Source organism: Bradyrhizobium sp. NBAIM01 (genome assembly GCF_020194115.1).
Taxonomy (GTDB): Bacteria; Pseudomonadota; Alphaproteobacteria; order Rhizobiales; family Xanthobacteraceae; genus Bradyrhizobium; species Bradyrhizobium yuanmingense.
Genome location: NZ_JADYVU010000013.1, coordinates 55,266 through 111,034 on the forward strand (window position 1 = coordinate 55,266; position 55,769 = coordinate 111,034).

52 protein-coding genes and 1 pseudogene (2 of these 53 cut by a window edge) are annotated in these 55,769 nt (G+C 65.1%); 23 read left to right on the top strand and 30 right to left on the bottom strand.

Annotated elements, in window-relative coordinates; all coding sequences use genetic code 11:
• On the top strand, positions 1 to 2,256 hold the 3' portion of the coding sequence (gene clpA, locus I6F31_RS29555; RefSeq protein ID WP_225148397.1) for an ATP-dependent Clp protease ATP-binding subunit ClpA. The gene continues 153 nt to the left of window position 1, outside the view; only the last 2,256 of its 2,409 coding nucleotides appear in the window; the start codon falls outside the window, past its left edge; it ends in the stop codon at positions 2,254 to 2,256.
• Between the two features lie 77 nt (positions 2,257 to 2,333).
• Here the strand turns inward: clpA and I6F31_RS29560 are convergent, their stop codons facing one another.
• The 4 genes from I6F31_RS29560 to I6F31_RS29575 all read right to left on the bottom strand — a co-directional run bounded on the left by I6F31_RS29560 (position 2,334) and on the right by I6F31_RS29575 (position 6,592).
• Positions 2,334 to 2,783 (bottom strand): PEGA domain-containing protein, encoded by a 450-nt coding sequence (locus tag I6F31_RS29560; protein ID WP_036025610.1) that lies wholly within the window; start codon positions 2,781 to 2,783, stop codon positions 2,334 to 2,336.
• Between the two features lie 123 nt (positions 2,784 to 2,906).
• Entirely contained in the window at positions 2,907 to 4,328 is a 1,422-nt protein-coding gene (locus tag I6F31_RS29565; protein ID WP_225148398.1) for an MFS transporter, read from the bottom strand.
• A gap of 132 nt (positions 4,329 to 4,460) precedes the next feature.
• Positions 4,461 to 5,486 (bottom strand): aldo/keto reductase, encoded by a 1,026-nt coding sequence (locus tag I6F31_RS29570; RefSeq protein WP_036015181.1) that lies wholly within the window; start codon positions 5,484 to 5,486, stop codon positions 4,461 to 4,463.
• 149 nt (positions 5,487 to 5,635) lie between these two features.
• The gene (locus tag I6F31_RS29575; RefSeq protein WP_225135735.1) at positions 5,636 to 6,592 is read right to left on the bottom strand and encodes a helix-turn-helix domain-containing protein; all 957 of its coding nucleotides are present in this window, start codon (positions 6,590 to 6,592) and stop codon (positions 5,636 to 5,638) included.
• A gap of 194 nt (positions 6,593 to 6,786) precedes the next feature.
• Between I6F31_RS29575 and I6F31_RS29580 the strand changes: the two genes are divergently transcribed.
• On the top strand, positions 6,787 to 7,803 hold the full coding sequence (locus I6F31_RS29580) for a carbon-nitrogen hydrolase family protein (protein WP_128265338.1): 1,017 nt from the start codon (positions 6,787 to 6,789) through the stop codon (positions 7,801 to 7,803).
• A 28-nt stretch (positions 7,804 to 7,831) separates the two neighbouring features.
• A complete protein-coding gene (locus I6F31_RS29585) occupies positions 7,832 to 8,872 on the top strand; it encodes a phenylacetaldoxime dehydratase family protein (RefSeq protein WP_036025605.1) in 1,041 nt (346 codons plus the stop codon).
• On the opposite strand, the gene I6F31_RS29590 is transcribed toward I6F31_RS29585, so the two are convergent.
• A complete protein-coding gene (locus tag I6F31_RS29590) occupies positions 8,869 to 9,507 on the bottom strand; it encodes an HAD family hydrolase (RefSeq protein ID WP_225148399.1) in 639 nt (212 codons plus the stop codon). The genes I6F31_RS29585 and I6F31_RS29590 overlap by 4 nt on opposite strands.
• 88 nt (positions 9,508 to 9,595) lie before the next feature.
• Here I6F31_RS29590 and I6F31_RS29595 point away from each other — a divergent pair, with 88 nt between their 5' ends.
• From I6F31_RS29595 to tsaA, 4 genes are all read left to right on the top strand, one after another.
• Entirely contained in the window at positions 9,596 to 10,549 is a 954-nt protein-coding gene (locus I6F31_RS29595; protein WP_225150148.1) for a lytic transglycosylase domain-containing protein, read from the top strand.
• A gap of 153 nt (positions 10,550 to 10,702) precedes the next feature.
• The gene (locus I6F31_RS29600; protein ID WP_074448010.1) at positions 10,703 to 11,443 is read left to right on the top strand and encodes an AzlC family ABC transporter permease; all 741 of its coding nucleotides are present in this window, start codon (positions 10,703 to 10,705) and stop codon (positions 11,441 to 11,443) included.
• Complete coding sequence (locus I6F31_RS29605) at positions 11,440 to 11,790, top strand: AzlD domain-containing protein (RefSeq protein WP_036015173.1); 351 nt, start codon at positions 11,440 to 11,442, stop codon at positions 11,788 to 11,790. Before I6F31_RS29600 ends, I6F31_RS29605 begins: the two co-directional genes overlap by 4 nt.
• Positions 11,791 to 11,822: 32 nt before the next feature.
• Positions 11,823 to 12,314, top strand: coding sequence for a tRNA (N6-threonylcarbamoyladenosine(37)-N6)-methyltransferase TrmO (tsaA, locus tag I6F31_RS29610; protein WP_036025594.1), 492 nt, complete (start codon positions 11,823 to 11,825; stop codon positions 12,312 to 12,314).
• A 121-nt stretch (positions 12,315 to 12,435) separates the two neighbouring features.
• Here the strand turns inward: tsaA and I6F31_RS29615 are convergent, their stop codons facing one another.
• The 4 genes from I6F31_RS29615 to I6F31_RS29630 form a co-directional block, all read right to left on the bottom strand.
• Entirely contained in the window at positions 12,436 to 12,861 is a 426-nt protein-coding gene (locus tag I6F31_RS29615) for an HIT family protein (protein ID WP_057029794.1), read from the bottom strand.
• Between the two features lie 53 nt (positions 12,862 to 12,914).
• Positions 12,915 to 14,156, bottom strand: a complete 1,242-nt coding sequence (locus I6F31_RS29620) for a GNAT family N-acetyltransferase (RefSeq protein WP_225150146.1) — start codon at positions 14,154 to 14,156, stop codon at positions 12,915 to 12,917.
• A 198-nt stretch (positions 14,157 to 14,354) separates the two neighbouring features.
• Positions 14,355 to 15,101, bottom strand: coding sequence for a glycerophosphodiester phosphodiesterase (locus I6F31_RS29625; protein ID WP_225113840.1), 747 nt, complete (start codon positions 15,099 to 15,101; stop codon positions 14,355 to 14,357).
• Positions 15,102 to 15,107: 6 nt separating this feature from the next.
• Entirely contained in the window at positions 15,108 to 15,575 is a 468-nt protein-coding gene (locus tag I6F31_RS29630) for a RidA family protein (protein ID WP_036015166.1), read from the bottom strand.
• 231 nt (positions 15,576 to 15,806) lie between these two features.
• Here I6F31_RS29630 and I6F31_RS29635 point away from each other — a divergent pair, with 231 nt between their 5' ends.
• Entirely contained in the window at positions 15,807 to 16,652 is an 846-nt protein-coding gene (locus I6F31_RS29635; RefSeq protein WP_225150144.1) for a cell envelope integrity EipB family protein, read from the top strand.
• A gap of 224 nt (positions 16,653 to 16,876) precedes the next feature.
• Complete coding sequence (locus I6F31_RS29640; RefSeq protein ID WP_018646938.1) at positions 16,877 to 17,278, top strand: RidA family protein; 402 nt, start codon at positions 16,877 to 16,879, stop codon at positions 17,276 to 17,278.
• A 101-nt stretch (positions 17,279 to 17,379) separates the two neighbouring features.
• Here I6F31_RS29640 and I6F31_RS29645 read toward each other — a convergent pair whose 3' ends face one another.
• The 3 genes from I6F31_RS29645 to I6F31_RS29655 are packed head-to-tail and all read right to left on the bottom strand — an operon-like array spanning position 17,380 to position 19,381.
• A complete protein-coding gene (locus tag I6F31_RS29645) occupies positions 17,380 to 17,787 on the bottom strand; it encodes an ACT domain-containing protein (protein WP_225150142.1) in 408 nt (135 codons plus the stop codon).
• Positions 17,787 to 19,073 carry a DNA polymerase IV gene (locus I6F31_RS29650; protein WP_225186520.1) on the bottom strand — a complete coding sequence of 429 codons (1,287 nt, stop codon included), beginning with the start codon at positions 19,071 to 19,073 and terminating at the stop codon, positions 17,787 to 17,789. Before I6F31_RS29650 ends, I6F31_RS29645 begins: the two co-directional genes overlap by 1 nt.
• The gene (locus I6F31_RS29655; protein WP_036015155.1) at positions 19,070 to 19,381 is read right to left on the bottom strand and encodes a DUF3572 domain-containing protein; all 312 of its coding nucleotides are present in this window, start codon (positions 19,379 to 19,381) and stop codon (positions 19,070 to 19,072) included. Before I6F31_RS29655 ends, I6F31_RS29650 begins: the two co-directional genes overlap by 4 nt.
• Before the next feature lie 242 nt (positions 19,382 to 19,623).
• Here I6F31_RS29655 and I6F31_RS29660 point away from each other — a divergent pair, with 242 nt between their 5' ends.
• Both I6F31_RS29660 and I6F31_RS29665 read left to right on the top strand, forming a co-directional pair.
• Positions 19,624 to 19,989: a response regulator gene (locus I6F31_RS29660; RefSeq protein ID WP_008566616.1), complete on the top strand. Its 366-nt coding sequence runs from the start codon at positions 19,624 to 19,626 to the stop codon at positions 19,987 to 19,989.
• Positions 19,990 to 20,003: 14 nt separating this feature from the next.
• Complete coding sequence (locus tag I6F31_RS29665) at positions 20,004 to 21,377, top strand: PleD family two-component system response regulator (protein WP_036025582.1); 1,374 nt, start codon at positions 20,004 to 20,006, stop codon at positions 21,375 to 21,377.
• A gap of 345 nt (positions 21,378 to 21,722) precedes the next feature.
• Here the strand turns inward: I6F31_RS29665 and I6F31_RS29670 are convergent, their stop codons facing one another.
• Positions 21,723 to 22,331 carry a TetR/AcrR family transcriptional regulator gene (locus I6F31_RS29670; protein WP_057029790.1) on the bottom strand — a complete coding sequence of 203 codons (609 nt, stop codon included), beginning with the start codon at positions 22,329 to 22,331 and terminating at the stop codon, positions 21,723 to 21,725.
• Positions 22,332 to 22,461: 130 nt separating this feature from the next.
• On the opposite strand from I6F31_RS29670, the gene I6F31_RS29675 reads away from it, so the two are divergent.
• Both I6F31_RS29675 and I6F31_RS29680 read left to right on the top strand, forming a co-directional pair.
• Positions 22,462 to 23,700 (top strand): MFS transporter, encoded by a 1,239-nt coding sequence (locus I6F31_RS29675; RefSeq protein ID WP_057029789.1) that lies wholly within the window; start codon positions 22,462 to 22,464, stop codon positions 23,698 to 23,700.
• 435 nt (positions 23,701 to 24,135) lie between these two features.
• Positions 24,136 to 27,528 carry an adenylate/guanylate cyclase domain-containing protein gene (locus I6F31_RS29680; protein WP_225186521.1) on the top strand — a complete coding sequence of 1,131 codons (3,393 nt, stop codon included), beginning with the start codon at positions 24,136 to 24,138 and terminating at the stop codon, positions 27,526 to 27,528.
• Positions 27,529 to 27,766: 238 nt separating this feature from the next.
• Here the strand turns inward: I6F31_RS29680 and I6F31_RS29685 are convergent, their stop codons facing one another.
• The gene (locus I6F31_RS29685; protein ID WP_225186522.1) at positions 27,767 to 28,675 is read right to left on the bottom strand and encodes a LysR substrate-binding domain-containing protein; all 909 of its coding nucleotides are present in this window, start codon (positions 28,673 to 28,675) and stop codon (positions 27,767 to 27,769) included.
• A 107-nt stretch (positions 28,676 to 28,782) separates the two neighbouring features.
• Between I6F31_RS29685 and I6F31_RS29690 the strand changes: the two genes are divergently transcribed.
• A complete protein-coding gene (locus I6F31_RS29690; protein ID WP_225186523.1) occupies positions 28,783 to 30,156 on the top strand; it encodes an FAD-binding oxidoreductase in 1,374 nt (457 codons plus the stop codon).
• Positions 30,157 to 30,261: 105 nt separating this feature from the next.
• Positions 30,262 to 31,161, top strand: coding sequence for a GNAT family N-acetyltransferase (locus I6F31_RS29695; RefSeq protein ID WP_225186524.1), 900 nt, complete (start codon positions 30,262 to 30,264; stop codon positions 31,159 to 31,161).
• A gap of 95 nt (positions 31,162 to 31,256) precedes the next feature.
• Here the strand turns inward: I6F31_RS29695 and I6F31_RS29700 are convergent, their stop codons facing one another.
• The 8 genes and pseudogenes from I6F31_RS29700 to topA all read right to left on the bottom strand — a co-directional run bounded on the left by I6F31_RS29700 (position 31,257) and on the right by topA (position 40,231).
• Positions 31,257 to 31,514 carry a DUF3551 domain-containing protein gene (locus I6F31_RS29700; protein ID WP_225186525.1) on the bottom strand — a complete coding sequence of 86 codons (258 nt, stop codon included), beginning with the start codon at positions 31,512 to 31,514 and terminating at the stop codon, positions 31,257 to 31,259.
• A gap of 2 nt (positions 31,515 to 31,516) precedes the next feature.
• Positions 31,517 to 31,747 carry a DUF3551 domain-containing protein gene (locus I6F31_RS29705; RefSeq protein WP_074448008.1) on the bottom strand — a complete coding sequence of 77 codons (231 nt, stop codon included), beginning with the start codon at positions 31,745 to 31,747 and terminating at the stop codon, positions 31,517 to 31,519.
• 278 nt (positions 31,748 to 32,025) lie between these two features.
• On the bottom strand, positions 32,026 to 32,193 hold the full coding sequence (rpmG, locus tag I6F31_RS29710) for a 50S ribosomal protein L33 (RefSeq protein ID WP_007603295.1): 168 nt from the start codon (positions 32,191 to 32,193) through the stop codon (positions 32,026 to 32,028).
• 125 nt (positions 32,194 to 32,318) lie between these two features.
• Positions 32,319 to 33,644 (bottom strand): LLM class flavin-dependent oxidoreductase, encoded by a 1,326-nt coding sequence (locus I6F31_RS29715; protein ID WP_225186526.1) that lies wholly within the window; start codon positions 33,642 to 33,644, stop codon positions 32,319 to 32,321.
• A gap of 247 nt (positions 33,645 to 33,891) precedes the next feature.
• Positions 33,892 to 34,644 (bottom strand): NUDIX domain-containing protein, encoded by a 753-nt coding sequence (locus tag I6F31_RS29720; RefSeq protein WP_225144630.1) that lies wholly within the window; start codon positions 34,642 to 34,644, stop codon positions 33,892 to 33,894.
• Positions 34,645 to 34,673: 29 nt separating this feature from the next.
• Positions 34,674 to 35,114 (bottom strand): DUF983 domain-containing protein, encoded by a 441-nt coding sequence (locus tag I6F31_RS29725; RefSeq protein WP_036015117.1) that lies wholly within the window; start codon positions 35,112 to 35,114, stop codon positions 34,674 to 34,676.
• Positions 35,108 to 37,456 (bottom strand): ribonuclease R, encoded by a 2,349-nt coding sequence (gene rnr, locus I6F31_RS29730; protein ID WP_225148406.1) that lies wholly within the window; start codon positions 37,454 to 37,456, stop codon positions 35,108 to 35,110. The genes I6F31_RS29725 and rnr overlap by 7 nt, the downstream gene beginning before the upstream one ends.
• Before the next feature lie 20 nt (positions 37,457 to 37,476).
• Positions 37,477 to 40,231 (bottom strand): annotated as a pseudogene (gene topA / locus I6F31_RS29735) (type I DNA topoisomerase).
• Between the two features lie 228 nt (positions 40,232 to 40,459).
• Here topA and I6F31_RS29740 point away from each other — a divergent pair.
• Positions 40,460 to 40,699, top strand: a complete 240-nt coding sequence (locus tag I6F31_RS29740; RefSeq protein WP_036039304.1) for a hypothetical protein — start codon at positions 40,460 to 40,462, stop codon at positions 40,697 to 40,699.
• 26 nt (positions 40,700 to 40,725) lie between these two features.
• On the opposite strand, the gene I6F31_RS29745 is transcribed toward I6F31_RS29740, so the two are convergent.
• Positions 40,726 to 41,193, bottom strand: a complete 468-nt coding sequence (locus tag I6F31_RS29745) for a helix-turn-helix domain-containing protein (RefSeq protein WP_225148408.1) — start codon at positions 41,191 to 41,193, stop codon at positions 40,726 to 40,728.
• Between the two features lie 119 nt (positions 41,194 to 41,312).
• Between I6F31_RS29745 and I6F31_RS29750 the strand changes: the two genes are divergently transcribed.
• The gene (locus tag I6F31_RS29750; protein WP_225186527.1) at positions 41,313 to 42,086 is read left to right on the top strand and encodes an SDR family oxidoreductase; all 774 of its coding nucleotides are present in this window, start codon (positions 41,313 to 41,315) and stop codon (positions 42,084 to 42,086) included.
• A gap of 61 nt (positions 42,087 to 42,147) precedes the next feature.
• Here I6F31_RS29750 and I6F31_RS29755 read toward each other — a convergent pair whose 3' ends face one another.
• On the bottom strand, positions 42,148 to 42,756 hold the full coding sequence (locus I6F31_RS29755; protein ID WP_109143506.1) for an NAD(P)H-dependent oxidoreductase: 609 nt from the start codon (positions 42,754 to 42,756) through the stop codon (positions 42,148 to 42,150).
• 83 nt (positions 42,757 to 42,839) lie between these two features.
• Between I6F31_RS29755 and I6F31_RS29760 the strand changes: the two genes are divergently transcribed.
• Positions 42,840 to 43,280: a helix-turn-helix domain-containing protein gene (locus I6F31_RS29760; RefSeq protein WP_109143507.1), complete on the top strand. Its 441-nt coding sequence runs from the start codon at positions 42,840 to 42,842 to the stop codon at positions 43,278 to 43,280.
• Positions 43,281 to 43,422: 142 nt separating this feature from the next.
• On the opposite strand, the gene dprA is transcribed toward I6F31_RS29760, so the two are convergent.
• Entirely contained in the window at positions 43,423 to 44,565 is a 1,143-nt protein-coding gene (gene dprA, locus I6F31_RS29765; RefSeq protein WP_225186528.1) for a DNA-processing protein DprA, read from the bottom strand.
• Between the two features lie 91 nt (positions 44,566 to 44,656).
• Here dprA and I6F31_RS29770 point away from each other — a divergent pair, with 91 nt between their 5' ends.
• Entirely contained in the window at positions 44,657 to 45,901 is a 1,245-nt protein-coding gene (locus tag I6F31_RS29770; protein ID WP_225186529.1) for an amidase, read from the top strand.
• Here I6F31_RS29770 and I6F31_RS29775 read toward each other — a convergent pair.
• The 4 genes from I6F31_RS29775 to I6F31_RS29790 all read right to left on the bottom strand — a co-directional run bounded on the left by I6F31_RS29775 (position 45,893) and on the right by I6F31_RS29790 (position 50,307).
• Positions 45,893 to 47,098 (bottom strand): patatin-like phospholipase family protein, encoded by a 1,206-nt coding sequence (locus I6F31_RS29775; RefSeq protein WP_225186530.1) that lies wholly within the window; start codon positions 47,096 to 47,098, stop codon positions 45,893 to 45,895. The genes I6F31_RS29770 and I6F31_RS29775 overlap by 9 nt on opposite strands.
• A gap of 310 nt (positions 47,099 to 47,408) precedes the next feature.
• Positions 47,409 to 48,005, bottom strand: a complete 597-nt coding sequence (plsY, locus tag I6F31_RS29780; RefSeq protein ID WP_036015094.1) for a glycerol-3-phosphate 1-O-acyltransferase PlsY — start codon at positions 48,003 to 48,005, stop codon at positions 47,409 to 47,411.
• A 47-nt stretch (positions 48,006 to 48,052) separates the two neighbouring features.
• Positions 48,053 to 49,354, bottom strand: coding sequence for a dihydroorotase (locus tag I6F31_RS29785; RefSeq protein WP_225186549.1), 1,302 nt, complete (start codon positions 49,352 to 49,354; stop codon positions 48,053 to 48,055).
• Positions 49,355 to 49,359: 5 nt separating this feature from the next.
• Complete coding sequence (locus tag I6F31_RS29790; protein WP_036015092.1) at positions 49,360 to 50,307, bottom strand: aspartate carbamoyltransferase catalytic subunit; 948 nt, start codon at positions 50,305 to 50,307, stop codon at positions 49,360 to 49,362.
• A gap of 224 nt (positions 50,308 to 50,531) precedes the next feature.
• On the opposite strand from I6F31_RS29790, the gene I6F31_RS29795 reads away from it, so the two are divergent.
• From I6F31_RS29795 to I6F31_RS29810, 4 genes are read left to right on the top strand one after another with little or no spacing between them, the layout of a single operon-like run.
• Positions 50,532 to 51,878 carry a caspase family protein gene (locus I6F31_RS29795; RefSeq protein ID WP_225186531.1) on the top strand — a complete coding sequence of 449 codons (1,347 nt, stop codon included), beginning with the start codon at positions 50,532 to 50,534 and terminating at the stop codon, positions 51,876 to 51,878.
• Positions 51,875 to 52,639 carry a M15 family metallopeptidase gene (locus I6F31_RS29800; protein ID WP_225186532.1) on the top strand — a complete coding sequence of 255 codons (765 nt, stop codon included), beginning with the start codon at positions 51,875 to 51,877 and terminating at the stop codon, positions 52,637 to 52,639. Before I6F31_RS29795 ends, I6F31_RS29800 begins: the two co-directional genes overlap by 4 nt.
• A 21-nt stretch (positions 52,640 to 52,660) precedes the next feature.
• On the top strand, positions 52,661 to 54,304 hold the full coding sequence (locus tag I6F31_RS29805) for an acyl-CoA dehydrogenase family protein (protein ID WP_225186533.1): 1,644 nt from the start codon (positions 52,661 to 52,663) through the stop codon (positions 54,302 to 54,304).
• A 23-nt stretch (positions 54,305 to 54,327) separates the two neighbouring features.
• Positions 54,328 to 55,092: a type II CAAX endopeptidase family protein gene (locus I6F31_RS29810; RefSeq protein WP_225186550.1), complete on the top strand. Its 765-nt coding sequence runs from the start codon at positions 54,328 to 54,330 to the stop codon at positions 55,090 to 55,092.
• Here the strand turns inward: I6F31_RS29810 and I6F31_RS29815 are convergent.
• Positions 55,089 to 55,769, bottom strand: partial view of an AEC family transporter gene (locus I6F31_RS29815; RefSeq protein ID WP_225186534.1) — the 3' portion only. The gene runs 243 nt beyond the window's last position; 681 of the gene's 924 nt are visible here — the last part of the coding sequence; its start codon lies beyond the right edge, outside the window — the gene reads right to left on this strand; it ends in the stop codon at positions 55,089 to 55,091. The two genes, I6F31_RS29810 and I6F31_RS29815, sit on opposite strands and share 4 nt — an antisense overlap.

A 55,769-nucleotide genomic window follows, 5' to 3' on the forward strand; every position in this document is an offset into this window, starting at 1 on the left:
GATCTCGACAAGCTCCGTACGAGCCTCGTCAACTACCTTGAGACCGAATTCGAGAACCTGGTGACGGATGGCGCCGACGACGCCAAGCCGACCGCCGGTTTCCAGCGCGTGATCCAGCGCGCGGTGATCCATGTGCAGTCGTCCGGTCGCGAAGAGGTGACCGGCGCCAACGTGTTGATCGCGATCTTCGCCGAACGCGAGAGCCATGCCGCGTATTTCCTGCAGGAGCAGGACATGACGCGTTACGACGCCGTCAACTACATCAGCCACGGCATTGCCAAGCGGCCGGGCGTCTCCGAGGCGCGGCCGGTGCGCGGCGTCGACGAGGAGACCGAGACCAAGGGTAACGAGGACGCCAAGAAGAAGGGCGAGGCGCTCGAGACCTATTGCGTCAACCTCAACAAGAAGGCGCGCGACGGCAAGATCGATCCGGTGATTGGACGCAATTCCGAAATCAATCGCGCGATCCAGGTGCTGTGCCGCCGGCAGAAGAACAACCCGCTGTTCGTCGGTGAAGCCGGCGTCGGCAAGACCGCGATCGCAGAAGGGCTTGCCAAGCGCATCGTCGACAGCGAAGTGCCGGAGGTGCTGGCGGCCGCCACCGTGTTCTCGCTGGACATGGGCACGCTGCTTGCCGGCACGCGCTATCGGGGCGACTTCGAGGAGCGCCTGAAGCAGGTGCTCAAGGAGCTCGAGGCGCATCCCAACGCCATCCTGTTCATCGACGAGATCCACACCGTGATCGGTGCGGGCGCGACGTCGGGCGGGGCGATGGACGCCTCGAACCTGCTCAAGCCGGCGCTGGCCTCGGGCACGATCCGTTGCATGGGCTCGACCACCTACAAGGAATATCGCCAGCACTTCGAGAAGGACCGCGCGCTGGTGCGGCGCTTCCAGAAGATCGACATCAACGAGCCGACGGTCGAGGACGCCATCGCGATCCTCAAGGGCCTCAAGCCGTACTTCGAGGACTATCACCGGCTGAAGTACACCAACGAGGCGATCGAGGCGGCGGTGCAGCTCTCATCGCGCTACATCCACGACCGCAAGCTGCCCGACAAGGCGATCGACGTGATCGACGAGTCCGGCGCGGCGCAGATGCTGGTCGCCGAGAACAAGCGCAAGAAGACCATCGGCATCAAGGAGATCGAGACCACGATCGCCTCGATGGCTCGGATCCCGCCGAAGAGCGTGTCGAAGGACGACGCCGAGGTGCTCAAGCATCTCGAGCAGACCTTGAAGCGCACCGTGTTCGGGCAGGACAAGGCGATCGAATCGCTCGCCGCCTCGATCAAGCTGGCGCGTGCCGGCCTGCGCGAGCCGGAGAAGCCGATCGGCTGTTATCTGTTCTCTGGCCCCACCGGCGTCGGCAAGACCGAGGTCGCCAAGCAACTCGCGGCGACGCTCGGCGTCGAGCTGCTGCGGTTCGACATGTCCGAGTACATGGAGCGGCACACCGTGTCGCGCCTGATCGGCGCGCCTCCCGGCTATGTCGGCTTCGACCAGGGCGGCCTGCTCACCGACGGCGTCGACCAGCATCCGCATTGCGTGGTGCTGCTCGACGAAATCGAGAAGGCGCATCCCGACCTCTACAACGTGCTCCTCCAGATCATGGACCACGGCCGGCTCACCGACCACAACGGCAAGCAGGTCAACTTCCGCAACGTGATCCTGATCATGACCACGAATGCCGGCGCGGCGGATCTCGCCAAGCAGGCGTTCGGCTTCACCCGGTCGAAGCGGGAAGGCGACGATCACGAGGCGATCAACCGGCAGTTCGCGCCGGAATTCCGCAACCGTCTCGATGCCATCGTCTCGTTCGGCCATCTCAGCGTCGAGGTGATCGGCACCGTGGTCGAGAAGTTCGTGCTTCAGCTCGAGGCGCAGCTCGGCGACCGCGATGTGACCATCGAGCTGTCCGAGCCGGCGAAGGCCTGGCTGGTCCAGCACGGCTACGACGAGCAGATGGGCGCACGTCCCATGGCGCGCGTGATCCAGGAGCACATCAAGAAGCCGCTGGCCGACGAGGTGCTGTTCGGCAAGCTCAAGGGTGGCGGCCACGTTCGCGTCGTCCTTGTCAAGGACGACGCCGACGAGACCAAGGAGAAGATCGGCTTCGAATTCGTCGAGGGCCCGGTCACGCCGAAGCAGGAGAAGCTGCCCGGCACCCGCAAGCGCCCGCCGGGCAAATCCAAGCCGGGTGGCCCCGGCGGCTCAAAGGGGCCGACCTCCAAGGGGCCGCTGGTCAAGGTTTGATCGGCACGTGATGAAATCGAAAAGGCCGGCTGCAAAGCCGGCCTTTTTGTTTGCACCGATGTCTGCGCGAGGAGGCCTTACGTTCCGGCCTGCGGTTCGCGCGGTGGCCGCGGCTTTCTCGGTGCGCGCGGTGCTGCGTGCGGGACCGACGGCTGCATCGTCACGATGACCGGATTCGGCTTGTGATCGGTCGCGGCTCCGGTCGCTGCGTCGACGCCCATGCCGACGATACCGCCCAACAGGAGATTGCCCGCAAAACCCGCGGCTCCGCCCGTCTGGACGTCCCGGCTGAGCGGAACGATTTGCGGCTGATAGCCTTCCTTCTGGAAGGTGATCGAGATGTCGGCGTTCCGCTTGACGACCACGGAGCAAGGGGTCGTGCAGGTGGTCGGAACGTCCATTCCGCTGACGACGGCTTCCACGCCTGATGGTGTCGATGAAATGCTGATATTCTCCGTCGTACCGCGCGTGACCGACGCGCAGCCGCCCAGCATGACGCTGAGCGCCACAATTCCAAATGAACGCATGAAATGCCCCTTGTCCCACCGCCACTATGCGCAACCGGCGCGGGAGGGCAATAGGCCATTGCTCCGAATAGTTAAGCCACGCGGAGGTTGTGCACGACTACGCGCGAACCGGGTCGGGTCCGGCTATTCACCCCGCAGGCGCTGATCGTCCTGCACGCGGACGTGCTCGGCACCGCGCGCGCCGGCTGTGGAAAGCCGCAGCATGCTCAGCATCGCGCCGCACAGCGCAAATCCAACGCCGACAAGGAGCGCCAGCCTGGTCCCCTCAAGCGGATACCGTCCGAGCAACAGCGCCACCAGCGCCGCTCCGGTGGTCTGGCCGAGCAGGCGCGCCGTCCCCAGCATGCCGCTGGCGCCGCCGGCGCGCTCGCGCGGGGCGGCTGCGATCATGGTGCGGTTATTGGGGGTCTGGAACAGACCGAAGCCGGCGCCGGCGAGCGCCATCCGCCAGATCACGTCGAGCGGCGTTGGCGTCGCCGGCAGGAAGGCCAGCGCGCCAAGGCCGCAGGCGAATAGCGTGAGCCCAATACCGCCGAGCAGGCCGGCCGGATAATGCTCGACCAGGCGGCCGGCGAGAGGGGCCGCAAACGCCAATGCGATCGGCCATGGCGTGATCAACAGGCCCATATGCACGGCCGAATAGCCGAAGCGGCTCTGGAGATAGAAGGGGATCGCGACGAAGGCCAGCATCTGCCCGCAGAACGATGCGATCGAGGTCGCAATCGACAGCGCGAACACGGGGATGCGCAGCAGGTCGATTGGCAAGAGTGGCGAGGTCATGTGAGTCTCGCGATAGATCAGCAGCGCACCCGCGGCGATCGCGATGGCAAACTGCACGAGACAGGTGATCGCGGCCTCGCCATGACCGACGTTGTCGACCGCCGCGATGCCGACGCCGAACGTGATCGCCGACAGCCCCGCACTCTGCCAGTCGAACGAGCGGCTCGCGGGCTTGGTGTGCGGCAGGCTGCGCAGGCCCAGCACCAGCGTCACCACGCCGAGCGGCACGTTGATCGCGAACAACCAGGGCCAGCTTCCGACCGCGAGGATGCCGGCGGCGAGTGTCGGGCCGATCGCGGCCGAGAAGGCGACGACGAGCGCGTTGAGCCCGATGCCGCGGCCGAGCAGGCTGCGCGGATAGGTGAAACGCACCAGCGCGGCGTTGACGCTCATGATGCCGGCCGCGCCAAAGCCCTGGAGGATGCGCGCGATCGTCAGCAGCGGCAGCGTGTGGGCCAGCGCACAGAAGGCCGAGGCCAGCGTGAACAGCGCCAACCCGACCAGATAGACGCGGCGATAGCCGACGACCTCGCCGAGCGAAGCCAGCGGCAGCAGCGAGATCGTGATCGCGAGCTGGTAGCCGCTGACGATCCAGATCGACAAGGCCGGGGTCGCATCGAGATCGGCCGCGATCGTCGGCAGCGCCACATTGACGATGGTGCTGTCGACCACCGCCATGACGATGCCGAGCGCAATGGTCAGCACCGCCTGATTGCGTTGCGGCTGCGGCAGGCCGTCGGCATGCTCAATGGTGACTGTCGACATCGTGAGCGGCGTATCGTTGGCGAATCGGACTCGGCCACATGCCGAGTATTGCGCCAACAGGGCAGGGCCGCGATAGTTCCGGAACCGGCCGCCAGCGCGCCGGCTTACCCAAGCGCGCTTGATGCAGCTGTCCTACACCGCCGGTGGATTGCGGTCGCTGAAGGTCACGCGCTGGTGCCAGTAGGGATAGGGCAGCGTCACCGTGCTCGCGGCATCGAGCTTTGCGACCTGGTCCTTGGTCAAGGACCAGCCAACCGCGCCGAGATTTTCGCGCAGCTGGGTCTCGTTGCGTGCGCCGATGATCAGCGTCGAGACCGTCGGACGCTGCAGCAGCCAGTTCAGCGCGATCTGCGAGACGCTCTTGCCGGTCTCCTTCGCGATCTCGTCGATCGCATCGACGACACGGTAGACGTGCTCGTCCGAGACGGGCGGTCCGAATTCGGCCGTCTTGGGCAGGCGGCTGACTTCCGGTTTCGGCTGACCGCGGCGGATCTTTCCGGTGAGGCGCCCCCAGCCGAGCGGCGACCAGACCACGGCGCCCAACCCCTGGTCGAGGCCGAGCGGCATCAACTCCCATTCGTAGTCGCGCCCGATCAGGGAATAGTAGGTCTGGTTGGCGACGTAACGCGGAAAACCGTGCTTGTCGGCGACGCCGAGCGACTTCATCAGGTGCCAGCCCGAGAAATTCGAGACGCCGACATAGCGGATCTTGCCGGCGCGCACGAGCACGTCGAGAGTCGAGAGCACCTCTTCGGACGGCGTGAAGGCGTCGAAGCCGTGGAGCTGGAAAAGATCGATATAATCGGTGCCGAGCCGGCTCAACGAACCGTCGATGGCTTTGAGCAGGTGCTCACGCGACGAGCCGATATCGTTGGGACCGTCGCCAAAGCGGAAGGTCGCCTTGGTCGAGATCAGGACCTTGTCCCGGCGACCCTTGATGGCCTCACCGAGCACCCGCTCGGACTCGCCGAGCGAATAGACATTCGCGGTGTCGAACATCGACACGCCGGCCTCGAGGCAGATGTCCAGAAGACGCCGCGCCTCGGTCGCGTCCGTCGTGCCCCATGCCGCAAGGCGGCCGACGCCGCCGAACGTGCCCGTTCCCAGGCTCAAGGCAGGCACCATAAGGCCGGACCGGCCCAAGCGTCGGTATTCCATCGGAATGCTCCCTGGCTGGCCGCTAATGATCGTGGCGGCCTTGGCGGCGGAAGATACTGCAAGCAGGCGCCGTGTCCTATCACCTGCTCACATACCGGCCCTGCTCGGCATGACCTGATCGTGCAGATGACAGCCTGCTGGAATGCACCTCAATGCCGCAGCTGACTCTGCCTGAAGTCGCGCGGCGACATCCCGAAATGCTCGCGGAAGACGCGGCCGAAATGCGAGAGGTCGTTGAAGCCCCAGGCGAAGGCGATCTCGCTGATGTGGCGATGGGCGAGCAGAGGCGAGGCGAGATCTCTCCGACATCGGGCGAGGCGTTCGGCAAGGACATGACGCTGGAAGGAGGTGTCCTCGTCTGCGAGAAGATCGTTGACATAGCGCGGCGAGATGCCGAGCGCGGCTGCGGTCTCAGCGACCGAGAGATCGGGATCGGTGAGGTGCGCGCGGATGTGCGCCTTCACTCGGTAGAGCAGGGCCGAGCGGTGGGTCGAGGACGGCAGCGATGACTTGCCGAGCCGCTCGCTCAATGCCATCGCAAGCAGATCAACTGCCTGCTCCGACAGCGCCGTAGCCGTATCCAGAGCCAAGCTATCCGCATTCTGGCAGAGCCGGACAATGAAATCATAGGCGAGCCGCTCGAGCGGTGCGTCGGCGCCAAATGACATTGCTGTCAGCGTCTCGGTGCCGCCGAGCCGCCGCTGCAGCATCTCGCGTGGGACCTTGAAGATGGTCTGCGTAAAACTGTCGTTGAACTTCAGCTCGTACGGGCGCGTCGTGTCGTAGAGCGCGAACTCGCCGGGGTGGATCACGGTCTCGCGGCCGTCCTGTACAACGCCACCGTTGCCGCGATTGCCGAGTGCGACTAGGACGAAACCCTGATCCGAGCGCGCGATGCGCGACGGTGTGCGGAAGACGTGCTGGCGGTCCGAGCAGACCTCGGAGCACACGGCCTTGCCGAGCGAGGCCTGCGTGACCGAGCCATGAAAGGCGCTGCCGAGGTCGGACTTGCAGTCGAGCCCGACGAAGACGTCGCAGACGATGTCCTGCCAGAGCGCGAGCCGCCGGTAGCCGGGACTGCCGTCTGTCGTGAACTGGATTGGCATCAGGACAGCCTCCCTTTCACATCCTGCAAAACCGCATGTTGGCGCAGATCGAGCCTGACCGGAGGCAAATTCCGTACCGGGCGATCCCTTCCAGTCGAGTTTTTGTTCCGCCGTGGTCGAGCGCCTGGCCGCCCAGCTTGGCCAAATAGACTGCATCGGACGTGGCTTGCGATCAACCGGCAATGGAGGCGGCAATGGGCATCGAACATCCGAAATACAAGGTTGCGGTGGTGCAGGCGGCACCGGCCTGGCTCGATCTCGACGCCTCGATCGACAAGTCGATCGCGCTGATCGGGGAGGCCGCGGAAAAGGGCGCCAAGCTGATCGCCTTTCCTGAAGCTTTCATCCCCGGCTACCCCTGGCACATCTGGCTGGACTCCCCGGCCTGGGCGATCGGGCGGGGCTTCGTGCAGCGCTATTTCGACAACTCGCTGTCCTATGACAGCCCGCAGGCCGAGCGCCTGCGCGAGGCCGTGCGCAAGGCAAGGCTCACCGCCGTGATCGGCTTGTCCGAGCGCGACGGCGGCAGCCTTTACCTCGCGCAATGGCTGATCGGCCCTGATGGCGAGACCATCGCAAAGCGCCGCAAGCTGCGGCCGACCCATGCCGAGCGCACGGTCTATGGCGAAGGCGACGGCAGCGACCTCGCCGTGCATGCGCGGCCCGACATCGGCCGGCTCGGCGCATTGTGCTGCTGGGAGCATCTGCAGCCGCTGTCGAAATATGCGATGTACGCTCAGAACGAGCAGGTCCATGTCGCGGCCTGGCCGAGCTTCTCGCTCTACGATCCCTTCGCGCCGGCATTAGGGGCCGAGGTCAACAACGCGGCTTCGCGCGTCTATGCGGTGGAAGGCTCCTGCTTCGTGCTCGCGCCTTGCGCCACCGTCTCGCAGGCCATGATCGACGAGCTCTGCGACCGGCCGGACAAGAATGCGCTGTTGCATGCGGGCGGCGGCTTTGCGGCCATCTACGGCCCCGACGGCAGTCAGATCGGGGACAAGCTGGCACCCGATCAGGAAGGCCTGCTGATCGCCGAGATCGATCTCGGCGCCATTGGCGTTGCCAAGAATGCTGCCGATCCCGCCGGACATTATTCGCGGCCCGACGTCACACGGCTGCTGCTCAACAAGAAGCGGTACCAGCGGGTCGAGCAGTTCGCGCTGCCGGTCGACACTGTCGAGCCTATGGACATTGCGGCGGCGGCAAGCTGAACGCGGCGATCACGGGGAGGGCATCGCTATGGAATCCGCAATTCCTGCGCATCTCGAAACGCCACGCACGCGCCACAAGCGCGTGCCGGACGATTACCAGCCGCCATATCCGTCCTTCGTGGCGCGCTACAAGCCTTCGGTCAGCCGGGTCGTGATGGCCTATTTCGGTGTTCAGTATGGCGGTGCGGCACCGGAGGCAGCAATTGACGCGTTGAAAGAACTCGCAGGACTGTTCGCAATGGATGGCGGTCCGTCGCATTGGGACCGGGCAAGCTATAGAGATCAGTCCGGCAGCGAGAATGTTGTCACGGTCGCTTATTGGGACGATCTCGCACGCTTTGATGCCTGGTTCGCGCAGGCTCGCGAGATGTGGACCGGGCGGCAACGCGAAGGCATCGGTACCTTCGTCGAGGTGCTGCGTCCTATTGTGGCCCGTCACGAGACGCTGTTCTCCTCGCCCGATCGGCCGGAAGGTGTCGCCGTCGTTGCGGAGGGCATGAGCGGCGAGGTGCAGGAGCACGCCTATTGGGGCGGGATGCGCGACCGTATCCCGCTGTCGCAGACTGATGCGATGGCGCCTGGTGGCGCGCCTGAGCTGATTTGCGACGGCCCGCGGCTGAGAGTCGTGGCGCACGATAATCTCTGCCTGATCCGGTCCGGGCAGGACTGGAGCGATACGGAAGCATCCGAGCGAAAGCTCTATCTCGACGACGTCGAACCGGTGCTACGCGAAGGCATGGACTTTCTGCGCGATGATGGCCTCGCGATTGGCTGCTATGCCAACCGCTACATGCAGGTGCTGGCGGCCGACGGAAGCGCGAGCGAAAAATCCTACGGGCAGAGCTGGTGGAAGAGCCTCGCCGCGCTCGAACGCTGGGCGGAGTCGCATCCGACCCATGTCAGGATCTTCGGCGCGGCCATGAAATATCTGTCGACGCTCGGGCCGTCAGCCAAGCTGCGGCTCTATCACGAAGTGACGGTGGCGGCCGCCGACGAACAGTTCTTCGAATATCTGAACTGTCACCCGAAGACAGGCATGCTAGCGGCGGTCGAAACTGTCAGCACCTAAGCGACACAATGGCCGAGCAGCTCGGGATGTGCCGCGCAGATGTGATGCGCGCCGGCCTCCCGCAGCTCGCTTTCGCTGCCATAGCCGTAGAGCACGCCGATGGCGGTCATGCCGTTGGTGCGGGCGCCGACCACGTCGTGGCTGCGGTCGCCGATCATGAGCGCGCTGTTCGCATCGACGCTGGTCTCGTCGAGCGCGTAGCGAAGCAGGTCGCGCTTGTCGACACGCGTGCCGTCGAGCTCGGAGCCGAACACGCGTTCGAAATACGGCTTCAGGCCGAAATGATCGACGATGCGGCTGGCGTAGACGGCGGGCTTGCTGGTCGCCACGAACATGCGCTGACGTGTCGCTGCGAGCGAAGATAACGTGTCCGTAATTCCGCTGTAAGCCTCGTTCTCGAACAGGCCGATATCGCTAAAGCGCTCGCGATAGAGCAGCAGTGCTCGGTCGGCGAGCTCATCGGCTCCGGTGAGCTTGCGAAGGCTGGCAAGCAGCGGAGGGCCGATGCACCAGGTCAGTTCGTCCTCGCTCGGCACGGGAACGCCGAGCCGTTCCAGCGCATATTGGATCGAGCGGGTGATCCCGGGCTTCGGGTTCGTCAGCGTGCCGTCGAGATCAAAAAAGATTGTCACCATCGGGCATGACCGGTGTTGATACTGCCGTCTGTTGCTAGTTGGCTCTGGTTCCAAGTCAAGGTCCGATTTGTCCGATAGCGTCAATGCCATGCAAATTGCTCGGGTCATTGCTGTCTTGTCCCAAGTCCTCCTGCTGGCGCCGGCGCTTGCAGAGGAGGCGCCGTCCCCCGATGCGGCTCCGAAGGCCGCGGAACCCGAGAAGCCGGCGGAGAAGCCGAACGACGCGCCCGCGAGCGACACGCGGGAGTCAATTTGCCTGATCGTGGAGGCAGCCGCGCGCGACAACAGCCTGCCGCTGGAATTCTTCGCGCGCGTGATCTGGCAGGAAAGCCGCTTCCAGGCCGATGCGGTCGGGCCGATGACGCGCAGCGGCAAGCATGCGCAGGGGATCGCGCAGTTCATGCCCGGCACTGCCAGCGAGCGCGGGCTGCTCGATCCCTTCAATCCAGTGCAGGCCTTGCCGAAGTCGGCCGAATTCCTGAATGAGCTGCGCAACCAGTTCGGCAATCTCGGCCTTGCCGCGGCCGCCTACAATGCCGGCCCTCGGCGCGTGCAGGAATGGCTCGCCGGCACCGGGCCGATGCCGGAGCAGACCCGCAATTACGTGTATGCCATCACCGGCACCAGCGTCGATGCCTGGGCCAAGGCGGGGAGCACCGGCAAGGGACCACCGAGCTCGCCGACGACGAGCTGCCGTGATCTGATCGCGCTGCTCAAGCGTGCTCCCAATCCATTCGTCGCCGAGCTCGAGCAGCATGTCGAGCTTGCAGCCGCAAAGATCTGGGGCGTGCAGCTCGCGGCCGGCTTCGACCGCAACAGGGCGCTCGCGATGTATTCCCGGGCCGTGACGAAACTGAGCACCGTGATCGGCGAGCGTGATCCGAGCCTGCTCTCCTCGGTGATGCGCAGCCGTGGCACGCGCGCGTTCTATCAGGTCCGCATCGGCGCGGATACGCGCGCCGAGGCTGATGATCTGTGCAACCGCATCCGCAAGGCGGGCGGGGCGTGTTTCGTGCTGAGGAACAGGGGTGTGGCGGGGTAGGATGAGCCGTCATTCCGGGTTCGCGCCAAGTGTAGCGCCCCGGAATGACGGCGGTGGATGTGCCGCGCATGCCAGCCCCGCCGCGCGGTTCCTTGACGCGAGGCGCCGTCTCGCCCGTTATGCGGGCACGATTCCTTACCGGCCAAAGCTCCCGTGGCGCTTCCTCCGCTCGATTCACCGCAATGGAATAGTCCCTGGCGCGCCTTCGGGTGGGGACTGCGCTCGATCACGCAGACGATCCTCACCATCGTGCTGTTCGTGACCTATCTCGGCATCGGTGCGCTCGCTCACGACACCCATTTCAGCCTGCTCTGGGCATTGTGCTCGACGCTGTTCGTCTGGGCAGGTCCGGCGCAGATCATCCTGATCACCACGCTCGGCTCGGGCGCCACCATCATCCAGTCGGCGATCGCGGTGACCGTCAGCGCCATCCGCCTGTTTCCAATGGTGGTCTCGGTGCTGCCGCTGATGCGCACACCCACGACCAAGCGGCGCGAGCTGATTTTCGCCGCGCATCTCACCGCAGTGACGCTGTGGGTCGAATGCCACCGCTTCCTGCCGCAGGTGCCGCGCGAACGGCGGATCGCCTTCGTCCACGGGCTCGGCTGCGGGCTCGTCTCCGTGTGCCTTGTCGCCAATATCGTCGGCTATTTCCTCGCCGCCAACCTGACGCAGACGCTTGGTGCGGCGATCCTGTTGCTGACGCCGCTTTCGTTCCTGTTCTCGACGGCGCGCAACAGCCGCGAGGTCGCCGACGTCGTCGCGCTCGTGCTGGGCATCGTGCTCTATCCGCTGGCGGCGAAGATGAACTCCGGCCTCGATATCCTCGTCAGCGGCGTGGTCGCCGGGACGATCGCTTATGGCGTGCACTGGTGGCGGGAGGTACGCGCATGAGCTTTGCGCAAGCGATCGGCGACTGGCACGCGCTGGCCGTCCTGTTCGTCGCCGGCGTCGTTCCCAACCAGATCTGGCGCATGCTGGGCCTGTGGTTCGGCGGCGGCATCGACGAGGGCTCGGAGCTGCTGGTCTGGGTCAGAGCGGTCGCCACCGCGATCCTGGCCGGCGTCATCGCCCAGATCGTGGTCCAGCCACCGGGCGCGCTGGCCAGCGTGCCTGATGTCCTGCGCTATGGCGCGGTCGGTGCCGGGCTCGTCGTTTTCCTGCTGACCCGCCGTTCGATCTTCGCGGGCGTGGTCACGGGCGAAGTCTTCATGCTGGCCGGCAAGTGGTGGTTGGGCTAAAACCGCCAGCGAACAGCCAGGGAACAGGACATATGGTTCGCGAACAGGAGCTCCGCGAGGGCGAGGTCGCCATCGAGCTGCCGCCGACGCAAGATGCCGGCCTCGTCTTCATCGGCCGGATCCGCACGCCCTGGTCGTCGCGGCTGGAGACGCCGCGGCAGGGACGTCACGACGGTCCGATCTGCCGCCTCGAGATCTTCGAGCCGTTCGTGCCGGCCATCAAGGGCGTCGACTTCTACAGCAACCTCGAAGTGCTCTATTGGCTCGACCGCTCGCGCCGCGACATCGTCCTGCAGAGCCCGAAGAACAACGAGAAGACCCGCGGCACGTTTTCGCTGCGCTCGCCGGTGCGGCCCAATCCGATCGGCACCTCGATCGTCAAGCTGGTCGGCATCGAAGGCAATGCCATCCTGGTGCGCGGCCTCGATTGCATCGACAACACGCCGCTGATCGACATCAAGCCCGACCGCTGCGAGTTCACGCCGCTGGCCGCGCCGCAGACGGGCGATTTCGAGACGGAGTGAGGGGCCTCCGCTCCAACCTCGTCATTGCGAGCGCAGCGAAGCAATCCAGGATCCCTCCACCGAGGCAGTCTGGATTGCTTCGTCGCAAGAGCTCCTCGCAATGACGAGGATGCAGCGCCGGCTACCCCTTCAACGCCGCCATCAGCTTCGCCGCGTGCTCTTGCAGCACCTTGTCGTCTTCCTTGCGGCTCGCAGGCGGCAGCATGGCGACGCCGTCGTGGCGCGGCATCACGTGCATGTGCAGGTGAAACACCACCTGTCCGCCGGCAGGCTCGTTGAACTGCTGCACTGTGATGCCGTCGGCATTGAACGCCTTCATTGCGGCGGCCGCGATCTTGTGCGCGCCTCGGGCGACATGGGCGTAATCGTCGGGCTTGATGTCGAGGATGTTGCGGGCAGGAGCCTTCGGGATCACCAGCGTGTGACCGGGCACGCGCGGCATGATGTCGAGGAAGGCGAAGACGTGCTCATCCTCGTAGACCTTGTAGCAGGGCAGCTCGCCGCGCAGGATTTTCGCGAAGATGTTGTTAGTGTCGTAGGCGGTCATGGCGGCGGCTCCTCGAACGATTTGCGCTTACTGTCACCAGCCGTGGCGACGCGTCAAGGCGCCTCGTCGGCCGCTTTGCGGAACGGGCCGAGCTCGGCGAGCTCTCGTCCGGCTTCCGCGACATAGGCGCGCTCGCGCTTGAGGTAATCGTCGATGGCGCGGCGCAGGCCGGGATCGGCGATGAAGTGGGCGGAATGAGTGGTGCGCGGCAGGTAGCCGCGCGCGATCTTGTGCTCGCCCTGCGCGCCGGCCTCGACGTGTTTGAGGCCGCGCTTGATCGCGAAATCGATCGCCTGGTAGTAGCAGACCTCGAAATGCAGGAACGGGTGATGCTCGACCGCGCCCCAGTTGCGGCCGAACAGCGTGTCCGAGCCGATGAAGTTGATCGCGCCCGCGATCCAGCGGCCGTTTCGGCGGGCCATCACCAGCAGCACGTCCTCGCTCATGGACTCGCCGATCAGCGAGAAGAACTCGCGCGTCAGGTACGGCCGGCCCCATTTGCGCGAGCCGGTCTCCATGTAGAATGCGAAGAAGGCATCCCAGGCATCCTCGGTGATGTCCTTGCCGGTGAGCCAGTGAATGGTGACGCCGGCGGCGAGTGCATCGCGCCGCTCGCGCTTGATCGATTTGCGGTGGCGCGAGTTCAGCGTCGCCAGGAAGTCGTCGAAGCTCGCAAAGCCCTCATTGTGCCAGTGGAACTGCTGGTCGGTGCGCTGGAGGAAGCCGTGCTCGGCGAGCAGCTTCCATTCTGACTCCCGCGCGAAGGTGACGTGGACGGAGGAGGCCTTGCTGACGCCGCACAGCGCTATGAGTCCACTCGCCAGCGCCTCGGTGATACGCTCGCGATCGACGCCATCACGCACCAGCAGCCGCGGCCCCGTGGCCGGCGTGAAGGGAACCGAGACCTGGAGCTTCGGGTAGTAGCGCCCGCCGGCGCGCTCATAGGCATCCGCCCAGCCGCGATCGAAGACGTACTCGCCCTGGCTGTGCGATTTCAGATAGCAGGGCACGACGCCAGCCACGCGGCCGCCGAGCCGGGCGACCAGATGCCGGGGTCCCCAGCCAGTCCGGATCGTGGCCGAACCCGATTTCTCGGCCGCAGAGAGAAAGGCGTGGGAGACGAACGGGTTATAGGCGAGTTTTAAGATGCTGGCGGAATCGCCTGGAAGAGCGGATGAGGTTCCCGCGCCATGGCCATTACAAGCTTTGCCCGGATTCGCGCAGGCGTCCCAATCCTCGGGCGAGACTTCGCCGATGGACGGGACGGCCTCGAGCGTAATTTCGGATGATGGCATCGTGCCCAAGATCGTGCATTGCAGCAGCGACTTCAAGGGGTGGAGAAAGCTCGCTCTCGTGCCCCGGACGCAGCGCAGCGCTCCTTCAGCGGGCGCTGCAGAGCCGGGGCCCATGTGGCAGCGCGCTCGTGGAGAGATGGGTCCCGGCTCTGCGCCGCAACGCTGAAGCGTTGCAGCTTGTCCGGGACACGCGAGGTGCTACGGCACGAATCCCTCGAAGATCATCTGGTCCGCATACCGCCCGACCCGGCTCCGCTGCTCCGGGGTGCGGACGGTCCAGCCGAGCAGGGCGCAGCCGAACAGGTTGCGGGCAATCCAGGGGGCGGGGGCCGGGAGGTGGTCGACCTTGAAGGCGACGAAATGCGGCTGGGTCTGCAAGCCATGGCGCAAGTACAGCATGCTGTCACGCTGCTCTTGGGTGAGGTTGGCCCAGTACTCGTCCTCATAGCTCCGCTGCGCGACGATGCCGCGCGGACGGTTGGGCAACAGGTCACGCAGCGCCAGCACCTGGTCGGGATCGAAGGACATGCCGACGGCGGGGCCGTCATACGAGGCCAACACCTCGGCCATCCGCTTCACCAGCTTGCGATCGCCACCGAAATGGCTCTTCACCTCGATCACCAGGGGCACACGTCCGGCGACCATGGCGCAGAGGTCGGCGAGCGACATCATCCGCTCGTCGGTGTCCTTGAACCTGACGGCCTTCAGCTCGGTCGCGGTCTTTGCGATCACCTCGCCGGTGGCCTCGGTGAGTCGGCCCAGGGCATGGTCGTGATGGACCATGGCCTCGCCGTCGGCCGAGAGCTGGATATCGACCTCGATCGCAAAACTACCAGCAATCGCAGCCTGCACCGCGCCCGGCATGTTCTCGACGATGCCGCGCGAAATGTCATGCAGGCCGCGATGGGCGACCGGCCGCGCTGTCAGCCAATCCGGAGCGCGCATTTGGCGTCAGGCGACCTCGAACACGCCTTCGACCTCGACCGCCGCATCCGCGGGCAGCGAGGCGACGCCGACGGTGGTGCGGGCGTGGCGGCCCTTGTCCCCGAAGGCGGCAACCATCAGGTCGGAGGCGCCGTTGAGCACCTTCGGCCCATCCAGGAAATCCGGGGCCGAGTTGATGAAGCCGCCGAGGCGCACCACGCGTACGACCTTGTCGAGATCGCCGAGCGCCGCCTTGACCTGGGCCAACAGGTTGACGGCGCAGCCGCGCGCGGCTGCGGCGCCGTCCTCGATCGAGACGCCGGCGCCCAGCTTGCCCTTGGCGATCAGCTTGCCGGCGGGGTCGAAGCAGACCTGGCCGGAGACGAAAAGGAGGTTGCCCGTGCGCACAAAGGGCACGTAGTTGGCGACGGGGGAGGGGGCCTCGTGCAGCTTGATGCCTTGCTCCGCCAGTTTCTGCTCGACCGTGCCCGCCATGTCCGACCTCGTTGTCCAAAAATCCTTCGCTCCGGCGCGTCCCCTGGATGGCCGGGCGCGCCCTGTTTCGCCCATCGTGCCGCCACATGCAAGCAACCGGAGGGGCTGCATTTTGTTGAGGCTGGCCGGCAGGTTCAACGTGGAGGGGCAATTTTACGTGGACGGCCTCAGTTGCGGCGCAATGGAACGGTCATTAAAATGTCGAATCTGCGCTTTCCTCAGGGAACAGACATGGTGCATCTTTTCCGGACTTCGCTCGGTGTGATGGCGCTTGCCGCGGCCAGTGTCGGCCTTGGCGGCGTAGCCGAGGCCGCCAACGGTCCGTTTCTCGCGCACCAGGCGCTGTATGATCTCCGCCTCGTCAAATCGCGTACCAATTCGGTCAATAGCGCCCGCGGCCGGATCCTCTACAATTTCACGGGGAACGCCTGCGAGGGCTATACCTCGGAATTCCGCCAGGTCTCCGAGCTCGACAGCGGCGAGGGCAAGGTCACGCTCAGCGACCTCCGCTCCAACTCCTGGGAGGACGCCGCCGGCAAGAGCTACCGTTTCAAGATCGAGACGCGCATGAACGAGACGGATGCCGGCCGCGTCGACGGCTCGGCCGAGCGCGACGGCGACCACATCAACGTCAAGCTCAGGCTGCCGGCGCCGAAGACGTTCACGCTCGACGGCAAGATCGTGTTCCCGACCGAGCAGATCCAGCGCATCATCGCCGCCGCGAAGGAAGGCAAATCGCTGCTGGAGCTCTCCGTCTATGACGGCTCCGATGACGGCCAGAAGGTCTACAACACGCTGACCGTGATCGGTCAGCCGATCCCCGCCGACCGCGCCACCTCGTCCGATCCGTCGACTGCGGACGAGCACATGAAGTCGCTCAAGCGCTGGCCAGTCACCGTCAGCTATTTCGACCGCGAGGCCCAGCAGAAGGAGGGCGAGCAGACGCCGGTCTATGCGATGGCGTTCGAGCTCTACGAGAACGGCGTCTCGCGCCAGCTCATGCTCGACTACAACGATTTCGTCATCTCCGGCGCCATGGGCAAGTTCGACGTGAAGGACAGCAAGCCCTGTAATTGAGGGCTAGGTCTCTCGTCGCGAGCAGCGTCGTAGGGTGGGCAAAGCGGATCGTGCCCACGCTTTCTCTCGATAATCGTTGATAGATGGTGGGCACGGCGCAAGTGCGCCTTTGCCCACCTTACGAGATCTCTCTTGGTCGCTTCGCTCCTCGCAATGACGGGGCTAGCTCTCGTCACACTCTCCCGCTACGCTCCCTCCCAACCACAAATTCGGGGAGCCAGCCCATGCCGAAGCTCGACCATCTCCGCCCCAGCGGCCTGCATCACAATCCAGCCTATTCCCACGTCGTCACCGCGACGGGGGCGCGCACGATCTACATTTCCGGCCAGGTCTCGACCGACGAGGAGGGCCGGATCGTCGGCGAGGGCGATATCGCTGCGCAGACCACCCAGGTGATGCAGAATCTCGGCCTCGCGCTGAAGGCCGCGGGGGCGAGCTATTCCAACATCGTCAAGATCACGACCTTCGTGGTGAACTACAAGCCGGAGCTGCGGCCCATCATCGGCAAGGCCCGCTCGGCCTTCTTCGAAGGCATGGAGCCGCCGGCCTCGACGCTCGTCGGCGTCTCCGCGCTCGCTGCGCCGGAATGGCTGATCGAGATCGAGGCGGTCGCGGTTGCGGATTGAGGTTTTCCTGTAGCCCGGATGAAGCGCAAGCGTAATCCGGGAAGCCTGTCGCCACGGAGCACTGTCCCGGATTGCGCTCCGCTCCATCCGGGCTACAGCTGCTATGAGTGCTTCGCCTCTGACAGCTCTTGTAGAGCCGCCATCGCTTCGTCGGCTCTGTCGGACGATACGAAGAGATGGTCGTGGTGGAACGCCGACACGGCATTCACGCTGATGCCGGCGTCGGCGAGGCGCGCCGTGATTGCCGCCAGGAAGCCGACCGCATCGAGCGCGGAGTGAACAGTGAGCGTGATCAGGCGTGAGGCGAATTCGTAGCGCAGTCCTGCGCGTTCGGCATCCTCCAGCGGTGCTACGACCGTTGTGCCCTCCGGCTCGCGGAAGATCAGGAGCGGATCGACTGCTGCGGGAATAGTCTCGTCTGCCGCGATCGTGCAAAATACGAAGGTGCCCGGTCGCAGCTCCGGCTTCATCAGTCTCAGCAGCGCATTGAGATCGCGTTCACCCGTCATCACTCCTGCGCCTTCTCCGGGCCCTCATAGGCAATGCCGCGGATCACCGCGGCGCTGCCGAACTTCTTGCGCAGGCTGTCGACCGCGCGTTCGGCGTGGGCGGCGCGGCGGTCGAGCATGTCGGTGTCGATCGCCGAGCCCTCGCGCAGCGCGCTGACGCCGGCGCCCATCAGGCGGAAGGCGGTGCCGTCGATTTCCTTGGCCAGCATCTCGCGGCAGATCGAGAAGATCTTCGCGGCCAGCTGCGTCGGGGCGGCGATCGATTGCGAGCGCGTGCGCTGGCGGAAATCGGCGGTCTTCAACTTCAGCGTCACGGTGGAGCCGGCGAGTTCGCTGCTCTTCAGGCGCGACGACGTCTTCTCGCAGAGTCGCCACAGGATCTTCTCCAGCGTCGCGAAATCGCGGATGTCGGTCTCGAACGTCGTCTCGCTTGAAATGGTCTTGGCGCCGCGGTCAGGCTCGACGCGGCGGTCGTCGATGCCGCGTGCGAGCCGCCACAGCCTGCGGCCCTCGCTCGGAAACTGCCGCATCATCTCGATCTCGTCGGCCTTCTGCAGATCGGCGATGATGCGGAAGCCGCGCTGCACCAGGCGTTCCTGCGTCGCGGGACCGACGCCGAAGATGAAGCCGACCGGCTTTTCCGCCAGCATCAACCGCGCTTCCTCCTGGTCGAGCGCGGCAAAGCCTCTGGGCTTGTCGAGGTCGGAGGCGATCTTGGCCAGGAACTTGTTGCAGGACAGGCCGACCGAGACGGTGATGCCGATGTCGCGCTCGACGTCGCGGGCAAAGCGCGCCAGCACCTTGGCGGGGATCATGCCGTGCACCCGCTCGGTGCCGGAGAGATCGAGGAAGGCCTCGTCGATCGAGAGCGGCTCGACCAGCGGCGTCAGCGCCTGCATGGCCTGGCGGACCTCGCGGCCGACCCGGACGTACTTTGCCATGTCCGGGCGGATCACGGTCGCATGCGGGCAGGCTTCCAATGCCTTGAACATCGGCATCGCCGAGCGAACGCCATAGGTGCGCGCGATGTAGCAGGCCGCCGACACCACGCCGCGCTTGCCCCCGCCGATGATGACGGGCTTGTCGGCGATGTCAGGGTTGTCGCGCTTCTCGACCGTCGCATAGAAGGCGTCGCAGTCGATATGGGCGATGGTCAGGCCGGCGAGCGAGCGGTGGCGGACGAGGCGGGGGGAACCGCAGGCCGAGCAGCGCCGCAGGCCCATATTCAGATCGGCCAGACAATCCCGGCAGAAGCAGCGGGGCCCGGCCGGCTCTGGGACGCTCACGGCACGTCGCGCTCCCAGGAGGGGTCACCGAGCGCATCGCCGAGGACCTGCCGCGCCGCGGCAACGTTGGTCGGGTGCAGTTCCGCCACCTTGGCAAAGGCCTTCACCGTGGCATCGTCCCGCATCACGAAATCGAGCACGCTGAGGAGGAAATTCGGGTCCGCGGCGGCGTTGCGCAGGGTCTCCGGACCGACCCCCGTCTCGGCCAGGAACAGGCCCAGCCGCTCAGGCTCGCCCGCGACGAAGGACAGGGCCTGAATCGCAACGATTTCAGCGACTTCGCGGGGGTTGTGAACAGGCTTTTTCACGGGGACGGTTTGCCTTTCCGTTAACTTTCGGTCTCTAATTTGGAATCATCATGCCCGAGTCTCGTGCTCAAGTCTTCCGGCCCCGGACAAGCAACTGGAAACCACATCGCAGAAAGTGGACCCTCGGGTTTAACGAAACTCAAGCGAATCTGAGGCTAGTTTGAATCCAGTTTTCGAAACGCCGGGAAGCGGCGTCTGAGGCGTCACATGTACCGGTCCTTCGGACCAATCAGGAGGGCGGGATGGCTAAGACCGTCCTGATCGTGGAAGACAACGAGCTCAACATGAAGCTCTTCCGCGACCTGTTGGAGGCGCACGGGTACCAGACCTCCGGCACCAGCAACGGCTACGAGGCGCTCGACCTCGTGCGCAAGATGCGGCCCGACCTCGTGCTGATGGACATCCAGCTGCCGCAGGTCTCCGGCCTCGAGGTGACGCGCTGGATCAAGGACGATCCGGAGCTGCGCGCCATTCCAGTCGTCGCGGTCACGGCGTTCGCGATGAAGGGCGACGAAGAGCGCATCCGCGAGGGCGGCTGCGAAGCCTATTTGTCCAAGCCGATCTCGGTCGGCAAATTCATTGAGACGGTCCGGCGTTTTATCGGATAGGAAGTGAGTTCACAGTGTCCGCGCGTATCCTCGTCGTCGATGACGTTCCCGCCAACGTCAAGCTGTTAGAGGCCCGCCTTTCCGCCGAATATTTCGACGTGATGACCGCCGCGAACGGCACCGAGGCGCTCGCGATCTCAAGGCGTGCCGAATGCGACATCATCCTGCTCGACGTGATGATGCCCGACATGGACGGCTTCGAGGTCTGCCGCCGCCTCAAGACCGATCCGGCGACGCACCACATTCCCGTCGTGATGGTCACCGCGCTCGACAGCCCCGCCGACCGCAATCGCGGGCTCGAGGCCGGTGCCGACGACTTCCTGACCAAACCCGTCTCCGACGTCGTGCTGATCGCGCGGGTGCGCTCGCTGACGCGGCTGAAGATGATGACGGATGAGCTGCGCATGCGCGCCATCACCTCGCTCGAGATCGGCATGCAGGCGCCCGAGCGCAGTGCGATCGCCGACACCGGCAAGGGCGGCCGCATCCTCCTGGTCGACGACCGCCAGTCCTCCTACGAGCGGCTGGCGACGATCCTCGCTGCCGAGCACACCATCGACGTCGAGCCGAACCCGACGGAGGCGCTGTTCCACGCCGCCGAGGGCAACTACGATCTCCTGATCGTCTCGCTCGACCTCAACAATTTCGACGGCCTGCGCCTGTGCAGCCAGGCGCGCTCGTTGGAGCGCACGCGCCATGTGCCGATCCTGGCGATCGCCGACCCCGAGAACTCGACACGGCTGCTGCGCGGCCTCGAGATCGGCGTCAACGACTACCTGCTGCGCCCGATCGACAAGACCGAGCTCTTGGCGCGCGCCCGCACCCAGATCCGCCGCCGCCGCTACACCGATCATTTGCGCGACAATGTGCAGAACTCGATCGAGATGGCGATCACCGACGCGCTCACCGGCCTGCACAATCGCCGCTACATGGAGAGCCATCTGGCAACGCTCGCCGAACAGGCCGCGACCCGCGGCAAGCCGCTGGCGCTGATGATCCTGGACATCGACTATTTCAAGTCGATCAACGACAATTATGGCCACGATGCCGGCGACGACGTGCTGCGCGAGTTCGCGGTGCGGGTGCGCAAATCGATCCGCGGCATTGATCTCGCCTGCCGCTACGGCGGCGAGGAATTCGTCATCGTGATGCCGGAGACGGATCTCCACGTCGCCGGCATGGTCGCCGAGCGCCTGCGCCGCTCGATCGCGGGCGAGCCCTTCGCGATTCACAAGGGTGCGAAGCGCATCGAGGTCACGATCTCGATCGGGCTGACCACGCTGGAGCGAAAGGGCGAGGCGGTGGCCGACGTCCTCAAGCGCGCCGACACCGCGCTCTACCGCGCCAAGCACGACGGCCGCAATCGCGTGGTGTCGCAGGCGGCGTGAGGGCCGTCCGCGCAAAGTTGCGAAAACAACCCCATGCACAGTAGCCGGCGCGAGCGGGTCAATGGGTTACGCGGGTGGCGAGATAATTTGCGCCGGCAGCGGCGTCGTTTGACCCGTCGGGCAAAACAGGAGCATATTGGTAGGGTCGCGAAATGGTCCTGACGGGTAGTCAGGCGCCCGCGCTTTCTCCACAAATCCCGGTGTCATTCCCCGCCTTGTGCGCAGTCGCGCACTGGAGCGGGGAATCCAGTGCGCCGCAGCGTCTCGGGTCTAGCTTCACTGTCTCTGGAATACTGGATCACCCGCTTTCGCGGGTGATGACAGCGAGCGATCAGGCGACAGCGGTTAGTCTGGAGCGCGCTTGCTCCGTTTCTCCGCCGGGTTCGCATCCTCGCCCACATCCACCCCCGCATTCCGCAACAACACCTTCGCCGCTTCCTTCGCGGCTCTGGCCATCGCCGGATCATCGCGCACGAGGTCCTGCGCGATGGAGCCGTCGACCAGCAGCACCAGCTGCGTCGCGAGCGCGTCCGCTTCGGCAACGCCGAGCTCGGTCAGGCGGTCGCGAAACCAGAGGCGGCGGCTTTCCTTGAAGGCGATCGCGATCTTCTTCACGGCGCGGTCGCCGGGGCCGAGCTCGGCGACCGCATTGACGAATGGGCAGCCGCGAAAGTCTTTCGCCGCGAAGCGCCGCTCCAGCGAATCGAACGTCGCGAGGATCTGCTCGGCGGGCGGCTTGTCCGAAAGGCGTGCGCTGACGAAGCGGCGCTCGAGATAGGCCGCGATCAGCGCGTCCTTGGACGGGAAGTGATTGTAGAGCGTGCGCTTACTGATGCCGACCTCGGCCGCGATGGTATCGACGCCGATGGCGCGAATGCCTTGCAGATAGAACAGCTTGTCGGCGGTCTGAAGGATCCGCTCTTTCATCGTCTGTGGGGCAGGCGGGGGAGCCATGCGGAGCTAAGCGTCCTGTTCGCTTGACAGCCGCTTCCATCTATAGCCTAAGTGCACAGGTCTGTGTACCCAAAAACATCGGCAAAAGCAGACGACGGCACGCGTGCCGCGCCCAAAAGGGAGAAGAAAAATGCCCCTGCTGCAGGTTCTGCGTCCGACGTTGCCGATCCTGATCGGCGCCTCGATCATGCTGACCTTGAGCATGGGGCTGCGGCAGTCGCTCGGTATCTTCATGCAGCCGCTGACGCACGACATCCACATTTCGATCTCGGATTTCACGCTTGCACTGGCCGTGCAAAACCTCGCCTGGGGCTTCCTGCAGCCGCCCGCCGGTGCACTCACCGTGCGCTACGGCTTCCGCCCGATCATGGTCGCCGGCGCGCTGATGTACATCGCGGGCCTCGCGCTGATGGCAACGGCGAATGGGCTTCTCAGCATCATGATCGGCGCCGGCGTGCTGATCGGGACCTCGCTCGCCTGCACCGCGGCGGCGATCGCGATGTCGGTGGCGGCACGTGCGGTGCCGGAGACGGTGCGCTCGACCGTGCTCGGCATCGTCTCCGGCGCGGGCTCGCTCGGCGCGCTACTTTCGGCGCCGATCGGACAGATGCTCAACGAGGGCTTTGGCTGGCGCGTCGGGCTCGCGGGCTTCGTCATCATGTCGGTGCTGATGATCCCTGCGGCCTGGTATGCCGGGCGCGTCGACAAGATTCCGTTGCCGAAGCCGGCGGCCGACGAGATCGATGATGCCACGGCTGCAGCCGCGGCGAGGACCGCGTTCGGCAATGCCTCCTTCGTGGTGATGACCTGCGCCTATCTCGTCTGCGGCATGCAGCTCGTGTTCCTCACCACGCACCTGCCGTCATATCTCGCGATCTGCGGCCTCGATCCGATGCTGAGCGCGCAGACGCTCGGCATGATCGGCGGCTTCAACGTGCTGGGCTCGCTGTTCTTCGGCTGGGCCGGCCAACGCTGGAACAAGCTGGCGCTCTTGGGCGGGATCTACATCCTGCGCTCGCTCGCACTCGCCTGGTACTTCATGCTGCCGGCAAGCCCGTTCTCGACGCTGCTGTTCGGCGCGATCATGGGCTTTCTGTGGATGGGCGTCGGCCCGCTGGTCGCGGGCGCGGTCGCCGAGATGTTCGGCCTGCGCTGGCAGGCGATGATCCAGGGCCTCGCCTTCATGAGCCACCAGATCGGCAGCTTCCTCGGCGCCTACGGAGGCGGGCTGCTCTACGACGCGCTCGGCTCCTACACGATGGCCTGGCGCATCGGCGTCGCGCTCGGCCTTGCCGGCGGGATCGTGCAGGTCGCGTTCGCGCTTGTCAGGCCGTCGCAGCCGCCCACGCCAGTGCTGCGGACAGCGTAGGGCGGGGCGGGTGGTCGTTTTCCTTGGCCTTGCACCGCTGCCGTTCTCACAAATTTGCATTTGCCTCAAAGCGCTCGGTTGCTGACGTGCGAGAGAACCTTTCGTCGACTCGGCAGGCGGTCGTTCATGGGCTTGCCAATTTCGCGTTTGGGTCGTGTCAGGCTGTGGTCAGCCTTCTCAGATTGAAAATGGGCTTGAGTTGCAGAGTGTTAGCCAGTTCATAATCCTAATCGCGCCGGCCAGCTTAAGCTTTCGAGACAACCGCTCGGGAGGCAACGATGACGCCCGGCTGGCTCATTTTCCCTGCGACTATCGCCTGTGTCTACTTCCTGGTCATTGTGAGTTTGATCATGCTTGGCGCTTGGTAGGCGGCTGAGGGAAGAGAATCTTGAAAGAGCGCGCTCTCAAGATTCGCCCATAGACCGACGCGAACTCATGTCGGTCGGAATTCGATCGGGTGCGGCCATGGATTGCGCGAATTGCGGCAGAGTCAACCCGGAGGGAACGAAGGTCTGCGGCGATTGCGGCGCGCCGCTGTTCTTTCGCTGCCCTGCGTGCGGGGGCGACAATCCGACAGGCAAGAACTTCTGTGGCGACTGCGGTGCCGCGCTCACGCCGACCGTACCGCCGCAAATGACGAGAGGGGCCGGCGCAGCGACGTCCATCGTGCCACCGGTCACGGAGCGCGCAGGCTTGTTGGCCGCACCAAGTTCTTCCGCCGAGCGTCGTCAGCTCACAGTGATGTTCTGCGATCTCGTCGGCTCGACGGCACTTGCGACAAAGCTCGATCCGGAAGATCTACGGGACATAATTGCTGAGTACCGCGATAGCGTAGCGGCGGTCGTCCGCAAATACGGTGGCACCGTCAGCCGTTACATCGGCGATGGCATGCTCATACTATTCGGTCATCCTTCAGCGCATGAGGACGATGCCGAACGCGCAGTGCGCGCTGCGCTTGAGATCGCCGCGACCAGGCACGCGTCGGGAGCCCCAGCCGAGTTCGAGCTGCGGGTTCGTCTTGGGCTCGCGACTGGCCTCGTCGTCGTAGGTGACCTTATCGGCAGCGAAGCGGCGGAGGCGCAGGCCGTGCTTGGCGAGACGCCGAACCTTGCCGCTCGACTGCAAGCGCTCGCCGAACCGGATGGGGTAGTCATCCCTGAGGACACGCGGCGGCTCATCGGCGGGCTCTTTGACTACGAGAATCTCGGCGCCGTGACGCTGAAGGGCTTCGCCGCACCGGTGCAAGCCTGGCGGGTGCTTCGTGAGGGAACAGCGGAGAGCCGGTTCGAGGCGTTGCACCCTTCGGTCCTCGCCCCGCTGGTTGGGCGTGAGGAAGACCTCGCGCGGTTGGAGCGGAGCTGGCGCCATGCGCGGGCGGGTACCGGTCAAGTCATGCTGCTTGTCGGCGAGGCGGGGATCGGCAAGTCGCGCCTCGTTGCGGCTCTTCAGGAGCGTATCGAGCGAGAGCCGCACACCTGCTTGCGCTACTTCTGCTCGCCTCATCATCAGGAAAGCGCGCTTTACCCCTTCATCGCACAACTCCAGCGAGCGGCTGGCTTCGATCGTGAGGACACACCGACGACCAAGCTCGACAAACTTCGAGCGCTCCTGTCGCCTGCATTGTCGCCCAACGAGGACGCGGCGATCCTGGCGGAGTTTCTGTCGATCCCCAACGATAATCTATACTTACCGGTTACGAGTACGCCGCAACAAAAGAAGGAGAGAAGCTTCGCCGCTCTGGTTCGCCAGCTTGAAGCTCTCGCGCAAAGACGTCCAATCATAATCGTGTTCGAGGACATGCAATGGATCGATCCAAGCTCGCGCGAGCTGCTGGACCGAACCGTCGATCGCGTAGCAAGCCTGCCGGTTTTGGTCTTGATCACCTACCGCCCCGAGTTCCAGTTAGTATGGACCGGAAAGCCGCATGTCAGCTTGCTCGTGCTGAACCGGCTCGACCAGAATGCGGGCGCTGCGCTGATCCGGAGCGTGGCAGGTGGCCAGACGCTGCCGACCGAAATCGTCAATGAAATTGCTGAACGTACGGATGGTGTGCCGCTGTTCGTTGAGGAGTTGACCAAAGCGGTGCTCGAAACAAGCCCCCAGAGTATCGCGCGAGCGATCTCCTTCGCGCCGCTGCCCGGACTTGCCGTACCGGCCACGCTACATGCTTCGTTGATGGCGCGGCTCGACCGGATTGGGCCGATCGCCAAGGAGGTGGCACAAATCGGCGCAGCTATTGGCCGCGAGTTCTCCTATGATCTGCTGGCCTCGGTCGCACAGCGGTGCGACAACGAGTTGCGGGCGGCGCTTGACCGGCTGATCAACACCGGACTCGTGTTTGGGAGTGTCGAGCCGCCCGACGCCAATTTCTTGTTCAAACATGCACTGGTCCAGGATGCGGCATACGGCACAATGTTGCGCGGTCAACGACGCGAGCTGCACGCTCGGATCGCTGGCGCACTCGAGGAGAGGCTCGCTAGAGGCATCCAAGAGCAGCCGGAAATCCTCGCCCACCACTGCGGACATGCGGGCTTGGCCGAAAAGGCGGTTTCCTATTGGCAGGAGGCTGGTGAGCGTTCAAAGGCTCGATCGGCAATGACAGAAGCAATCGCGCAGATGCGAAAGGCGCTTGATTTGCTATCTCAACTGCCGGATGCTCCCGGGCGCCAGCGCACCGAAACTGAACTTCAACTCGCGCTCGGCGGTGCACTGATCGCCGCGAAGGGCCACGCGGCCGAAGAGACCGGCAGGGCCTACGCCCGGGCGCGTTGCCTCTGCGAGGCACTCAACGACACGCCGAATCTGCTCAAGGCACTCTGGGGCGAGTTCGTGCATTATCACGTCCGTGGTGAAACGGACCGATCGCATCGCATCGCCGAGAATCTGCTCGATTTGGCCGGGCGACAGAACGATGCGGCCATTCTTGTCGCCGGTCATCGGGCAGTCGGCGATAGCTGGCTTCATCGCGGACAATTGGCCTTGGCGCGCACCCATCTCGAGCGGGGGCTCGCCCTTTACGATCCGGCGCAGCAGCGCTCTCTGACGGCCCTGTTCGCAGAAAACGCCCGCGTGGCGATGCTTTCGTTCCTTTCGCTTACGTGTGGCCTTCTTGGCTTCGCCGATCAGGCGCGCGTGCAGAGCAGTGACGCCCTGGCAGAGGCCCGCGATTCGTCGCACCCGATCAGCCTCGCATTCGCGCTGAGCGTTGCCTGCCGGTTGCATTTCGTGCTCGAAGACGCGGGCATGGTTGGGCAACGGGCGGACGAGCTGGTTGCGCTCACCACCGAGCAGCGCTTTGCCTTCTTTCTCGCGATGGGGACGGCATATCGCGGCTGGACGCTGGCCGAAGCCGGCGACCCCGAGGCCGGGGTGGACTTACTGCGGCGCGGCATCGAGGGATTCCAGGCGTCCGGCGCAGCATGGACTCTTCCGTTCTACCTTGCGCAGCTCGCAGCAGCCGAGGCAAAGAGAGCACGATATGAAACGGGGCTCGGCCAACTCTCCGACGCCTTGGCACTAACCCAGAAATCGGGGGTGCGGTGGTTCGAGGCCGAGCTGCATCGGCGCCGAGGCGAGTTGATGCTAAGGGCTCGGCCAGGCGCGGAGGCCGATGCGGAGACCGAGTTTCGCCACGCCATTGCGATTGCTCACCAGCAGGAGGCGAAACTCTGGGAACTTCGCTCCGCCGTCAGTCTCGCCCGGCTCTGGCGTGATCAGGACAGGGGTGATGAAGCACGCGGTCTTCTCGCGCCGGTCTACGGTTGGTTCAACGAGGGCTTCGACGTTCGCGACTTGAAGGAAAGCAAGGCGCTGCTGGAAGAACTCTGAGTGTAACGTGGAGCTTGTCGTAAGCGCGCTCCATTGGAGCTCCGTAACGTTCTCGGTTTTCGCGACTCCGCTGCACCCTAAAGACACGTACGGTGACCTGCTCGGCGCCGTCAATTCTCGGGTCGGCCCCGTCGCTCCGGTTCGCAGCTGGAGTTGGTCCGCGCTGCTGGTCGCGCTTCGGGTTATTCGCATGACCTCTCCCGGCTTCGCACTTTGTGCTGACCCTTTCCGGTCCGGATCAGGTACTCGACCGCAACCACTGCGAAAAGACCCGAATGGTCCGCGCGCGCGGGTGGCTTGGCCTGCTGACCACATAAAAGCTGTAGCCGGGTAGGTTCAACGAGAATGCCTTCACGAGCGTGCCGGCGGCGAGGTCGTGTGCCACGAGCACATCACTGAAGATCCCCACGCCCTGCCCACTGATCACCGCCTCGATGGCGTGCAGTTCTTCCCGGAAACTCAAGTGCTGCAGGTCCTTGTATTGGGGCACCTCGCGCCACCGGCGCTGGGCCAAACCGAGCCATCTCTGCCACGTCGGTGGCTCACGATCGGCCGGCGACCAATAGGAGTGGATCAGAACGTGCTTTGCGAGGTGGACTGGTCTCTTCAGCCGTCCGGTTGAAAGCAAATCCGGATTGCAGATCGGCCAGAACGTATCGCTGAAGAGTTCATCGACGATTCCGTCTGTCGGCGGTACGCGGCTGGTCGCATAACGGATGGCAACGTCACTGTCTCCGGCCTGCAGATCGAGCACGGTGTCAGTGCCGATCACTTCCAATGGCACGTCAGGATGCAACTTCCGCCACAGGGGCAGGCGGGGCACGAGCCAGCGGCTAGCGAAGGCGTTGGTCGTCGTAACCCGGAGCGGCTGCTCGTCACCTTCCTGCTTGAGGGACGCAATGGCAGCGGCAAACGCCTCGAGTCCGCCGCGAATGGCGGGAAACAGCCGCGCGCCGGCATCGGTCAACGAAAGAGGGCGTGGTCTGCGCCGGAATAGGGCGCGGCCGCAATACTGCTCGAGCAATCCGATCTGGTGGCTGATCGCGGTCGGCGTGACGCCGAGTTCTGCCGCGGCTTTCTTGAAGCTCAGATGACGCGCGGCAGCCTCAAAAGCGCGGAGCTCGATCAGGGGCGGCAGCTTGTGCATGCGGCGAGTGTAGGTGAAATCAGTTCATCGTCACCTGAATTCTTCGGATTTGCTCTGAGACAGCCCGCGATCGAGGATGTGGCGGGCCAAGCTAGGGAGTTCGTGTCATGTCCATCGCATCTGTTGCCAGCGCTGCCGCCGAACTTAGCGCCTCCTTCGGAGGAGAACTGCTCAAGCCAGCGGACGAGGGCTACGACGAGGCGCGCAAGGTTCACAATGGGCTGGTCGACAAACGGCCAGCATTGATTGCCAGATGTCGCAGTGCGGCTGATGTCGTGGATGCCGTGGCACTTGCGACCAAGCTCGGCCTCGAGGTCGCGGTTCGCGGCGGTGGCCACAATGTGGCCGGGCGCGCAACCATCGACGGCGGGATCATGATCGACCTCTCACCCATGAAGGGGGTCCGGGTCGACGCGATCGGCAAGACCGTATGGGCGCAGGGCGGGGTCACCTGGGGCGAGTTCAATCGAGAAACGCAGCTTCACGGACTTGCGGTGACCGGCGGCGTGGTCTCGACCACCGGCATCGCGGGCCTGACGCTCGGCGGAGGACTGGGCTGGCTGATGGGCAAGTACGGCCTCGCGTTGGATAATCTGCGGGCTGTCGAACTCGTCACCGCCGATGGCAAGGTTGTGCGGGCCAGCAAGCAAGAGCAGCCCGATCTATTTTGGGCCGTGCGCGGCGGCGGCGGAAACTTCGGGATTGCCACCAGTCTTGAATACGACCTCCATACGGTAGGGCCGATCATCACCGGCGGCCCGATCGTTCACCCTATCGAGCGTTCCCGCGACGTGCTGGAATTTTTCCGGACCAGCACGCGATCGCTCACGGACGAGCACATGCTGTTCGCATCCCTGACCCATGCGCCCGACGGGTCCGGCAGGGAGGTCGCGGCCCTGGTTACCAGCCACTGCGGTCCAGTCGCCGAGGCCGAACGAGCGATGCAGCCGCTGAAACAGTTCGGGCCTCCCATTCTGGATGCGGTCGGACCGATGACCTATTGCGAGCTCAACCGCATGCTCGACGCCAACTATCCGAAAGGCGCGTTCAACTATTGGAAGTCGAACTTCCTCACGGAGCTGAGCGATGGTGCGATCGCGACGATGATCGAATGCTTCGCCCGCTGCCCGACTCCGATGGGGCAGCTGCTGCTCGAGCACATCCACGGTGCGGCGGCCCGCGTGGGTGCCGGGGATACGGCATTTGTGCATCGGCAGGAGGGCTACAATTTCCTGATCCTCGCGCAATGGACGCAGGCCAGCGATACCAGCCGCAGCATCTCGTGGGCACGCGCAACCTATGAAAGGATGCGGCCCTTCTTTGCCTCAGGACGCTATGTCAATTATCTCGACGACGATGAGACAGGCGATCCGGTTGCCGCTGCTTATGGGCGGAACTACAGGCGCCTGCAGCAGATCAAAGCGAAATACGACCCTACGAACTTCTTCCGGATGAACCAGAACATCCGGCCGCTCGCCTGATTGCCGGCTGACGATTTCTCGCTCTCATCAAGATGTGAGTAGAAACTAAGCCGCGACCCGATGCATCGTGGGCGGGGCGAGCTGACGCCCGGGAGGGACTAGAGAATGGCGGTCGTGTGCAGGCCCGCTCGCATCGACGACTTGAAGCAGGCCGATGACATCGTGGTCGCCAGCATCAATGAGCTAACCGAACGGCGGGGGTTCGGGAAGATGGCATCCTCTCGTCCGCCGAATTTTCAGGCCTTCTCGCTCGCGGATGATCCCGAGGGCTTATGGGTGGCCGATGACGACGGAGAAATAGTCGGCTTCGCGTGGAGTTGGGTCTGTGGCGAGCTTTGGTTCCTGGCCCAATTGTTCGTCGCGCCTGATCGTCAGAGCGACGGCATCGGCAATCAACTCATCAACAAGGCATTCGCGCATGCAGAAATGCGCGGAGCACCCATCAAGGCACTGATCACCTTCACGTTCAACAACGTATCTCAAGGCCTCTACATCCGCCACGGACTGTTCCCGCGCTTTCCGATCTACATGGTCAGCGTCCCTCGTGACCGCCTGGCGCCACGGTTGGCTGCGCCGCGGCTCCGTCTTGAATCTCTCACGGCCGACGCGATCCCATACGACAGGCTGGCGCAGATCGATGTCAGCGCAGTCGGCGTTTCCAGGGAGAAGCATCATCGATTTCTCCTTGGCGACAGCACGACGCGCGGATTCACCATCCACGCCGGCAATGAGTGCGTCGGGTACGTCTACATTTCGGGTGGACACATTGGTCCGCTTGCAGTCCACAGGCCAGATCTGGTTGAGTCCGCTTTCGCCGCTGCGTTATCGTTCGCGGCACAGAGCGATTGTCCGGCCATTTCGGCTTTTGTGCCGGGCGCGAGCGAGCCGGCGCTCAAGGCGGCAATCGACCACGGGATGCGGCTGACGTTCCCGATGCTGCTGATGTCAAATCGACCATTCGGAGATTGGGTTAGCTATTTCCCGCGCAATCCGGGTTTCATGTAGGGGATTCAACCGAGAAGGTCGACGTTGCGGGCAGGCCGGAAGGCGCGGAATGATGGCTGGATCGGCGCTCGTCACGGGCCGATCATGCTCTAGCCCTACCGGGGACGCGGGCTGCGGCCTGGAGGGGACGGCCGCTGCACATATGGGTTTTCCAGGCACATCGCCGAACGGCCCGCCGCGCTGGCTCTGCATTCGTCAAATGAACGATACTGGCAAGAGATGTAGGTGCCGCCGCCCCATTCCCACTCCTGCAGACATACCGGAAAATTGCCGCCGAACCGCTGCGCTGCCGCTGGACCGGGCGCGGACATGGTGATCAGGACGAAGAGCAGACAGGCAAGCGCGCGCATCATGATCAGCGCGGCCGCTGCGGAGCGTGCTGCTTGAACCTCACGCGCGGGTTCACATCGCAATAGGTGTTCGATCGCCCGGATGCCGAGGCCAGGCACTGTTCCCGCGTCGAATACATGCAGTCTCCGGAAGCGCCGAGCCCTCCGCCAAAAACGCACCAGGGATAGTCATACTGAGCGTTTGCTGCGGAAGAAAATCCGATGACCATAACGACAATGAGCAGAGCGATGCGCATGCGATTCTCCCATCAAGTCAGTTGAGCGGCAACGCAAGAGGTTCGCTCCGAAAGATAGCCGCTTGACGATGCTGGCTCAACAACCACGACTCAAGCGAGTTCCTCTCGTCACGCCGGAGTGTCCCAGTGTGATCTCGCAGAGCCGGTCCGGATTTGCTTCGCTGCGCTAAGCAGCGCAGCGCTGGGTAGCAGGGTACATGAGCAGGGACATGCGAGCCGAAACGACAACGGGGCCCGCAAGGGCCCCGCAAAAAACCTTAGCGCGCTACGCCGCGATCTTACTTGATCTTGGCTTCGCGGAATTCGACGTGCTTGCGCGCGACCGGGTCGTACTTCTTCTTGACCAGCTTGTCGGTCATGGTGCGCGAATTCTTCTTGGCAACGTAGTAGAAGCCGGTGTCGGCCGAGGACACGAGCTTGACCTTGATGGTGACCGCTTTGGCCATGTTCTGAACCTCAGAATATCAGGGGAATCTGGAGCCGGCCAAACGGCCTGCGTTGGCCGGCAACCTAGTCAGAAACGGCGGGAAGTCAAGGTTTCAGGCGGCGGAAACCGCTCAAATCGGGCCCATTAGGCCTCAAAGAACCGGTTTTTCGGCCGCGGCAGGCCCAGATTCTCCCTCAAAGTGGGCCCTTCGTACTCTTTGCGGAAAGTCCCGCGCTTCTGCAGCTCCGGGACCACCTTGTCGACGAAATCGTCGAGACCGGCAGGCAGGAACGGGAACATGATGTTGAAGCCGTCGGAGCCGCGTCCGACCAGCCATTCCTCCATCTGGTCGGCGATGGTCTTGGCGGTGCCGACGAAGGACAGGCCGCCATAGCCGCCGACGCGCTGGGCGAGCTGGCGCACGGTGAGCTTCTCACGGGCGGCGAGATCGACCAGGCGCTGCCGGCCGCTCTTGCTGGCATTGGTCTCGGGGATTTCGGGAAGCGGCCCATCGGGATCAAAGCCGGAGGCATCGGTGCCGAGGATGACGGAGAGCGAGGCAATGGCGCTGTCGTAATGCACGCGGCTGTCGAGCAAAGCGCGCTTCTCGTTGGCCTCATCGACGCTGTCGCCCACAACGACGAAGGCACCGGGGAGGATCTTCAGGTGCTCGGGGTCACGGCCGATCTTCTCCATGCGGCCTTTGATGTCGGCATAGAGTTTCTGGCCGTCGGCGAGGCTGCCGCCGCCGGTGAACACCGCTTCCGCGGTCTCGGCGGCGAGCTGCTTGCCGTCGTCGGAGGCGCCGGCCTGCACGATCAGGGGCCAGCCTTGCACCGGGCGGGCGATGTTGAGGGGGCCGCGCACTTTGAAGTATTTGCCCTTGTGGTCGAGGGTATGCATCCTGGCGGGATCGAAGAACAGGCCGCTCTCGACGTCGCGCATGAAGGCATCGTCGGCGAAGGAGTCCCAGAGGCCGGTGACGACGTCGTAGAACTCGCGGGCGCGCTTGTAGCGCTCGGCGTGCTCCATGTGATCGTCGAGGCCGAAATTCAGCGCCGCGTCCGGGTTCGAGGTGGTGACGATGTTCCAGCCGGCGCGGCCGCCGCTGAGATGGTCGAGCGAGGCGAAGCGGCGCGCGACGTGATAGGGCTCGTCGAACGTGGTCGAGCCGGTCGCGATCAGGCCGATGCGCTCGGTCACGGCTGACAAAGCCGACAGCAGGGTGAACGGCTCGAACGAGGTCACGGTGTGGCTGCGCTTCAGCGCGTTGATCGGCATGTTGAGCACGGCGAGGTGATCGGCCATGAAGAAGGCGTCGAACTTGCCGGCCTCGAGCTTTCGGATCAGCGTCTTGATATGGCCGAAATTGAAATTCGCGTCGGGCCAGGCCCCGGGATAGCGCCAGGCGCCGGTGTGGATGCTGATCGGGCGCATGAACGCGCCAAGCTTGAGTTGCCTTTGTGCCATCGCCCGGTGTCCGTTCTTGGTGACGCTCGCAAAGACATAGGCATGAGTGGGAACTCCGCCATTGGGGGAGACGGGAAGAATTTTTTGTTTTTCGTAGCTCTCTCAGCACGTCATTCCGGGGCGACGCGGAGCGGCGAGCCCGGAATCCATAACCACCATCCGGAGTATGGATTCCGGGCTCGCGCCAAGAGGCGCACCCCGGAATGACGGAGGATAGACTTGATCGAACTACGCCCCAGCGCGCCAACTAGCTCAAAACGTCCTTCTGCATCTTGCCGGCGTAGAAGTGGAAGAACGGCACCGGCGCGTCGTGACGGAGCGGGCCGGTGGCGAGGCGGGTGTCGAGCTCGTTGAGCACGTTGCGCGTCATCGGATGCAGATCGGCGAGCGGTTTTGAGCCGAGCTCGACCCAGACCAATTCGACCAGCTCCGCATCGGCATGGATCACGCCTTCGACGCGGTGGGTGATCGCAGAGGCATCGGCGGTGAAGAAACGCGTGTCGAAGCGCTTGACGCGGCCGGGCGGGGTGATTGCGCGCGCGATCAGGAACAGGCTGGAGGGATCAGGCAGCAGGCCCGCATCCGCGAACGGCTGCCAGGGACCTTCGAGCTTCGGCACTTTGCCTTCGGCCTTGCGGCCGAGGCAGAGGCCGGTCTCCTCGCAGGCTTCGCGGATGGCGGCAATGGCGAGCGATTTCGCGCGCGAGGCCGGCGTCTTCGGGCTGCCCTTGGCGAGATTGGCTTCCAGTTCGGCGGTGATGGGCGCGGCGCAGGGCACGCGATAATCGGCCTTGTCGACGCGCCCGCCCGGGAAGACGAATTTTCCCGGCATGAACACCACCTTGTCGTGGCGCTTGCCGACCAGCACTTTCGGAATGGCGCCGCTGCGGTCGACCAGGATCAGCGTCGCCGCATCCTTCGGGCGGAAGTAAGGATGATGATCGGCTTCCTTCTCCTCGTGAACCTTGGTCTTCTCCTCGGCCTGCGAAATATCGGTCATGTCCTCACCCGAACTGTTCTTTTACGTGTTTACACAGGCGGAATACCATCGGGAGGGTTGTCGTCAAACCCGTGCATGCGCAGAGCCCATTGCAAGCCGACCACAGCTCCCTTCACGGGCTGCAGCAGCGCGAGCGAGGCGACGAAGGTGAAGGGCAGATAGGCTGCGAAGCTGAGCCAGACCGGCGTCGAATAATTGGTCTCGATCCAGAGGATGGCCGGCACCACGATGTGGCCGACGATGACGATGACGAGATAGGCAGGCAGATCGTCGGCGCGATGCGGGGTGAAGTCGAGGCCGCATTTGGCGCAATGGTCGGCGGTCTTCAGGAAGGCGCGGAACAGCTTGCCTTCGCCGCAGCGCGGGCAGCGGCCGCGGAAGCCGCGCTTCATTGCTGACCAGACGTCGCGCTTCTCGACGAGACCGTTCTCGCGCGTCCAGATCTTTGGTGCCGTGCTCATCGTCACCATGCCTTGCCCTTCTTGCCCTTACCCTTGTTCTTTCCTTTGGCCTTCCTTCCCTTGCCGGACTTTTTCTTCTCCGGCTTGCGTTTTCGCTCCGGGCTGCGTCCGGGCTGCGGCTTGGACGATTTGCGCTGCGGACGGAGCGGCCTGCGCTGGCGCGGGCCGCTGTCGCTCTCCGACGACAGCAGCTCGAAGCGCAGCGCGCCCGCGATGGGAGCGGCCTCGATCAGGCGGACGTCGACGACGTCGCCGAGCTGGTACATGGTGCCGCTGCGCGTGCCGACGAGGGCATGGCGGCTTTCGTCATAGTTGAAATATTCCGTGCCGAGGGATCGGATCGGGATCAGCCCGTCAGCGCCGGTCTCGCTGAGCTTCACGAACAGGCCGGCGCGGGTGACGCCGGAGACGCGGCCCTGGAAGCTGGCGCCGATGCGGTCGGCGAGGTGATGGGCGATCAGGCGGTCGACGGTCTCGCGCTCCGCCTTCATGGCGCGCCGCTCGGTCAGCGAGATATGCGCGGCGACTTCGCTCAAGCTTTCCGGCGTCTCGCTGTCGGGCAGGGCGCCTTCGCCAAGGCCAAGCGCACGCACCAGCGCGCGGTGCACGACGAGGTCGGCATAGCGGCGGATCGGCGAGGTGAAATGCGCATAGCGGCGCAGGTTCAGGCCGAAGTGACCGTAATTCTCCGAGGAATATTCGGCCTGCGCCTGCGCGCGCAGTACGACCTCGCTCACCAGCGGGTAATAGTCGTGGCCTTCAAGCTGAGCCAGCACACGGTTGAACGTGGTCGGGCGGAGCGCGCCGGACTTGGCGAAGGGAACGTCCAGCGTCTCCAGGAATTCCGCGAGCGCGTGAACCTTCTCCAAGGTCGGCTCGTCGTGCACGCGGTAGATCAGCGGCAGAGATTTCTTCTCCAATGTCTCCGCTGCGGCGACGTTGGCGAGGATCATGAACTCCTCGATCAGCTTGTGCGCATCGAGACGCTCGGGGACCACGACGCGGTCCACGGTGCCGTCGCTCTTCAGGAGGATCTTGCGCTCGGGCAGATCGAGATTGAGCGGATCGCGCTCGTCACGCGCGCGCTTGGCGCAGGCATAGGCGGCATAGAGCGGCCTCAGGATCGGATCGAGCAGGGGGCCGGTGGTGTCATCAGGCCGGCCGTCGATCGCGGCCTGCGCTTGCGCGTAAGCGAGCTTGGCGGCCGACCGCATCAGGATGCGATGAAAACTGTGCGAGCGCTTGCGGCCGTCGGGGCCGAGCACCATGCGCACCGCCAGCGCGCCGCGCGGCTCGCCGGGCACCAGCGAGCAGAGATTGTTGGAGATGCGCTCGGGCAGCATCGGCACGACGCGGTCGGGGAAATAGACCGAGTTGCCGCGGTCGAGCGCGTCGCGGTCGAGCGCCGTGCCCGGCCGCACGTAGAAGCTGACATCGGCGATGGCGACATTGACGATGAAGCCGCCCTTGTTGTTGGGATCCGGATCGGGCTCGGCATGCACCGCGTCGTCGTGATCCTTGGCGTCGGGCGGATCGATGGTGACAAGCGGGACGTCGCGCCAATCCTCGCGGCCTTTCAGATTGGCCGGCTCCGCCGCTTCCGCCTCGCGCTCGGCGGCGGAGGAGAATTGCAAGGGGATGTCGTGGGCGTAGATCGCGATCAGGCTGATCGCCTTTTCCGACTTGACCGAGCCGAGCTTTTCTTTCACCCGGCCGGAGGCGAGGCCAAAGCCGCGGGTGCGGACGATGTCGACGCTGACGAGGTCGCCATCCTCAGCGCCGCCCGTATCGGTCCTCGCGATGTTCAGCTCGCGGTCGGCGAACTTCTTGTCGACGGGGACGAGCCGTCCGCCGCCCTCGGGCAGGCTGCGGAAGACGCCGAGGATGCGGCTCTTGGCCTTGTCGATGACCTTGATGATGCGGCCGCGATAGGCGGGACCTTCATCGTCATCGCTGCGCTCGACGCGCAGCAGCGCGCGGTCGCCGACGCCGGCGGCGGTGCCGGGCCTCGGCCGGCGCGGCATCTCGATGAGGATCTTTGGCGGCTCGCCGTTCTCGACCTCGTCCCATTCGGCGGGGGAGGCGATCAATTCGCCATCGGAGTCGCGGCCGGTGATGTCGGCGAGCAGCGTCGGCGGCAGCGCGTCCGGCTCGGAGACCTTATGGCGCTTCTTCTTGATGGTGCCGTCGTCGGCGAGCTCGCGCAGCATGCGCCTGAGCTCGGCGCGATCGGCGTTCTTCAGGCCGAACTCGCGCGCGATGTCGCGAGTCCCGACCTTTCCTGGATTTGCCTTGATGAAGGCGACGATGGCTTGCCTGTCGGGAAAGCCACGGTCTTTCTTTGGTTTCACTTAACCTCTAATTCTTGATCTCAGGTCTTGCCGGCACTCTTCTTGGCCGGAGCCTTGGTGGCGGCTGCCTTGGTCGGCGACGTCTTTGCGGTCGACGGCACGGCGGCGCGCCTTGCTGGTGGATTCGGATTTGGATTTGGCCGCGGCTTTCTTCGCAGCCGGCTTCTTCGGCTTCGGTGCGGCGTCCTCGCCGTCCGCAGCCTTCTCTGACGCTTTCTTGGCCTTGGCCGGCTTCGCCGCCTTCTTGGCCTTGCCGCCGCCCTTGCCGCCACCCTTGGCGGCGCGCTCGTCGATCAGCGCGATCGCCTGCGGCAGCGTGATGGTGTCCTTCTCGAACTCGGCCGGGATCGTCGCGTTGACGCCGCCCGCGGTGACATAGGCGCCGTAACGGCCGCTCTTCACGGTGACGGTGCCAAGCGTCGGATGATCGCCGAGCGCCTTCCCGGGATCGGCGCCGAAGCGGCGGCTCGGACCCTTGGCAACCTTCTCCGCGATCAGCGTCACCGCACGATTGAGGCCGATGTCGAACACCTCGTCGCCGGCCTCTAAGCTCGCATAGGTCTTCTCGTGCTTCACGAACGGTCCGAAGCGGCCGAGGCCCGCGGTGATCGGCTGGCCGGTCTCCGGATGCTTGCCGATCTCGCGCGGCAGCGACAGCAGCTTCAGCGCAAGCTCGAGATCGACGTCGCTGGGCGAGGTGCCCTTCGGAATGCCGGCGCGCTTGGGCTTCTCGCCTTCCTCATAATCCTTCTGCTCGCCGAGCTGGATATAGGGGCCGAAGCGGCCGGCCTTGACCCAGACATCGCGACCCGTGTCGGGATCCTGGCCGAGCGAACGGTCAGCAGTCGCCTCGCCATCGGCGGCGAGCTGACGGGTGTAGCGGCATTCCGGATAGTTCGAGCAGCCGACGAAGGCGCCGAACTTGCCGGCCTTGAGGTTCAGCCGGCCGGTGCCGCAGTTCGGGCACTGCCTGATATCGCCGCCATCGGCGCGGGGCGGATAGATGTGCTGGCCCAGCATGTCATCGAGCACGTCGAGCACCTGGGCGACGCGCAGCTCCTTGATGTCGTCGACGGCGCCGATGAAGCCGGTCCAAAAGTCCTTCAGAACCTGCTGCCAGGAGATCTCGTTGTTGGAGATACGGTCGAGTTGCTCTTCGAGGCTCGCCGTAAAGTCGTACTCGACATAGCGGGCAAAAAAGCTTTCGAGGAAGGCGACCACGACGCGGCCCTTGTCCTCGCCGTGCAAACGCTTCTTCTCCAGCTTGACGTAGCCGCGGTCCTTCAGAACCTGGAGGATCGAGGCATAGGTCGAGGGCCGGCCGATGCCGAGCTCTTCCATGCGCTTGACGAGAGATGCTTCCGAGAATCGCGGCGGCGGCTCGGTGAAATGCTGGGTGACGGACAGGCTCTGTCGCTTCACGGCCTCGCCCTGGCTCATCGCGGGCAGGCGGCGGGAATCCTCGTCCTCCTCGTCGTCGCGGCCTTCCTGGTAGAGCGCGAGGAAGCCGTCGAACTTGACGACCTGGCCGGTGGCGCGCAGCTCCAATGTGCGGGAGCCTGCCTTCGCCGTGATGTCGACGGTGGTCCGCTCGAGCTCGGCGGATTCCATCTGGCTCGCGATGGTGCGCTTCCAGATCAGCTCATACAGCTTGGCCTGATCGGCATCGAGCTTGCGGCTCATGCTGTCGGGGCGGCGGGAGAGGTCGGTCGGGCGGATCGCTTCGTGCGCTTCCTGGGCGTTCTTGGCCTTGGCCTGGTACTGGCGCGGGCTATCCGGCACGTAGGCGTTGCCGTAATCCTCGCCGATCACCTTGCGCGCCTGGGTGATCGCCTCGGGGGCGATCTGCACGCCGTCGGTACGCATATAAGTAATGAGTCCGGTGGTCTCGCCACCGATGTCGATGCCCTCATAAAGACGCTGGGCGATGCGCATCGTATGCGCCGGCGCAAAGCCGTATTTGCGGCTGGCTTCCTGCTGCAGCGTCGAGGTGGTGAAGGGCGCCTGCGGATTGCGACGGGCCGGCTTGGCGTCGACCGCGGTGACGGCGTAAGTCGCCAGTTCCAGCGCCTTCTTGAAGTCTTCGGCTTCCGCCCCGGTGCCGATATCGAGGCGCTGGATCTTCTTGCCGTCGGCGCCGACGAGACGGGCCTCGAAGGCATCGCCCCGCGGCGTGAGCAGGGTCGCGATCAGCGACCAATATTCGCGGGCTACGAACTTCTCGATCTCGAGCTCGCGGTCGCAGACGAGGCGCAGCGCCACCGACTGCACGCGGCCGGCCGAGCGGGCGCCCGGCAGCTTGCGCCAGAGCACGGGGGAGAGGGTGAAGCCGACCAGATAGTCGAGCGCACGGCGCGCCATGTAGGCGTCGACCAGGGCGCCGTCGATCTCGCGCGGATGCTTCATCGCTTCCGAGACGGCCTGCTTGGTGATGGCGTTGAACACCACGCGCTCGATCTTCTGATCCTTCAGCGCGCGCTTCTCCTTCATCACCTCGAGCACGTGCCAGGAGATGGCTTCGCCCTCGCGATCGGGGTCGGTGGCGAGAATCAGGCGGTCGGCGCCCTTCAGCGACTTCGCGATATCGTTGAGCCGGCCGGCCGCCTTGGGGTCGACCTCCCAGATCATCTTGAAATTGGCGTCGGGATCGACGGAACCGTTCTTCGCCGGGAGATCGCGGACATGGCCGAACGAGGCCAGAACCTCATAGGACGAGCCCAGATATTTGTTGATCGTCTTGGCTTTCGCCGGCGACTCCACAATGACGATATTCATTTAGTTCCAGTGGCTTACGGGAAAATCTTGGGCCGAAAACGAAAGGACTCGGGTCGGCCGTTTCGACCCGAACATGGGTGGTGAGCGGCCCCCTGTCAAATCGTGGGGTGTTGAAAGGCGCCACAATGGGAAAAGTTTCATATCGAAAAAGTTGCAGAATACCACCTTGGAGTTGCGGTTGATGTGGGCGTAATGTCCTGTCGGGGCATGGATTCGGGTGGGGTTCTGGTGACCAGGCCAGGAAAGAAACGGGCGCGCGCCGGATCCGGCGCGCCGGGGGGCACGCGTCACGAGGAACCGGGGGAGGGCGGTGCGGACGAGGCCGTGGCCTTCATCGCCGAGCAGACCGGGGCCTTACGCAAGCTGGCCGAGCGCCACAAGCTGGACGTGCTGCATTATCTCTTGGGCATGACCAAGCTCGAGGCCGACGAGCACCTGCGGCTACGGACCAAGCGCAAGCTGTCGTGATGGCGGTGGGGTACCACTTGGGACTTTCACGCCGACTTGCGTCGCGGTGCCGGCCGCGGCTTTAGCGTGGTGTCGGCCGGGCTGAGCAGGCGGCCATCTTCGGCGCGCATTTCCAGCTTCTTCACCGGACGGCCCTTCGCGCGATCGACCAGCATCGTCGCAATCTCCTCGGGGCGGTCGTCGAACTCCTCGCTCCACTGCCGCAGCGCGACCAGGATCGGGAAAGTGCCGCGGCCCTTCGGCGTCAGCACATATTCCTGATAGGCACTGCCGTCGGAGGCGGGGGCGGTTTCGAGAATGCCGTGGTCGACCAGCGATCGCAGCCGCGCCGCCAGGATGTTCTTGGCCATGCCGAGCTTGTTCTGAAACTCGCCGAAGCGGCGGACGCCGAACAGCGCCTCGCGGATGATCAAGAGCGACCACCAGTCGCCGAGCGCCTCCAGCGACCGCGCGATCGGGCAGGCATCACCCTCGAAGCTCGTCCGTTTCACCATCGTTCGTCCTTTCGCATTCACACGCCGCCAGCGCCGATCACGCGCTTGTGTGGTTGCATCATAAAACCAAATGGCCTAGATGGCAACTTAGTTTCATCATGCAACTACTGGAGGCGAGCGTGAGACTGAAGGACAAGACGGCGCTGATCACCGGCGGCAATAGCGGCATCGGGCTGGCAACGGCAAAACTGTTCGTGGCCGAGGGCGCCAAGGTGGTGATCACCGGGCGCAACAAGGAGACGCTGGCGGCGGCCGCGAAGGAGCTCGGGCCGAACGCGCTCGCGCTGCCAGCCGACGCGACGGACATCGCGGCGACGGAAGCTGCGATCAAGCAGGGCGCAGAGAAATTCGGCAAGTTCGACATCGTGTTCGCCAATGCCGGCATCGCCGGCGGCACACCGCTGGGATCGGCGATACCAGAGGTGTTCGAGAAGGTGATCAGCACGAACCTCATCGGCGTGTTCTTCACCGTTCAATCCGCGCTGCCCCATCTCAACGACAACGCCTCGATCATCCTCAACGGCTCGGTAATCTCGGTGCTCGGCATTCCCGGCTACTCGGCCTATGGCGCGGCGAAGGCCGGCGTGCGGGCGATGGCGCGGATCATGGCTTCAGAACTGTCGCCGCGCGGCATCCGCGTCAACGTGGTCGCGCCGGGTGCGATCCGCACCCCGATCTGGGGGCCTGCGACCGCGACGCCGGAAGCCGAGAAGGCGTTCGAGAAGCGGATCGCACTGTCGACGCCGCTCGGCCGCATCGGTGAAACGGATCACGTGGCGAAGACGGTGCTGTTCCTCGCCTCCGACGATTCCGCGCATGTGCAGGGCCAGGAGATTTTCGTCGATGGCGGCGCGGTGGCCTCGCCGAGCGGCGCGCCGATCTATCGCGGCTGATCAAATCAAGCGAATTTGCTCGGGCGCAACATTCGCGTTGCGCCCGAAGTGTTAGCCACGGCTAGGCTGCGCTCAGGCTTGTTGCCGATTGGAGCGCACCAGCGATCGCCTTCTCGCGGTGCTCCGGCCCGAGTTGGATACCGTCGGCCGGGATGAATTCGACGCTGGTGATACCCATGAAGCCGAACACCCAGCGCAGGTAGGTTTCGAGATGCTCGCCGGCTGCGTAAGGCGTCTCTGCGCCGTAGTGGCCGCCGCGCGAGATGGCCACGATCACCCGCTTGCCGCCGGCGAGCCCCTCCGGCCCGGCCGCGCCGTACTTGAAAGTTTTTCCCGCCACCAGGATGCGGTCGATCCAGGCCTTGAGCTGGCTCGGAATAGTGAAATTGTACATGGGCGCGCCGATCACGACGATGTCGGCGGCCAGGAACTCCTCCAGCGCCGCGGCGCTTGCGGCAAGGTCGGGCCCAAGCTCCGCCGGCGTGGCGGCGCCTTGCGCGGCGGCGAGGTGCGAGCCGGAGAGGTGGGCTAGCGGTGTCTGGGTCAGGTCGCGGTAGACGACTTGAAGCGAGGGCGTCGCCTGCCGGAGCCGGTCGACGATGGCGGCGGAAACCTGCCGGCTGACGGAGTGGGGGCCGAGCACGCTGGAGTCGACATGGAGGAGTTTCATGTGGGGTCACCCTGGTATAAGTTTGTAACCAGCACTACATGTGTGACTATCGAAATCCCCGCAAGAACGCACTTTTTTGAGCCATGGGCACATCATTGAAACCTGCGCACACCGAATTGCCCGCACCGCCGCGGCCAAATCCGAGACTGGATACCAGGCCGATGCCGGATCCCAACCATGCGGACTGCCGTGGGGTCGCCTCCGTGCTGTCCCGCGTCGGCGACAAATGGAGCGTGTTCGTCATCATGATGCTGAGCGACGGGCCAAAGCGCTTCAACGAGCTCAAGCGCATGATCAACGGCATCTCGCAGCGGATGTTGACCCTGACGCTGCGCGGCCTCGAGCGCGACGGCCTCGTCACGCGCACGATCTTTCCGACCATCCCGCCGCGGGTAGATTATGAGCTGACCGATCTCGGCCGCGGCCTATCGCGCCCCGTCGAGGCGCTCGGCAAATGGGCGAAGGAGCATCTGGATCAGATCGAGGCCGCGCGCACGAAGTTCGACCAGCGTAACGACGGCTAGCGTTGCGCCTCGATAGTTCATCCCGTCATTCCGGGGCCTGAGCGAAGCGAGGGAGCCCGGAATCCATTTGGCCACAGATCAAGTGGATGAATGGATTCCGGGCTCGCGACTTCGTCGCGCCCCGGAATGACACCTGGGGAGGCTAAACCAGCGACACCATCCCGCCGCCGTGGCGTTCGAGCTTGCCGGCGAGCTCGAGCTCCAGCAGCACGGTGCGCACGATCGCAGGCGAGGCGCCGGACATCCGGACGAGGTCGTCGATTGTAACAGGGGCCGGGCCGAGCAGGGCGGTGATCTGGTCGCGATCATGGCTTTGCGGATCGCTCTCGAACCGCTCGCTGTCGGGCTCGCCCACGGGATGCATCAGCGGCCGCTCCATGATCGGCTGAACCGCGTTGACGATGTCGGCAGCTTCGGTGACGAGCGTTGCGCCCTGCTTGATCAGGTCGTTGGTGCCGGCGGCGCGCGGATCGAGCGGCGAGCCCGGAACGGCGAACACCTCGCGGCCCTGTTCGGCCGCCATGCGTGCTGTGATCAGCGAGCCCGAGCGGTGCGCCGCCTCGACCACGACGACGCCGAGCGAAGCGCCCGAAATCAGCCGGTTGCGACGGGGAAAGTCGCGGGCGCGGGGCTCGTGTCCGAGCGGCATCTCGGAGATCGCAGCGCCCTGGTGATCGAGGATTGCGGCGAGCAGGTCGCCATGCTCGGGCGGATAGATGCAGTCATGGCCGCCGGCGAGCACCGCGATCGTGCCGCTCACGACGCTGGTACGATGCGCAGCCTGGTCGACGCCGCGGGCGAGCCCAGAGATGACCACGAAGCCGGCTTCGCCGAGCTCGCGCGCGAGCTGGCCGGCGAATTTAAGTCCGGCGCCGGAGGCGTTGCGCGAGCCGACGATCGCGATCATCGGCCGCATCAGGGATTTGGTGTCGCCGCGCACGGCGAGCAGCGGCGGCGCATCGTCGATCATCGCCAGCCGCTCCGGATAGCCGTCCTCGCCGGGCGCGCGCCAGGCGATGCCGAACTTGCGGCTCGCGGCGAGCTCGGCCTTTGCTTCATCCTTGCTGCAGATGCGCCCCGATCGCGCCGCGCCGCCGCGGCGGGCGAGGTCAGGCAGCCGCTCCAGCGCAGCCCGCGGGCTGCCGAAATGATCGACCAGCGAGCGGAAGGTGCGTGGCCCGACATTGTCGGAACGGATCAGCCGCAGGCGGTCGATCCGCTCGGCCTCGGTCAGCTCCACGCTTCTGTTGATGGCGTCCACGGCGTCTCCTTGCAGCGACAGCATGGAACAACCAGAGGGCGTTGCGCAACAGGGACGTGCGCTTGCACGACCTCGCTGCGATGCTAAAAGCGATGCCAATAAGAAGGATGTTGTCATGATCTCACTCGCCGACCTCCAGCGCCGCATTGAAGCGGGGGAGCTTTCGCCCGACGCCGCCATCGCTCAGTCGCATGCGGCGATCGAAGCCAAGGAGAAGGACGTCCAGGCTTTCGTCCGGCACGACAGATCCGCGAGGGCGCAAGCCTCGGGCCCGCTGCGCGGCATTGCCGTCGGCATCAAGGACATCATCGACACCGCTGACATGCCGACCGAGATGGGCTCGGAGATCTATCGCGGTTGGCAGCCGCGCAGCGATGCGCCTGTGGTGATGATGCTGAAGCGGGCCGGGGCCACCATCATCGGCAAGACCACCACGACCGCGTTCGCCTCGCGCGATCCGACGCCGACGCGCAATCCGCACAATACGGCTCATTCGCCCGGCGGCTCGTCCTCCGGCTCGGCGGCGGCCGTCGGCGCCGGCATGATCCCGCTGGCGCTGGGCACCCAGACCGGCGGCTCGGTCATCCGGCCCGCGGCCTATTGCGGGACGGCCGCGATCAAGCCGTCGTTCCGGATGCTGCCGACCGTCGGCGTCAAGTGCTATTCATGGGCGCTCGACACGGTCGGCCTGTTCGGCGCCCGGGCGGAGGATCTTGCGCGTGGTCTCTTGGCGATGACCGGCCGCACGGAGTTCTCCGGCATCAGCCCGGCGAAGTCGCCGCGCATCGGCGTGGTCAGGCAGGAGTTCGCAGGCGCCGTGGAGCCGGCCGCCGAAGAGGGGCTGCAGGCTGCGATCAAGGCGGCGATGCGCGCCGGTGCCAGCGTGCAGACCATCGATCTGCCCGAGGCGGTGCAGGAGGCCTGGCGCATCCACCCGATCATCCAGGATTATGAAGCGCATCGCGCGCTCGCCTGGGAGTTTTCGGAACGTCACGACGAGATCGCGCCGATGCTGCGCGCCAGTCTCGATGCGACGGTCGGGCTGACGCCGAAAGACTATGACGAGGCGCGCCGCATCAGCCGTCGCGGCCGCCGCGAGCTCAGTGAATTGTTCGAAGGCTTCGACGTGCTGCTGACCTATTCCTCGCCCGGCACCGCGCCAGCCAAGGAGCTCGCGACCACCGGCGATCCCCGCTACAACCGGCTGTGGACGCTGATGGGCAATCCTTGCGTCAACGTGCCGGTGCTCAAGGTCGGTGGCCTGCCAGTCGGCGTGCAGGTGATCGCAGGCTTCGGCAACGATCAGCTCGCGCTCGCGGCGGCCTGGTTCCTGGAGGACGCGCTGGCGAAATCAGGCTAGCGCAGGTTCGGAAGGAGCGAGGGCCTGAGCGGGCGCGGAGAGCGCTGCGCCGGTGTGCGCGCCTTGCCCGAGCCAGCGCTCGGCGGCTGCGCGACCGCTACGGTGCAGCAGGCGAATGAAGCCGCGGCCGAGATCGGTGGATGAGCGCTGCGCCAGGCCATCAACAGAGTCTTCCGCCGCGATTCTGGTGAGCCGCAGCGGAGCGGCTATGTGCGACTGCGCCCATTCGATCGCGGCGATCTCGGCATTGAGCGCGGCGTTGGCCGCGATCTGGTCGAGCCGGCGGTCGATCGCGGCGAGCGTGATCGGCACATAGCTGTCGCGTGTCGGCGTGACCTGGACCAGCAGCAGATCCGTTGCCGCCGTGTCCTGCACCAGGCGCAGCAGCGGCGGATTGCCGCCGAAGCCGCCGTCCCAATAGGCTTCACCGTCGATCTCGACTGCACAATGGACCAGGGGCGGGCAGGTCGAGGCCAGCGCGACGTCGGCGGTGATGGCCTCGTTGCCGAAAATCTGCTGCTGCCCGTCGCGGATCCGCGTCGCCGCGATCAGCAGCTTCGGGCACCGCGGATGGCGCAGGACGGAAAAATTGATGTCGCGGGAGACCGCCTGCCGCAGCGGATCGAGATCGAACGGATCGAACTGCCCGGAGCGCAGCGTCGGGCCGAACGCGACCGAGCTCCCCGCCGGCGAGAAGCCGCCGATCAGCATCAGCGAGCGGAACGAGGCCTCGTGCATCAGCCGGACCCAGAACCGGTTCAGTCGCGACCGGGCGCCTTCGCGGCCGCCTTCGGCCAGGCCGCAAGCGAGCAGCAGGGCATTGACGGCGCCGGCGCTGGCGCCGCTGATGCTGTCGATCTCTATGGACGTCTCTTCGAGTAGCCGCTCCAGCACGCCCCAGGTGAAGGCGGCAAAGGTGCCGCCGCCCTGCAGCGCCAGCGAAAGCTTTCGCGGCGGCCATTGACCGGAACGCGCCCGCGCGGGCGGGACCGGTGCAGCCTTGGCGACGACGACATCGAGCGGAGCGTCAGGTCTAACTGCGGGCTCCGGCTGCGGCGCGGGCCGTGCAGCAGGGGCAGGCGCGGCCAGCGGCGCGTCGGACCAGATATTGGTCGCCGAGAGCAGCCGGCTTGCTGCAGTGCCGGAGGCACCGAGCGAGCCGATCCCGTCATTCACGCCGACAATCTTCTCGCTCATTCTGAGCAACCGCCTAACGCCGTTTCCCGTATCAGGATGACAGGCATGGAACCCGTTCGCTACAGCCTGCCGTGACTCGCAGGAGAATTGCGAACAGGATTTGGCATATAATGCGGAAGGGGTGCGGCGGTATCCGTACTTTTTCCGACCTCAGATTCTTGTTTGAGGCGTTGTCGTGACGCGAACCGGTATCGACTTCGCCCGAAAGCGCCCTAAAGCGCGATGCGATTAGGAATCGTCATCGCGGCTTAGGATATTGTTTGAGCATGATCTTCTCGGAAAACCGCTACGCACTTTTCCGGATCATGCTCTAGGCTTTCTCGCCGATCCGGCTTTCCTTGCCCGCTTGCAGGCGCTTGATGTTCTCGCGATGCGCGTAGAACAACAGCAGGGTCAGCACGGCGGCAAGTGCCGACAATGCGAGATGACCGAACCACCACAGGAACATCGGCGTGATGAATGCCGCCACCAGCGCCGAGAGCGAGGAATAGCGGGTGGTGAAGGCGGTCGCCAGCCAGAGCAGGCAGAACACGACGGCGCCCGGCCAGAACAGCCCCAGCAGGATGCCGATATAGACCGCGACGCCCTTGCCGCCTTTGAACTTCAGCCAGACCGGGAAGAGGTGGCCGAGGAAAGCGCCGAGCCCGGCTACCATTGCGGCGTAGGGGCCGGCGATGTAGCCGGCGATCACCACCGCCACGGTGCCCTTGAGCGCGTCGAACAGCAGGGTGCCCGCGGCGAGGCTCTTGCGTCCGGTGCGCAGCACGTTGGTGGCGCCGATGCTGCCGGAGCCGATCGAGCGGATATCCTGGGTGCCCGCGAGCCTGGTCAGGATCAGCCCGAACGGAATCGAGCCGAGGAGATAGCCGATGACGAAAGCCACCGGCAGAAACGGTTCAAGCGCCATGGCGGCATCTCCAAAGGCCCATTCTCCACGTCGAACGAAGCCGCACGTCAGACATGCTCATATACCGTTCGTCCGCCGACAATGGTGCGCACCACCCGGCCTGTAAAGCGGGCCTCGTCGAACGGCGTATTTTTGCAGGGCGACTTGAGGTCGGCGGGATCGACCACCCAGGGCACGTCGGGGTCGATCACGATGACATCCGCGGGGCTGCCGGCGCGCAGGGTTCCGCCCGACAGGCCGAGCAGCTCGGCCGGGCGGGTCGACATCGCGCGGATCAGCGTCTTCAGCTCGATCTCGCCATTGTGCACCAGCCGCAGGCCGGCCGGCAGCATGGTCTCGAGCCCGACGGCGCCGGGCGCGGCTTCCGCGAACGGCAGGCGCTTGCCCTCGACGTCCTGCGGATTGTGGTCGGACATGATGACATCGAGCAGACCGGAGCCGATCGCCGCCACCAGGGCGCGGCGGTCGTCCTCGGTGCGCAGCGGCGGCGACAGCTTCAGGAACGAACGGTAAGGACCGATGTCGTTCTCGTTCAGCGCCAGATGGTTGATCGAGACCGAGGCGCTGACGGCGAGCCCGGCATCGCGCGCGCGCTGGAGGATGTCCAGGGAATCGATGCAGGTCAGCGACGCCGCGTGATAGCGGCCGCCGGTGAGGGCGACGAGGCGCAGATCGCGCTCCAGCATCACGGCTTCGGCGGCGTTCGGGATGCCCGTCAGGCCGAGCCGCGAGGCGAACTCGCCCTCGTTCATCACGCCTTCGCCGACGAGATCGGGGTCTTCGGTGTAATGCACGATCAGCGCGTCGAAATCGCGCGCATAGGTCAGCGCGCGGCGCATCACCTGGGCATTGGTCACGCTTCTGGCGCCATCGCTGAAGGCGACGGCGCCAGCGGCCTTGAGCAGGCCGAACTCGGTCATCTCCTGGCCGTGCATGCCCTTGGTGAGGGCGGCCATCGGCTGGATGTTGACGATCGCGGTGTCGCGGGCGCGGCGCATCACGAAGTCGACCGTTGCCGAATTGTCGATCACCGGCGACGTGTCGGGCTGACAGATGATGGTGGTGATGCCGCCGGTCGCGGCCGCCTGGCTCGCGGTGGCAAAGGTCTCGCGGTGGCTGAAGCCGGGTTCGCCGACGAAGGCGCGCATGTCGATCAGGCCGGGTGCGACGATCTTGCCGGAGCAATTGACGATGTCGGTGCCCTCGGGGACGCCGGCCGCGCCGATGCCGCGGCGGGTCTCGCGGATGCTGCCGTCGGCGATCAGGACGTCGCCTACCCCGTCGAAATCCCTGGAGGGATCGACGACGCGGGCATTGGCCAGCAGGATGGGGCGGCGATCGGTCAACATCGGCATCACGCGTTCGGCAGGTTACGGGCGAGCGCTTCCAGCACCGCCATGCGCACGGCGACGCCCATCTCCACCTGCTCGCGGATCAGGGATTGCGCACCGTCGGCGACCGCGGTGTCGATTTCGACGCCGCGGTTCATGGGACCGGGATGCATCACGAGCGCGTCCGGCTTGGCGTAGGCGAGCTTCTTCTGGTCGAGCCCGAAATAGTGGAAGTATTCGCTCGACGACGGCACGAACGAGCCGTTCATGCGCTCGCGCTGCAGCCGCAACATCATGACGATGTCGGCGCCGTTGAGACCCTCGCGCATGTCGCGCGCGACCTCGACGCCCATCCGCTCGATGCCCGGCGGCAGCAGCGTTGAGGGCCCGACGACGCGGACGCGGGCGCCCATGGTGTTGAGCAGGATGATGTTGGAGCGGGCGACGCGCGAATGCATCACGTCGCCGCAGATCGCGACCACGAGCCCCTCGATCCGACCCTTGTTGCGACGGATGGTGAGCGCGTCGAGCAGCGCCTGGGTTGGATGCTCGTGCGCGCCGTCGCCGGCATTGATCACGGAACCGTCGACCTTGCGGGCCAGCAGTTCCACCGCGCCGGAGGCGTGATGGCGCATCACCAGGATGTCCGGGTGCATCGCATTGAGCGTCATCGCGGTGTCGATCAGTGTCTCGCCCTTCTTGATGGACGAGGAGGCGACCGACATGTTCATGACGTCGGCGCCCAGCCGCTTTCCCGCAAGCTCGAACGAGGATTGGGTCCGGGTGGAGGCCTCGAAGAACAGGTTCACCTGCGTCCGTCCGCGCAGGACGGTGCGCTTCTTGTCAACCTGGCGGTTGAGCTCGACATATTCTTCGGACAGGTCGAGGAGGCCGCTGATGTCGGCCGCGGAAAGGCCCTCGATGCCCAGCAAATGCCGGTGGCCGAGGACGAAGGTCGATTTCGATGTCATTAAAAGCAGAGCTATAGGGGCGGACGGCGGGGGGAGCAAGCTTCAAATCCCGCCGCCGGACTTATCCACGGCGCTTTGCGGCGGAGGCGGGCCGCCAGCCGGTGTTCGGGGCAGCCGCTTTGCGCTAGACTCGCAACATTGGTTGCGTCACGGGCTGGATCATGACGGGCACGCGGTATTTTAATCGACTGGCGCGCAATGTTGCTGCGCTCGCGACCGCGTGCATGGCTGGCCTTGCGACACCGGCTTGGGCCGAAAAACGCGTCGCACTCGTGATCGGCAACGATCTCTATCCGAACCTGCCGGCCGACCGGCAATTGAAGAAGGCCGCCAATGACGCAACGACCGTGGCCGACGCGCTGAGGTCGCTCGGGTTCGACATCGTGCTCGGGACCAATCTTGGCCGCCAGGGCATGATCGACCGGCTTGCGAATTTCACGTCGCGGCTCGAGCCGGGCGATACCGCCGCCGTGTTCTATGCCGGACACGGCGTTGCGATCGCAGGCGTGAACTACCTCGTGCCGAGCGACGTTCCCACCGTGAACGAGGGCGCCGAGGCGCGGGTGCGCGGGGCCTCGATCGCCGAGCCCGACGTGCTTGCGGAGCTTCAGGCCAAGGCAGTGCGGGTCGCCTTCGTCGTCATCGATGCCTGCCGTGACAATCCGTTTCCGCGCGCCGCCGGCCGTTCGATCGGGAACACGCGGGGGCTTGCTGACGCCCGGCCCGCGCGCGGGATCTTCACGCTCTATTCCGCAGGCATCGGCCAGACCGCGCTCGACCAGCTCGGCAGCAACGATACGGCGCACAATTCGGTGTTCACGCGGATATTCGTCGAGCAGCTCAAGCGGCCCGAGCTGCATCTCGGAGACCTCGCGGTCGAGGTGCGCGAGCGCGTGGCGGCGCTAGCGCTGACGGCGACGGATGCCGGAGGACAAGCAGCACCGCACGAGCAGACGCCCGCCTATTACGACCAGACGCTCGGCGGGCGCATCTTTCTCTGGAATGCGGAATCGTCGAACGGGGCGCCGAAAGTGGCGGGCATGCTGGTGAAGCCGCCGGCAAGGCCTGCGGTCGCGGAGCGCGCCACCATGCGTCCGCCGCGTCCCTCCGCGGCAGGCGAAAGCTGCGCCCGCAGCGGCTTCGAGACCTATTGCGTCAGCTCGATGCTGAAACCGCAGTTCGGCAATTCGTACGGCGCAGCGAATTTGTTCGACGCCTCGACGGGGACGGCCTGGGTCGAAGGCGCTTCCGGCAACGGCATCGGCGAATGGATCACCATCGAGTTCGAAACCCTGCGGCGGGTCAAGTCGATCCACGTGCAGAACGGCTATCAGAAAAGCCCCGACATCTTCGCCAAGAACAACAGGATTCGCCAGATCCGTGTGCTGTTCTCGGGCGGCGAGTCGCAGACCTTCACTCTCGACGACAAGCTGTCGGTGAAATTGCTGACATTGCGGCCGCCGGTGTCGGCCCATTGGATGCAGTTCATCATCGACGACGTCTGGGCCGGCAACAAATATACGGACACCGCGATCACGAAGCTTCTGGTCAACTCGGATCCGGTGCAATGAGCGCACGGTCAGGGACCGCCGCGCTTGTCGTGCTGCTCGCACTGTCGTTTCTCGTTCCCGTGCGGGCGCAGACCTTGCCCGGCGACTTCGTCTATCTGCGCGACATCGATCCCAGCATCATCCAGGACATCCGTTACGCCACGTCGAACAATTTCGTCGGCCGTCCGCTCGCCGGTTACGATGCCGGCGAATGCGTGGTGAAACGCGAGGTGGGGCTGCGGCTGAAAGCGGTGCAGCAGGAGCTGGCGGCGCAAAATCTCTCGCTCAAGATGTTCGACTGCTACCGGCCGGCGCGGGCCTCGCTCGACATGGTCAAGTGGTCGCAGAACGGGCGCGAGACCGCTGCGGAGCGGCGCTACAACCCGAAGATCCCGAAGACCGAGCTGTTCCGCCTCGGCTACATCGCGAGCCGCTCGCAGCATTCGACCGGAGCGGCGCTCGATCTCACGCTGGTCGATCTGAAGGCGGACAATTCCGCCAAATATGATGCCGCCAAGACCTATGCCGATTGCACGGCGCCGGTCGAGGCGCGGGCGCCGGAGGGCAGCGTCGACATGGGCACGGGCTATGACTGTACCGACGCGAAGGGGCACACCGCCGCCACCTCGATCAACGCGGAGCAGCGAACCTGGCGCAAGCGGCTGGTGGCTGCGATGGCCAGGCAAGGCTTTGTGAACTATTCGAAGGAGTGGTGGCATTTTTCCCTGCCGGGGGCGGGCGGGGCGGCCTATGATTTCCCGATCCAGCCGCGGCGGAACTGATTCCGCGCCGAGGACGAGAAGATGACCCAGCCCGCATTTGCGACCCACGAGGTCTTCAACCAGTCGCCGCCATTCGAGGACGTCGATCTTTTCGCCGTGGACCGGCCGCTGGCCGACGCGGTGAAAGCCAATGGCGGCGCGGCGGCGGAGCGTGAGCTCTCCGAGTTCGGCAGGCATTGGGGCTCGGCGGCGATGGCCGATCGCGGGCGCCTTGCCAACGAGAACACGCCGAAGCTGCGCGCCTTCGATGCCAAGGGCAATCGCCGCGACCAGGTCGAGTTTCATCCCGTCTATCACGAGCTGATGGCGCACAGTGCGCATGCCGGCGTGCACAATTCCACCTGGACTCGGGATGGCAAGCCGGCCGGCGATGGCGCCGAGGTCATTCGCGCCGCGAAGTTCTACATGGCTGCGCAAGTCGAGACCGGCCATCTCTGTCCGATCACGATGACGCGCGCCTCCGTCGGGGCCCTGGCGATGCAGCCTGACTTGCTCGCGCGGGTGATGCCGGTTCTGTCGACCAAGAGCTACGATCCGAGCTTTGCGCCGTGGTGGGGCAAGCGCGGCATGACGCTCGGCATGGGCATGACCGAGAAGCAGGGCGGCACCGACGTGCGCGCCAACATGACCCGTGCGGTGCGCGACGGGGACGGCTATCGCATCACCGGCCACAAATGGTTCATGTCGGCGCCGATGTGCGACGCGTTCCTGGTGCTGGCGCAGGCGGATGGCGGGCTGACCTGCTTCTTCATGCCGCGCTTCGCGCCGGATGGATCGGTCAACGCCATCCAGTTCCAGCGGCTGAAGGACAAGCTAGGCAACCGCTCCAATGCCTCGTCCGAGGTCGAGTTCGTCGGCGCCTATGCCGAAAGGGTCGGCGAGGAAGGCAAGGGCATCCGCACCATCATCCAGATGGTGCAACTGACGCGGCAGGATTGTGCGATCGCCTCCGTCGGCCTGATGCGCTCGGGGCTTGCGCATGCGCTGCACCACGCCCGGCATCGCAGCGTGTTCCAGAAGCATCTGGCCGATCAGCCCCTGATGCAGGCCGTGCTGTCGGACATGGCGCTGCATGTGGAGGCGAGCACGGCGCTGGTGATGCGGCTCTGCCGTGCCTTCGACCGCACGCCGCACGATGCGGCGGAGGCGGCCTATATGCGACTGCTGACGCCCGCGATCAAATACTGGACCTGCAAGAGCGCGCCGGCATTCCTGTTTGAGGCGATGGAATGCCTCGGCGGCAACGGTTATGTCGAGGACGGCATTCTGGCGCGCCATTATCGCGAGTCGCCGGTCAACGCGATCTGGGAAGGCTCGGGCAACGTGATGTGCCTCGACGTGCTCCGCGCGCTCTCGCGCGAAGGCGAGGCGGCGATGGCGGTGCTGCAAGCGCTGGCGGCCGAGACCAAGGGGCTGCCGGGGGCGGGCGAGGCGGTCAGCTTCATCGGCAAGACGTTTCGGCGCGCCGACGGCGAGCGCGTCGCGCGGCTTGCGGTCGAGAAGCTGGCATTGCTGGCCGCGACGGCCGCGCTCAATGGCACCTCGCCGCGCCAGGCCGAATTGTTCGCCGCGACCCGCCTCGCGACGAACCATGCCAGCATGTACGGCGCGGTCGAACTCGACAGCGCCGACGTGCGCGCGCTGCTGGAGCGGGCGCTGCCGTGAGTCTCCAAAACGAAAGCCTGCTGATGGACTCCCTCAATCCCGATCATCCGCCGCTGACCGAGACGCCGGCGACGCCGCGCGTCTGGAAGTTCTGGGGCACGGCGCTGTGGGGCCTCTTCATCTTCGCCGCGATGTTCGTCGGGCAGATCGGTGCCGTCCTTGTGCTTGCGGCACAGCGCGGTCTTCCCATGGACCTCGCCTCGCTTCAGCTCGTCGGCCGTGAGCCGCAGACGCTCGCGCTCTCGGTCATCATGGGCCTGCCGGCCACGCTGGCCGCGGTCTGGCTCGCCATTCGCATCAAGAAGGCGTCGTTCGTCGACTATCTCGCGCTGCATTGGCCGTCCTGGAAGCAGCTGCTGTTCGGCGCCGTCGGCCTCATCCTGATCGTGCTGCTCTGGGAGACGATGTCGCGCGCGCTCGGCCGCGAGGCGACGCCGGGCTTCATGACCGATCTGCTGAAATCGGGCCGCGACAAGGGCGCCGCGCTGCTGCTGCTCGCCGCATTCGCGGTGGCGGCGCCGATGTCGGAAGAGGTTTTGGCGCGAGGCTTTCTCTACCGCGGCTGGTCGGCGAGCTTTTTGCGCGCACCCGGCGCGATCCTGCTGTCGTCGCTGGTGTGGACGATCGTGCACCTGCAATACGACATGTACTTCCTCGCCGAGGTCTTCTGCATCGGCCTGTGGTTCGGCTACATGCGCTACCGCTCCGGCTCGCTGTGGCTCACAATCGTGCTGCACGCGCTGAATAATCTCACCGCGGTGGTGCTGACGATGTGGCTGGGGAGCTAAGCCGCCAGCGCGATCGCAATCGGCATCGTGATGGCTGCAAAGATCGTCTGCAGCGTGATGATCTGGGCCAGCAGCGGCGCATCGCCGCCCATCTGGCGGGCGAGGACATAGGCGCTGGACGAGGTCGGCACAGCCGAGCAGATCGCCACGATCGCCAGGCTGTTGCCGGAAAGCCCGAACCAGAGACCGAGCCCCATCGCGAGCGCGGGCATCAGCAAGAGCTTGAAAACGACGCCGACGGCTGCGCCGAGGCTTGGACGGAAGAGTCCTTCGAGATGCAGTCCCGCACCTGTGACGAGCAGGCCGATGGCGAGGGAGGAACTGCCGAGCGCGTCTGCAACCTCATGCCAAAGCCTTGGCAGCGGCAGGTGGGTGACATTGACAGTAAGGCCGATGATGCAGGCCCAGATCAAGGGATTGCGCACCAACGTCATGACGATGGCGCGGCCGGATTGCTTTTCCGGCGATGCGTAACGAGCGAGCACCGAGACGCTGAACACGTTGACGAGCGGGATGATCGCCACCATCGCCACCGAGGCGAGCGCCAGCCCGACATCGCCGAACAGATTGGCGGCGATCGACAGGGCAACGAAGGTCTGCCAGCGCGTCGCACCCTGGAAGATCGACGTGAAGGCGGGGCCGTCGATGCCGAGCCGCGATAGCGCAGGGCGCAGCGC

Bases quoted from the DNA above. Each gene is read 5' to 3' on its own strand.
- I6F31_RS29560 (WP_036025610.1), bottom strand. From the start codon at position 2,783: ATGCGTTCATTTGGAATTGTGGCGCTCAGCGTCATGCTGGGCGGCTGC.
- I6F31_RS29565 (WP_225148398.1), bottom strand. From the start codon at position 4,328: ATGTCGACAGTCACCATTGAGCATGCCGACGGCCTGCCGCAGCCGCAA.
- I6F31_RS29570 (WP_036015181.1), bottom strand. From the start codon at position 5,486: ATGGAATACCGACGCTTGGGCCGGTCCGGCCTTATGGTGCCTGCCTTG.
- I6F31_RS29575 (WP_225135735.1), bottom strand. From the start codon at position 6,592: ATGCCAATCCAGTTCACGACAGACGGCAGTCCCGGCTACCGGCGGCTC.
- I6F31_RS29580 (WP_128265338.1), top strand. From the start codon at position 6,787: ATGGGCATCGAACATCCGAAATACAAGGTTGCGGTGGTGCAGGCGGCA.
- I6F31_RS29585 (WP_036025605.1), top strand. From the start codon at position 7,832: ATGGAATCCGCAATTCCTGCGCATCTCGAAACGCCACGCACGCGCCAC.
- I6F31_RS29590 (WP_225148399.1), bottom strand. From the start codon at position 9,507: ATGGTGACAATCTTTTTTGATCTCGACGGCACGCTGACGAACCCGAAG.
- I6F31_RS29595 (WP_225150148.1), top strand. From the start codon at position 9,596: ATGCAAATTGCTCGGGTCATTGCTGTCTTGTCCCAAGTCCTCCTGCTG.
- I6F31_RS29605 (WP_036015173.1), top strand. From the start codon at position 11,440: ATGAGCTTTGCGCAAGCGATCGGCGACTGGCACGCGCTGGCCGTCCTG.
- tsaA (WP_036025594.1), top strand. From the start codon at position 11,823: ATGGTTCGCGAACAGGAGCTCCGCGAGGGCGAGGTCGCCATCGAGCTG.
- I6F31_RS29615 (WP_057029794.1), bottom strand. From the start codon at position 12,861: ATGACCGCCTACGACACTAACAACATCTTCGCGAAAATCCTGCGCGGC.
- I6F31_RS29620 (WP_225150146.1), bottom strand. From the start codon at position 14,156: ATGCCATCATCCGAAATTACGCTCGAGGCCGTCCCGTCCATCGGCGAA.
- I6F31_RS29625 (WP_225113840.1), bottom strand. From the start codon at position 15,101: ATGCGCGCTCCGGATTGGCTGACAGCGCGGCCGGTCGCCCATCGCGGC.
- I6F31_RS29630 (WP_036015166.1), bottom strand. From the start codon at position 15,575: ATGGCGGGCACGGTCGAGCAGAAACTGGCGGAGCAAGGCATCAAGCTG.
- I6F31_RS29635 (WP_225150144.1), top strand. From the start codon at position 15,807: ATGGTGCATCTTTTCCGGACTTCGCTCGGTGTGATGGCGCTTGCCGCG.
- I6F31_RS29640 (WP_018646938.1), top strand. From the start codon at position 16,877: ATGCCGAAGCTCGACCATCTCCGCCCCAGCGGCCTGCATCACAATCCA.
- I6F31_RS29645 (WP_225150142.1), bottom strand. From the start codon at position 17,787: ATGACGGGTGAACGCGATCTCAATGCGCTGCTGAGACTGATGAAGCCG.
- I6F31_RS29660 (WP_008566616.1), top strand. From the start codon at position 19,624: ATGGCTAAGACCGTCCTGATCGTGGAAGACAACGAGCTCAACATGAAG.
- I6F31_RS29670 (WP_057029790.1), bottom strand. From the start codon at position 22,331: ATGGCTCCCCCGCCTGCCCCACAGACGATGAAAGAGCGGATCCTTCAG.
- I6F31_RS29675 (WP_057029789.1), top strand. From the start codon at position 22,462: ATGCCCCTGCTGCAGGTTCTGCGTCCGACGTTGCCGATCCTGATCGGC.
- I6F31_RS29680 (WP_225186521.1), top strand. From the start codon at position 24,136: ATGTCGGTCGGAATTCGATCGGGTGCGGCCATGGATTGCGCGAATTGC.
- I6F31_RS29685 (WP_225186522.1), bottom strand. From the start codon at position 28,675: ATGCACAAGCTGCCGCCCCTGATCGAGCTCCGCGCTTTTGAGGCTGCC.
- I6F31_RS29690 (WP_225186523.1), top strand. From the start codon at position 28,783: ATGTCCATCGCATCTGTTGCCAGCGCTGCCGCCGAACTTAGCGCCTCC.
- I6F31_RS29695 (WP_225186524.1), top strand. From the start codon at position 30,262: ATGGCGGTCGTGTGCAGGCCCGCTCGCATCGACGACTTGAAGCAGGCC.
- I6F31_RS29700 (WP_225186525.1), bottom strand. From the start codon at position 31,514: ATGATGCGCGCGCTTGCCTGTCTGCTCTTCGTCCTGATCACCATGTCC.
- I6F31_RS29705 (WP_074448008.1), bottom strand. From the start codon at position 31,747: ATGCGCATCGCTCTGCTCATTGTCGTTATGGTCATCGGATTTTCTTCC.
- rpmG (WP_007603295.1), bottom strand. From the start codon at position 32,193: ATGGCCAAAGCGGTCACCATCAAGGTCAAGCTCGTGTCCTCGGCCGAC.
- I6F31_RS29715 (WP_225186526.1), bottom strand. From the start codon at position 33,644: ATGGCACAAAGGCAACTCAAGCTTGGCGCGTTCATGCGCCCGATCAGC.
- I6F31_RS29720 (WP_225144630.1), bottom strand. From the start codon at position 34,644: ATGACCGATATTTCGCAGGCCGAGGAGAAGACCAAGGTTCACGAGGAG.
- I6F31_RS29725 (WP_036015117.1), bottom strand. From the start codon at position 35,114: ATGGTGACGATGAGCACGGCACCAAAGATCTGGACGCGCGAGAACGGT.
- I6F31_RS29745 (WP_225148408.1), bottom strand. From the start codon at position 41,193: ATGGTGAAACGGACGAGCTTCGAGGGTGATGCCTGCCCGATCGCGCGG.
- I6F31_RS29755 (WP_109143506.1), bottom strand. From the start codon at position 42,756: ATGAAACTCCTCCATGTCGACTCCAGCGTGCTCGGCCCCCACTCCGTC.
- I6F31_RS29760 (WP_109143507.1), top strand. From the start codon at position 42,840: ATGGGCACATCATTGAAACCTGCGCACACCGAATTGCCCGCACCGCCG.
- dprA (WP_225186528.1), bottom strand. From the start codon at position 44,565: ATGCTGTCGCTGCAAGGAGACGCCGTGGACGCCATCAACAGAAGCGTG.
- I6F31_RS29770 (WP_225186529.1), top strand. From the start codon at position 44,657: ATGATCTCACTCGCCGACCTCCAGCGCCGCATTGAAGCGGGGGAGCTT.
- I6F31_RS29775 (WP_225186530.1), bottom strand. From the start codon at position 47,098: ATGAGCGAGAAGATTGTCGGCGTGAATGACGGGATCGGCTCGCTCGGT.
- plsY (WP_036015094.1), bottom strand. From the start codon at position 48,005: ATGGCGCTTGAACCGTTTCTGCCGGTGGCTTTCGTCATCGGCTATCTC.
- I6F31_RS29785 (WP_225186549.1), bottom strand. From the start codon at position 49,354: ATGTTGACCGATCGCCGCCCCATCCTGCTGGCCAATGCCCGCGTCGTC.
- I6F31_RS29790 (WP_036015092.1), bottom strand. From the start codon at position 50,307: ATGACATCGAAATCGACCTTCGTCCTCGGCCACCGGCATTTGCTGGGC.
- I6F31_RS29795 (WP_225186531.1), top strand. From the start codon at position 50,532: ATGGCTGGCCTTGCGACACCGGCTTGGGCCGAAAAACGCGTCGCACTC.
- I6F31_RS29800 (WP_225186532.1), top strand. From the start codon at position 51,875: ATGAGCGCACGGTCAGGGACCGCCGCGCTTGTCGTGCTGCTCGCACTG.
- I6F31_RS29805 (WP_225186533.1), top strand. From the start codon at position 52,661: ATGACCCAGCCCGCATTTGCGACCCACGAGGTCTTCAACCAGTCGCCG.
- I6F31_RS29810 (WP_225186550.1), top strand. From the start codon at position 54,328: ATGGACTCCCTCAATCCCGATCATCCGCCGCTGACCGAGACGCCGGCG.